Here is a 57055-nt window from a genome sequence, read left to right as displayed (position 1 = left end):
ACTGATGGTCTTGTGGCTCAGCAGCATTTGCTCGGCGATTTCCTTGTTGCCCAGCCCTAGGGCGAGCATCTGCAGTACGGTAAGTTCGCGGTCAGACAAACATTCGATCATCTGCCGTTCTGTTTCTTGCAAATCGTCGCGCCGCACCGAACTGGTCGGCAAACTGGGGAAGCAGCTGTAGCCCGACATGATCGCCTTGATAGCCTTTTGCAGCTCATCCAGTTCGCCGGTCTTGGCGACGAACCCCATGGCGCCGGCGCGCATGCAGCGGGTGGAAAAAAACACCGCCAGGTAGGACGTCAGCACCAAAATCTTGCACGGCAAGCCCAACGCCTTGATCCGGCTGATGACCTCCAACCCGCCCAATTTGGGCATCGCCAGGTCGAGGATAATCAGCTCGGGACGTTGCTCCCGCGCCAACTGCATCGCATCTGCGCCATCCCCAGCCTGAAAAATCTCAACAAAACCCTCCAACTGCAGGAGGTGTTTGACCGTCGCCCGGATAAACGGATGGTCATCCACAATTAATGCTTTGTTCATACAACTTCCCTATGTGGACAAAATACCCTTACACATCACACCGGACCTGGGTACCTGTGAGAAATGACAGTTCCGACGAACGGCGCTGCCTTATCAATACGGTAACCAGGCCGTGTCTGGCCCCCTTCAATTAACTCAGCATAACCACGGACGCCGGACCTCAACGACCCAACAGCCGCAAGTGCCCAACCTTAGCAACGCAATGATGTTTTAACTGAAGGGATAATCCGGACTAGATGTAGGATTTTTCCACAAGCAAGCTTAGCCAATCCTGGCTCGCCCATAGGGGTCAGTCGGTAGTACTTGGGCTCCAGAAAGCCTGTACCACCAGGGTTGATGTAGAGAGGCGCGCTACCAGAGCATCCAGTTCGTCGCCATCCACCGACGTGGCGGCCAGGATGGCCTCGATCTCCACTTCGTCGCTGCCGAACGGCCGCACATCGACATCGCTGGCCGGGTAGTTGCAACGTGCCAGCTCGGCTTCGAGCAACGCCATCACCGCCTGCTGCTGACTGCGGCGCGCAATGACGTAAAGAATGTTGGTGACCTCTGCCGACACCACATCCAAAGGTTGGCGGTTGATGTTATTGACGATCGGCCGCAGCAAGGTGTTGGCCGCCAGCACAAACAGCGTACCCAGCAAGGCTTCGAGGATCAGGTCGGCGCCAGCGCAGGCGCCCACCGCCGCCGAAGCCCAGAGGGTGGCGGCCGTGTTGAGCCCGCGCACATTGCCTTCCTCGCGCATGATCACACCCGCCCCCAGGAAGCCGATGCCCGAGACCACGTAAGCGACCACGCGCACCGCGCCCTCCGCGCCGCCCAGGCGGTTGGCCATGTCCACAAAGATCGCCGCGCCCACCGCCACCAGCACATTGGTACGTAAGCCAGCGGTGCGCTGGCGGTACTGACGTTCGAAACCGATCAAGCCGCCGAGGATAAATGCCGCGCTGAGGCTGACCACGGTGTCGACCAGGGAGTTGAGGTTGATGTTGTTGATTGCCTGCATAAAAAAATCTCCATGAATGCAGATGCACATTGAAACAATGCCGGCCCCTGTAGGAGCGAGCTTGCTCGCGAAAAACGTCAACGATGACGCGTGCTTGCTGAATGAACGCGGCGTCTGTAAGTTCTTCGCGAGCAAGCTCGCTCCTACAGAACCTTAACTGACGGGCATTACAGTAAGCCCGGCTCCCACAGGGTTTTGCGATGTTGTATTACTGCCAGCCAAACCTGCGGATGTAGTAGCCCTTCACCGCCTGGGTCAGCGCCATGTAAGCCAGCAAAATCACCGGCAGGAACACGAAGTACAGCGACGGCAGCGCCTGCAATTTGAAGTAATGCGCCAACGGCCCCATCGGCAGGAATATCCCCACGGCCATGATCACGCCGGTCATCAGCATCAACGGCAGCGCCGCACGGCTTTGCAGGAACGGGATTTTCGGGGTGCGGATCATGTGCACGATCAGGGTCTGGGTCAGCAGCCCCACCACAAACCAGCCGGACTGGAACAGCGTCTGGTGGTCTGGCGTGTTGGCATCAAACACATACCACATGAGTGCGAACGTGGTGATGTCGAAGATCGAACTGATCGGCCCGAAAAACAGCATGAAGCGCCCCACTTCCCCCGGCTGCCAACGTTGCGGCGTGGAAAGCATCTCGTCATCGACGTTGTCGAACGGGATCGCGATCTGCGAAATGTCATACAGCAGGTTTTGCACCAGCAGGTGCATCGGCAGCATCGGTAAAAACGGGATAAAGGCACTGGCCACCAACACCGAGAACACGTTGCCGAAGTTGGAACTGGCGGTCATCTTGATGTACTTGAGCATGTTGGCGAAGGTGCGCCGGCCTTCCAGCACGCCCTCCTCCAGGATCATCAGGCTCTTCTCCAGCAGGATGATGTCGGCCGCTTCCTTGGCGATGTCCACCGCACTGTCCACCGAAATACCGATATCCGCCGTGCGCAACGCCGGAGCATCGTTGATGCCATCGCCCATAAAGCCCACCACATGCCCGTTGGCCTTGAGCAGCCGCACGATGCGTTCCTTGTGGCTGGGGGTGAGCTTGGCGAACACATTGGTAGTTTCCACGGCCAGGGCCAGTTCGGCGTCGCTCATCGCCTCGATGTCGTTACCCATCAGCAAGCCTTGTTGTTCCAGGCCCACTTCGCGGCAGATCTTCGCCGTGACCAGTTCGTTGTCGCCGGTCAGTACTTTCACCGCCACGCCGTGAGCCTTCAGGGCCTTGAGAGCCGGTGCGGTGCTTTCCTTGGGCGGGTCGAGAAACGCCACGTAGCCGATCAGCGTCAGGTTATTCTCATCAGCCAGGGTGTAGGTGTCACGCCCCGCCGGCATCGGCTGCGCCGCGACCGCCACCACCCGCAGCCCTTCTTCGTTAAAGGCTGCCGTCACCTGGCGAATGCGCGCCAGCAGTTCGTCGGTCAGCACTTCATCGACGTCGCCATGGCGCACGCGGTTGCATACCGACAAAATTTCCTCCACCGCCCCTTTGCAGATCAACAGGTGCGGTTGGTGCTGCTCGGCCACCACCACCGACATGCGGCGGCGGTTGAAGTCGAAGGGGATCTCGTCGACCTTGTGAAACGCGGTACCAACTTTCAGCTCGCGATGGATGTCCACGTGCTCGAGCACGGCCACATCCAACAGGTTTTTCAAGCCGGTCTGGTAGTAGCTGTTGAGGTAGGCCATTTCCAGCACGTCGTCCGACTCCTGGCCCCACACGTCCACATGGCGCGCCAGGAAAATCTTGTCCTGGGTGAGCGTGCCGGTCTTGTCGGTGCACAGCACGTCCATGGCGCCGAAGTTCTGGATCGCGTCCAGGCGCTTGACGATCACCTTCTTGCGCGACAGAAACACCGCGCCCTTGGCCAGGGTCGAGGTGACGATCATGGGCAGCATTTCCGGGGTCAGACCCACCGCAATCGACAGCGCGAACAGCAACGCCTCGGTCCAGTCGCCCTTGGTAAAGCCGTTGATGAACAGCACCAGCGGCGCCATCACGAACATAAAGCGAATCAGCAACCAACTGACCTTGTTGACCCCCTGCTGGAACGAGGTGGTGGCACGGTCCGTCGCCGTGACGCGTTGCGCCAAGGCACCAAAATACGTGCTGTTGCCGGTGGCCAGGATCACCGCCGTGGCGGCGCCGGACACCACGTTGGTGCCCATGAACAGAATATTCTCCAGCTCCAGCGGGTTGCGCGTGTGGGCGTCCTGCTGGTGGGCGAACTTCTCCACCGGCATGGATTCACCGGTCATCGCCGCCTGGCTGACGAACAAGTCCTTGGCGCTGAGCACGCGGCAGTCTGCGGGGATCATGTCGCCGGCCGACAACACAATCAGATCGCCCGGCACCAGTTGCTTGATCGGCAGTTCAATGCGCTTGGCAGCATCGCGGCGCAGCACCGTCGCGGTATTGCTCACCATGGCCTTCAAGGCGTCGGCAGCCTTGTTGGACTTAGCCTCCTGCCAGAAGCGCAACAGGGTCGAGAGCACCACCATGGAAAAAATCACCGTGGCGGCCTTCATGTCTTCGGTCAGCCAGGAGATCACCGCCAGCAGGGTCAGCAGCAGGTTGAAGGGGTTCTTGTAGCAATGCCACAGGTGCACCCACCACGGCAGCGGCTGCTCGTGCTCGACTTCATTGAGGCCGTATTGCACACGCAGGGCGTCGGCTTCCTGGGTGTTCAGGCCCTCGGCGTGGCTGCCCAGTACACCCAGCAATTGCACGGTGCTGCGGTTGGCAGCAGCCACCAGCGTCTGCGCAAGGCTGGGCGGTACTTCGCGGCTGACGCTGGCGTCGGTCACGGTCTCCAGCATCGCCAGGCGGCGAAAATGCCGGGCGATATGCCGGGTCCGCAGGAAACCGGCGAAGAACTCTTTGAGCAACGTGAGGTTCATGGTGTAACTCCTGCGCGAGGAAAAACCGTCGTGCAGGTACTGCCCGTCCACACCGCGCCCGTCACACAGGCACAGCCGAACCTGGCCCGCCCGCCGTAACAGGCAGGCGCGTCCGTAGCATCCAGGCGTTACCCAGGTGCTGGTCAGCGTCGATGAGAGGGAATCAGGCAGGTGCCAGGATTGGCCACCGCCGGGATGCCGCTTCTCGCTTTGTGAGGCGAGACAACGGCATCTGGAAAATGCGCGTTACCTTGCCAAGAGGCCGGTTACCGAAACCGGCCGACGACTGTCACTCGAACAAGTACCCACTGAGGGTCTCCGCTATTGATGAAAACGCGCGAAGCTTACGCCCCGATGTTGGCAGAGTAAACCGTAGGAAAGTGCCTGCATGGCGAATAAGAAAATTCTTCAGGATGGGTTCAGGTAATCACTGTAGGAGCGAGCTTGCTCGCGAAAAGCGCCAACGATAACGCGTGCTTGCTGAATGAACGCGGCGCCTGCGAGTTCTTCGCGAGCAAGCTCGCTCCTACAGAAGGCGGTGTGCTGTTTTTACTCATGCGCATGCCGGCTATCGGTCGGCGCTTGAACACGATCCTCGAGACTGTAGTCGCGCACTACCTGGGCAATGCGCAGGTGGTAGTCAGCGAAAACCTGCCGACGGCCTGTTGATTGAGCCGCTCGATGTAGCTCAAGGCCGCGCCACTGCTGGATGGCTGCCTCGTCACGCCAGAATGACAGAGAGAGCAGCTTTGAAGGTTCACTCAAGCTCTGGAAACGCTCAACTGAAATAAAGCCATCGATTTGAGCGAGCAGAGGCTTGAGTTCGGCAGCGAGGTCGAGATAACGCTGGTAGTGCTCCTCATGTGGCCAGGCTTCAAAAATAACAGCGATCATTGTTGGGTCTCCTCATCACGGTAGAACCGCGGAATGCGGCCATTAAGGGAAGGCAAATAATCCCAGCGATAAGCAAGGGCAGATAAGTCTGGCCGTCGATGCAAGAATGCCGAAATCAACTCTGAGGCAATAGCCAACGCCAAGGGCTGACCTGGGCATTGATGTCTGCCTGCGCCGAAGCTGAAGGTTCGTCGTTGAGTTCGTTCGAGCAAAAAGCTGTCGGGGTCTGGGTTGGCGCCGGGATCTCGGTTGGCAGCAGCAAGCAATAGCAAAACGGTATCGCCCGCCTCTAGAACGCTGCCGCCAATTGTGCAGCGCTGTGCAACGAAGCGCCGCGTGTTTTGTACCGGTGAGTCGTGGCGCGCCACCTCTGCCACCCACTCAGCGACGCGCAGGGGTGTGGCGTGCATGCCTTCAAACAGGTCAGGGTGTCGTTGGAACGCTATGAGGGCGTTGCCGATCAGGCCTGCCGTGGCTTCGCAGGTTTGTGACAACAGCCCGATCAGATTCGCTATCAACGCCTCATCGTCTTTCCAGCGTGAGGCTTGGTATTCGCCATAAAGACGGTCCAACAAGCCGCTACGCTTATCGTCGTTACTCAGCAGCGCTTGAAACATCTGCCTCAACCGAGCCGCCCCGCAATGGGCTTCACTGAGTTGAGCTTCGTCGCTCAAGGGCGATAGACAGGCGACAAAATCCCGTGTCAGTTGCGCGACTTCCTGCAACTGGCTGGGTGCGAAACCTATAAAAGTCGCAATGACCGAAACCGGTAACCTGAACATCCACTCGTTCGGGTTACCGACTGGGTCATCCAATGTCTCGACAACCTGCGCCACAATGCCTGCGAGATTTTCGCTTCCCAACGAGCCCAAGGCCGGCTCGATAACCATCCGGGGGCAGCGGTGTTGTGCCCCCTCATTCATACGCATCAATCGACCAAAGATATCGCCTGCCGCGCCTTGAGCAATGGCCGCTGGAATCGGCTCGTGCAGTGGGCGTACAAGGCAGTGGGGATGATCCAGGATGGCCTCGACAACGCGTGCGCCACTGGCAATCCATAAACCAAGATCTGCATCGAAAACCAATTCACTGTGTCGCCTGAGGCGTGCGTAATAATCGTAGGGGTCGGCATGGGTGGCGGCTTCAAACGGCGTCATTTTGGCAGTCCTTTTCGCAAAGAACGGCTACTATCGAACAACCGTCACATCGACAATTCGCTCAGGAACGAAATATGGATTCCCAAAGCAATGACACCGCCATTTCCCGTGTCGCCGGCGCGATTGCCGAACCCGCAAGGACGAAAATGCTGTGTTCGCTGATGGACGGTCACGCCCGCACCAGTACTGAACTGGCCGTCATTGCCGACGTCAGTGCCTCCACGGCGAGCGCACACTTGGCAAGGCTTAAAGAGGACGGTTTGATAAAACGGCACACACAGGGCAGGCACCGCTACTTCAGCCTGACAGATGCGCATGTGGCACAAGCGATTGAAGCCCTCATGGTGATCAGCCGAAACGCTCAGACCGGGTTTGTTTCGACGACCCCCAGTCGGTTGCAGCTCGCGCGAACCTGTTATGACCACATGGCGGGGTCCTTGGCGGTACAACTGCACGACTATTTTTTCGACTCTGGCTGGTTGACCCTACCAGACGCAAGTGACGGTACGTATCAGCTCAGCGTGGCGGGCGAAAAAGCGATGACAGGGCTCGGTATCGAGGTAGAAACCGTAAGGGCGCAGCGGCGTCGTTTCGCTTGCGCATGCCTGGACTGGAGCATGCGCCGTCCTCACCTCGCCGGCGCACTGGGGGCCGCTGTGCTACAGGCCGTCATCAGCCGCAAATGGGTTATCCAGGACCTTGATAGTCGGGCGCTGGCCGTGACGCCCAAGGGGCGAAAGGAGCTGTCGGGCAAGTTTGGGATAAGGGTTGAAGAGCCAGAACTGAAGCGATCAGGCAGCGCCTGCGCATAAGGCCAAACCCCCTTCATGCTACGGCGCGCCGGGCTGGTCCCGCTCAACCAACGCCAGGTAGCTGTCGATGGTTCCCTGGCCGACGGGCTTGACCTGTATCGACACCCTATTCACCTTCCGGCCCATCGTGATGCCCTCGCGGGTGCGCACCTGTACATAGCCAAGCCTGGGCCAAAAACGCTCGGCCCTGGTATTGCCCACCACCACCGTCAGCCGTAGCCACTGCGCGCCCTTCGCCACCGCCCAGGCCTCAAGGTCCGCGTGCAAGCGCTGCGCCAGCCCGCTGCCGTGCCAGCGCGTATGCACCAGCAGCAACCCAATGTGCCACACCCCGGCGGCGAGCAAATCCGCAGCGATATTCACCACGGCGACCAGGTGGCCCTGCGCATCTCGGTAACCCAGCCAGTACAGGCGGCTGCAATGCCAGCCAGCGGGCAATTGGCCGCTTAACTCTTCCCGTGCTTCGGTCGGGGTAGCCGGTTCGCCATTCACCGCGATGAAGTAATCGGGTGCCTGTTCAAAAAACTGCTGCAGCTCAGCCTCATCGAAGCCAAACAGCTCAACCACCCGAATGCCTTCCAGGGAGCTGCCAGGCAACAGATGTGGATCAACGTCCATGTTCAACCTCTTCAATCATCCCGCGTCAGCACTTCCAGCAATTCAATCTCGAAGCGCAGGTTACTGTTGGGTTTGATATGCGCGCCCATCGAGCGCTCGCCATAAGCCAAGTGCGCCGGTACATACAACGTGCGCACGCCGCCAACCTGCATGCCCATCAAACCCTGGTCCCAACCCTTGATCACGCGGCCGGTGCCGATCACGCACTGGAACGGTTTGCCCCGCTCCCAGGAGGAATCGAACACCGTGCCATCTTCCAGGGTGCCGGTGTATTGGGTGGTGATCAGCGCGCCCTTGACCACGGCTTTGCCGTCGCCCAGGCGGATGTCGATGACCTGCAGTTCGTCGTTGCTCATGGGGTTCTCATTGAAGGCGTGAAAAGGCTGGGGTTTTCCCAGAATCGGATGGGTTTGGCAAGTGTAGGAACAGTCGGAACAATGACATTTCCCTTTAACTTGAAGGACGTTTCCGAGAGAATCCCAACCGCTTGCGCCGCTCACATTGCGTGGCTAGTCTTTGTCGGTCACTGCCAATTCAGTGACTCGGGGTTTGGTAGACCGCGAATGATTAGGCGCTAAGCGCCCCCTTCTGCAAGGCGCTTTTTTTCGGCTCAATTAGGAATCAAGCCATGGAAAAGCTCGTACCCGCTGCACCCGCCCCAGAATTGCAATTCTTCGCCACCACACCCGACCTCAGCTTCGAAGACGCCCTAGCCCATGCCAGCAACGTGTTGCGTTGCGCGGCCGTTGCGGCGCAGACGGCAGGTGAGCAGTTGGATGGCACTTCACGCACCTTGGTGATTTCGGTCATGCACTTGGTGGAAATGGCCAGCGTGATGGTGGACCGTTCGCTGGAATGCATCCAGCCGCGTTAACGCAATCCAATGTGGGAGCGGGCTTGCTCGCGAAAGCGGTGGGTCAGTCAATATCCATGTTTGTTGGGCCGACGTCTTCGCGAGCAAGCCCGCTCCCACATGTGATCTTCGTTGCTTTGAGCATTGCGTTCGCTTAACTGACCGGCATTCGGGCTTGCCTGCGAAGGTGGTGTATCAGTCACTGCATCTGTGTCTGCACGACCGCTTTCGCAGGCAAGCCAGCTCCCACAATTGGATCTGCGTGCATCCAAAAGCCTTTACAACCAATGCCAGAACCGGCTCCAAAACCCTCGCCCCAACTCATCCTTGCACCCGGCATATTGGCGCGCATACATCTGCGAACGCGCCTGTACCTTGCTCGCCACCGGTGGCAGCCAGGCTTTGCTGGCGTAGGTGCGCTGGCGGTAGCCGCCCCAGCCTTCGTGGTAGTTCAGGTATTGGCCATAGGCGTCGTACTTGTAGACGCCGTTGATGGTGTAGGTCTTGTCCATGTACCAGCCGATAAAGTCGATAGCGTCGTCGAAGTCTTCGCGATCAGCGCCGCTGCGGCCGGTGGCTTTGCGGTAGTCGTTCCACACTTCATCCTTGGCCTGGGCATAGCCGGAAGCGGTGGACACACGGCCCCACGGGATGATCCACAGCAGGTATTTTCGCGGGGTCTTGGCGTCGTGGCGAAAGCCCGACTCCTGATACATGATGGCGAACGGCACCTGGATCGGTACGCCCCAACGCTTTTGCGTGACCTTGGCGGCGTCGTACCAGTCGTCTTTTTCGCGCAAGATACCGCAGAGGTCGTTGGGCGTGCGTGGCGGCGAGGTGCCGCACGCCGCCAACAGAGAAGTGAGTAATAACAGTCCGACGGCTTTGCCTGCGCTCAAGGGGGCACCTTTGTGGGATAAGGGTAAAATGCCAGCATTTTACCCCTTCACACAGGCGGCGTCCTTGCCGTAGACAGTTTTAAGCCAATGGCACGCGACGGGTAGTCAGCGCAATACGACCGATAAAGAAGCTCAAGGCCGCGCCCAACAGCAGCATGGCCAAGGTGCTCCAGGCCGCGCGGGACAGTTGCTTGGCAGCGACTTCACCGGCTTCACGAGCTTTTTGCTCAGCCTGTTTTTTCAGCTCATCGACCTTTTGCATGGCTTGCTGATAAGCCTGGGCATAGTTGTCGACGATCTGGGTGGCTTCTTCTTTGCTCTTGCCAGTGCGGGCCGCGACGATGTTGACCAGCGCCTCTTTATCCGCTGCATTCAGGGCTGGCTCGCCGGACGCTTTCACACGTTCGAACCACTGCTTGAGCTCATCACCGGCCTGGGCAGGGTTGGTCGCTGCATCGGTGGCCGACTGCTTGCCATCGGCTGCTGCCTGATCGGCTTTTTGCTCAACATTGGCAGGGTCCAGCTCCGCCTTGCCGCTCTGCTTGAGCAAGGTATCCAGTTGGCCTTGCAGGCTGTTCCAGTCCAGCTCGATGCCCTGCTCGTTCAACTGCTGTTTGATGCTATTGCCAATCCCCGGCGCGGCGGCAGCAATGCCACTGCCGGCTGCGGACAGGCCTTTGCCCACGACGTTGCCGGCAGTGCCGACCACGCTGGAAGCCAGGCCTGCCAGCAGCCAAGTGGTGAGCAAGGTGGTCAGGGTCCAGGTCAGCACCCCGTGCAGACCGCCGCGATCCGGCGCGGTGCGGCCGGCCACGAACGCGCCCAACGCGATGGCAACCAGTGTCGATACAAACAGCCAGATACCCGCACCCGTGCCAAAACCGCTCAACGGGTTACCCGCTTCCATCGGGTCAACGGCACTGGCGCCAATGGCGGTGCCCAACACACTCAACACCAGGTAGGTGACCAGTGCGATTGCACTACCGGCCAATACCGAGCTCCACGACACACGAAACAGTGATCGATTGGTTTCATAGACAGTGGTCATACAAAGGTCCTTTTAAAATTTGGGAGCAAGGCAATGTGCCTTGTTGGGTGTGAGTGTGGCGAAACGACATACGTTCAGTCCTGGCCCATATGCACCAGGCGCCCTGGTGCATTCGCACTGCCCCGTAGGCAATTACTCTGCACTATCCTGAAGCCGGGATGTCGTAACCCAATGTGCCTTGCCCTGCCCTAATCGGAGACGTTATGACCCAGGATGTTCTCGCCAAAGAAACCAACCGCCGCCAACTGCAGACCATCATCTCGGGACTGTCCGACGGTGTGATCCTGGCCGAGGTCGACCAGACCATTCTGTGGGCCAATGAGGCGGCGTTGACCATGCATGGGGTCAGCGAGGTCAAGGAACTGGGCGCCAATACCGAGGCGTACGCCAAGCGCTTTGCTCTGCGCTATCGCAACAACCATCCCTTACCACTGGACAGCTACCCCCTCAGCCGCGTGGCTGCCGGTGAAGAGTTCAGCGATGTGGTGGTGGAAGTCACACCCACCGACGACGAACACCGCAGCTGGGTGCACCGCCTGCGCAGCCTGGTGCTGACCGATGCCCAGGGTGAGCCGGAGTTGCTGGTGCTGATCCTCAGCGACGCCACCGAATGGGCCAGCGCCGAGCAGCGCTTTGAGAAAACCTTCAACGCCAACCCGGCGCCCGCCGTGATCTGCCGCCTCAGCGACTTGCGCTACATCAAGGTCAACCAGGGTTTTCTGGAGATGACCGGCTACAACCGCGACCAGGTCATCGGCAAATCCGTGTATGAACTGGATGTGCTGGAACAGGCCGAGCGCAAGGACCTGGCGATCCAGCGCCTGGGCGAAGGCGCGACCATCCCGCAGATGCAGGCCGAACTGCGGCTGCCCGAAGGTGGCAGCAAACTGGTGATCGTCGCCGGCCAACCGTTGGACATGAACGAGGAAGACTGCATGCTGTTTTCCTTCACCGACCTGGAGCCACGGCGCAAAGCCGAAATCGCCCTGCGCCAGAGCGAAGAGCGCTTCGCCAAATCCTTCCGTCTGACGCCCGTGCCGACCCTGGTGTGCAGTGCCGACAACCGCCAGGTGGTGGACATCAACGAAGCCTTTATGAGCATCACCGGCTACATCAGCGAAGAATTGATCGGCAAATCCATCGAAGACATCAACTTCATCGACAGCCCCCAGGCCGGCGCACAGCTGTTCGCCACCCTGGAAAAAGCCGGCAACCTTGAAGGCCAGGACCTCAAGGTGCGCAAGAAAGGCAGCGAGGTGATCGACTGCGTGGTGTCTGCCGACACCGTGATCATCCAGGACGTGCCCTGCTACCTGATGGTGCTGATGAACATCACCGAACGCAAACGCTCGGAGCTGGAACTGGTGGCGGCCATTGAGGAAGTCATGCAGGACGCATCCTGGTTCAGCCAGACCCTGATCGAGAAGCTGGCCAACGCCAAGAGCGTCAACAGCCCCAACCTGCCGAATGTTTCCTTCACCGACCTCACCGCCCGCGAGCGCGATGTATTGGGCCTGATCTGCGAGGGCCTGGCGGACAAAGAGATCGCCTCGCGCCTGAAACTGGCGCCTAACACCGTGCGTAACCATGTGGCCACGGTGTATTCCAAGCTGGGGGTGCACAGCCGTAGTGCAGCGATCGTCTGGGCCCGTGAACGCGGGCTGTTTGCCGGTGATTTGCGCCTGAAAAACAAACCCTGACCGTGCAAATGCACTAGTGCGTCTAGTGCGAATTCGCCTTATTGAGCGGCGGTGCAAGCAATAACCTTCAAGGGATCGTATTTATGCCTAGAAGGAACCCGCATGTTTACCCTCTCTCAACTGCGCAACTGCATCGAAGAAGGCCTGTCACCGCTGACGTGCGAATTTACCCTGTGCCGGGACGCTTCCTTGACCCTCAAGGTCTACGACGCCGAGACTGGCCGCGTCGACCTGGTGGTGACCGGCATCAGCACCAACCGCCTGCAAACCCCGCAGGAAGTGGCAAAAATGGTGGATGAGTTGCGCTACGAACTGCAAAGCAACAACGTCGGCAAGCTCACGCTGGATGATTTGCCTTTATCGCCGCTCCCATGAAATAAAACACCCCGCCTGCGACGATAAACGCCCCCAGCATGTAGAACATGTAATGGGCCGGCAGGCTGGCCAACACCAGCCCGCACAGCACCGGCCCCAGCGCGGCGCCGAGGTTGGACAGGTTTTGCGCCCCGTAATACATGCCCCGCAGGTGGTCCGGGGCAATTCGGTCGATAAACATGTACTCGGCCGGGAACACGATGATTTCCCCGACGGTGAACACCGCCATCGCCAATACCCACCCCACCACGCTGGTGGACAGCCCGAAGCCGATCAAACCCAGCATGAACATGCTCAAGCCGGCGATCAGCCATTGGCTCAGGTAACGGTGCGAGATGCGCCGGCCAATCAGGTACTGCAAGGCGATCACCAATACAGCGTTGGTGGTCAGCACCGCGCTGATCACCGTGTAGGTGTATTCGGCGGTCGTGGTGGTCACCAGGTACTGCGACAGGTAGGCCGTAAACTGGCCGAACACCACCGCGCTGAGTAAACCACCGAGGGTGAAGCACACCAGCCGGCGGTCCTGCAGCAGTACGCGGGCAACGGCGAGGAACGGCACCGGCTTTTGCGTAGCGTCCGCAGTGGCCAAGGTGCGGTCACCCCAACGCCCATACAGCAGGAAAAACCCCAGCCCCAACAGCGCCGACAGAATAAACGGCAAGCTGATATCCAGCTTGGCCACCATCGCGCCAAAGAACGGCCCCACGGCATAGCCGATATTGGTAAGGGTGTACTTGATGGAAAACACCTCGCTGCGCGCGTCTTCGGGCAGCAGGCTGGCGAAGCCGGCTTTCACCGCAATATCGATGACAGCGTAGGCCAGGTTGATCAGGATCAGGCAGCCATAGAACGCCCAGATATTCTGCGCCAGCACCGTGCCGATAAACCCCAGCACAAACACTAGGCTCAAGCCGAGCAACAGGCGATAGCTATTGATGCGGTCGACCAGAAAACCGCCGTAGACACTCAGCAGCGAGCCGACGATCAACGAACTGCCGATCACCAGGCCGACCTGGGTAATGTCCAGGCCGAAATGGCTGGTGAGGTAGATGACGAGGTAGGGAAAGGTGATGGCTTTGGCCAGCGTCAGCAACAACGTGGCGCACAGCAGCAGATTCACGGTGCGGGGGTAGTTTCTTATTGTGGCAAGCATCCTGCTCTCGTTCTTCAAAGGTAACGCGACCATTGCGGTCGGTTACCTTAACGCAAGAGACATGAAACGAGCAGATGCCCCGACGGGATTATTGCTTGACTGGCGTAATCTCGAGGATGGTGCCGTTGGTGGTCTTGAGCAGGACGTACTTGTCGCCTACGCGCGCCCACTGGCTTTCCTCTTCGGGCTGCTTGAGGCCGCGTTTTTTCCAATCGCTGATGGCCGACTCCTTGCGCATCAGGATATCCGGCGCGCGGTCGCCCTCTTTCAAGTCGCGAGAATTGATGTTTGAAGGTTGCACGGTTTCCTGAGGGGTATCGCCGGCCTGCGCCACGAAACTGGCGGTAGACAAGCTTGCAGCGACGAGAACACAGGCAGCTAGAGTTCTGGATTTCATGGGTGCTCCTTCAATTAATGATGCATACCCAGGTTCCGACCGCGGCGGCGCGCAATCATTCAGCCTTGTTTCCTGTGGCCAGAGATTGCGATCGTGAAAATAATACTGTAATTTTTCATGAAATTATTCGACATAAATTTCATGACCCCACAAGAAGAACTCGCCACCCTCGCGGCGCTGATCCACGACCTGCGCAAGCACAAGAAGCTCACCCTGGCGCAACTTGCGCAAAAAATCGAGCGGTCGGTGGGGTTTCTCTCCCAGGTCGAACGTGGCCTGTCGCGCCCGACCGTGGCCGATTTGACCGCCATCAGCCACGCCCTCGACGTGCCCACCACCTACTTCTACAGCCTGCCCAAACCCAAGGCAGTGGACTGGGTCACCCGCCCCAACGAGCGGCGCACGGTGTATTACGCCAATGGCATCACCGACATCCTGGTGTCGCCGAGTATGAACGGCGCGTTTTCGATGCTCGACAGCCTGTTGGCCCCCGGTGCCAACAGCGGCGAGCAAAGCATGAGCGACCGCGCCGAGCAGGCCGGTTTTGTGCTGGAGGGCGAGCTGACGCTGTGGGTTGAGGGTGAGCCCGATGCGGTCACCCTCCACGCTGGCGACAGTTTCCACCTGGCCAGTTTCGCCCACTGCCGCTATGCCAACCTCACCGACCTGCCCGCCCGCGTCTTGTGGGTTTACAACTAGGAGCTGCACCCGTGAAAAGCCAATCCTCCACGTTGCTGGCCGAAGTACGCAGCTTCCGCCAGAACCACCCCGACGTGCGCTATGTCGACCTGATCGCCCTGGACATTCCCGGGCATTTCTATGGCAAGCGCTACCCGGTGGAGATGCTTGAGAAAGTCGCAGCCGGCAGCCCGCTTAAGCTGCCGCAGAACGCGGTATTGCTGGGGGCTCAGGGTGGGTTGTTCAAGATTGGCGACTACTGCTTCAACGATGGCGACCCGGACGCCAATCGCCGATTGGTGCCGGGCACGCTCAAACCGGTGAACTGGGAATCGCAGCCATTAGGGCAAATGCTCATCACCTCGGACGGCACCGAAGCGCCCATCGAATTCGAACCCCGCGAAGTCCTGGCCAAGGTGCTCGAACGCTTGCAACACCAAGGCATTCACCCAGTGGTCGCGTTTGAGCTGGAGTTCTACCTGTTCGATAAACAACTGGAAAACGGCCTGCCGCAATTTGCCCGCGACCCGCTCAGTGGAGATGCCGACGACCAGCCCAACCTGCATATCGAACGGCTGTCGCGCTTTAGCGACGTGCTCGAGGACATGGCGCAAACCGCCAAGGACCAAGGCATCGACATCACGGTGATCACCGCCGAAATCGGCCCCGGCCAGTTCGAGATCAACTTCGGCCACTGCGACGACGGCCTGCGTGCCGCCGACTGGGCCGCCCTGTTCTGCCGCAGCACCCGTGGCGTGGCGCTCAAGCAGGGTTACCGCGCCAGCTTCATGGCCAAGCCCTACCTGCAATTTCCCGGCAGTGGCATGCATGTGCATGTCAGCCTTTACGACGCAGCGGGCAATAACCTGCTCGCGGCCCATCAGCAGCAGCCATTGCGCCACGCCGTGGCCGGCTGCCTGGAATTGCTGCCCCACTGCATGCCGATCTTCTCGCCCAACCACAACGCCTTCCGCCGCCTGGGCGGCACGGTCAACGCTGCGACGCGGGCGAGCTGGGGCTTTGAAGACCGCGATGCTTGTGTGCGCATCCCCGAGTCCGACCCGCGCAACCTGCGGATCGAGCACCGCCTGGCCAGCGCCGATGCCAACCCTTACCTAGTGCTGGCGGCAATCCTGGTGGGCCTTGAGCACGGGCTTGAGGCCAAGCGCGAACCCATCGCGCCCCTGAACGAAGACCGCAACAGCGGCACCGATTTCCCGGTGGAAATGCTCGACGCCGTGCGTGCCATGCAGCAGCAACCGGTGCTGCGCGACAAGCTGGGCGCGGAATTTGTCGACGTGTATTGCGAGAACAAACGCCAGGATCACTTGGCTTTTCAGCAAGAAATTCATGCGCGCGAATATCGCTGGTTTCTCTAAACACGCGCCGCGCTGGCGGTATACAAACCTTGATCCAAATCAACGAAAGGCTCTAGCACGGGCCTTTCAGGCTTAAAAATTGTCGAACAATCCTGGTCTTTGCCGTTGAGATCCATTATCATCCGGCGCCTTCTCGCTACCCGCCGGGTAGCTGTTTCAATGTGTCACCCGAGGCGCCCATGTACCGTTTTTCGTTTCACCGCCCTTTGATTGCTATCAGTCTGGGGCTGGTTTCCCATTCCGTCAGCGCTGCACTGCAACCCCTAGCCGAAGCTCCACTGGCCAACGACACCGAATTGCACTGCCACTTCAACCGCGACGCCAGCACCGACTGCACCACCACCTACCGCTACACGATCCTCAAACCCAACGGCCGCGAAATGCTCTCGCGCATCGATTTCGATTACTCCGAAGGCGATACCTTTGAAGTGATCAGCGCCCAGTCCACCCAGCCTGGCGCCAAGCCGGTCGCCCTCGCCGCCACGCAAATCGATACCCGCAGCGCGCCCAACCCGGACCAGGGTTTCAGCCGCGATAAGCAAACCTCCCTGGCCTTCCCCAACCTGCGCGTGGGCACCAAGATCCGCTACACCGTACGCCACCACTATCCGGCAAAACCGCTGATGAGCCAGTTCCATTACGTGCTCAAGTTCGGCCCCGGCGCGGCCCGCCGCGATCGTTTCAAGGCGCGCTTTACCGCCGAACGCCCGATCCAGTGGCGTAGTGAAATGTTCGACGCCTTCAACGTGACCCCTTCGAGCAACGGCAAAACCCTGGACGTGGCGCTTAAAGCGCCGATCTACCTCAACTACATCAATGAATCCTCCGCCGCCGCGCTGCTGCGCGTTCCACGCCTGGAAGTGGGCAGCGCCGTGGACCGCCAGGCGTACTTCGGTGATTTTGCCCAGCGTTACAACCAGATCCTCGGCGCCAACCTGCCGACGCAAGCCGCCGCCGCCGTGGCCGCCGCACGCAGCCTGGCGCCGGCTGAGCAAGTGTCCGCGCTGATGCAGCACATCAATGATCACTACCGCTACCTGGGTGACTGGCGGGCGACCGAACGCGGCTATGTGCCGTTCAGCCTGGCGGAAATCGAGCAACACGGCTACGGCGACTGCAAGGACCTGGCGACGCTGCTGACGGCCATGCTCAAGGCCAGCGGCATCAAGGCGGAGACCGCGTGGGTCAGCCGTGGCGACGTGGTCGATGCCCTGCTGATTCCGGGCACCCAGGCGCCGAACCACGCCATCGTGCGTGCCGAAGTGAATGGCCAAGTGTGGTGGCTTGACCCGACCAACCCGGTCTTCGCCCCTGGCCAGACCATGCCCGATATTCAGGACCGCTGGGTGTTGGTCAACGACGCCCAGAGCCAGGTGCGCGAAGAACACATCCCACTGGAGCGCCCCGAAGTCTCGATACGCCTGGACAAACAGGTGCAATACGGCAAAGAGGGAGATGGCGCGGTCAAGGCGACTATTACCTTCAGCCGCCTGCCGCTGATGCAACTGAGCGTCGCCGACCGCCAGCAAGGCACCACCGCCACCGACCAGAACATCTGCGCCAATTTCGGCAACGACATCAGCGACTGCCAGATCACCCGCGAACCCACCCGTTTTGTGGTACATGACGGCTACAGCGTCAGCGCCCGCATGAACGATCAGCGCGCCCTGGAAAAACTGGCCAATGACTATGTCTACACCGACCCGTCCTTGAAAGACCGCTGGGAAGGTTACGTCAACTATCGCCGCCAGGGGCAACAGGCCGACCTCTACCTGGGCAACCCCGAAACCTATGACTACACCTACACCCTGACAGGCGGGAAGATGGAAAAAGCCATCCCCGGCTGCAAGGTGCGCTCGCCCTGGTACGACCTCGACCTGGACGGAAAACTGGAAGACGGCTCACTGCGCTATCACTATCGCCTGAGCCAGAAAAAACGTTGGCTGACCCATGCCGAAGTCACCAGCGATGCGTTCGGCAAAATGATTGAAGAAGCTCGGGCCTGTGCCGAGCAGGTGCATCAGGTGGTGAAGTTCTAAGGTGCCCCTGACACACCCCCTATCCAAATGTGGGGGCTGGCTTGCCTGCGATGACCGTAGGTATCTCCCCAACTTTGCAGGTTGTAGCAGCCAACGGTAACCACGATGCGAAGCGAGCCGCTCTTGATCTGCTTTTGATCTTAGGCGCCCCGTCAAACCACGCTGGCCGGAATTCGACAGGGATTTGGGGGGTAAACCGGCAGGGATGCCGGTTTAGCCGCCCCGCGCCATGGATGGCGCGTGGCGGCGGCCCCCCAAATCACTGGCGGATTACGGGCACACCGAGCCTAAGCGAGGTGCCGAGTGGTGGGGCAAGAGCGTTTTGCTTACTTTTGCGCTTTTCAAAAGTAAGACGCCGTCAGGGCGGAACCCTAAGTGGCCGTTACCTAAATAACGGATATGTACCCAGTCCAACTGTGTTGACTGTTAGGCCGCCTTCGCGAGCAAGCCCGCTCCCACAGTTGGAATGTGGGGTGTCAGGTAGAGAAGTGTCGGCTGGGGGGCCGCCATCGCAGGCAAGCCAGCTCCCACAGAGAGATCGCGGGGTGTCAGGTAGATATGCATCGGCTGTCGGGCCGTCATCGCAAGCAAGCCAGCCCCCACCTTTTAATCCGTGTGTGTGTCAGCGGGATTCGCCGAGCAACAAGCCCTGCTCCCGAGCGCACAACTCCACCACATAATCCCATAACACCCGCAACCGCACCGACTTGTGCAACTCCCGGCGCGAGCTGATCCAATAGCTGCGCTGAATGCCCTCTGCCGGCAACAACGGCACCAACTCCCCATCCCCAGCCGCCATGAAACACGGCAACACCGCAATGCCCAACCCCGAACGCGCCGCCTGGTGCTGCGCAATCACACTGGTGCTGTGGAACACCACCTTGGGGTTACGGCAGAAGCTGTTGAGGAACTTCAGCTCCTGGCTGAACAGCAGGTCATCGACATAATCGATCCAGACATGGGCAGCAAGGTCTTCACGCTTCTCGATAGGCGGGTTGCGCGCCAGATAGCCACGGCTGGCGTAAAGCGCCAGGCGATAATCAGTAAGTTTGCGCGTCACCAATTGATCGGCGCTGGGGCGCTCCAGGTGAATGCTGATCTCCGCTTCGCGGTTGAGAATACTGACAAAACGCGGCACCGCGACCAGCTCCACCTCCAATCCTGGATAGCGTTCAAACAACCCGCCCATGCGCGCGGCCAAAAACATCACGCCCAGCCCTTCGGCCACGCCGAGGCGGATCTTGCCCAGGGGCGCAGCAGAATGGGTGAGTTCGTCTTCGGCCAGCAGCGCTACGTTCTCCATGGCCTCGGCATGCTTGAGCAACGCTTCGCCGGCAGGCGTCAGTTCATAGCCCTGGGCATGTTGCACGAACAACGCCGTGCCGAGGCTTTTCTCGATGGCGTCGATATGCCGGGCCACGGTGGCATGCGTGGTTTTCAGGCGTTGGGCGGCGGTGAGCAGGCGGCCACTGCGCTGCAACTCGAGAAAAAACCGCAGGTCATTCCAGTCGAACATATCGCCTCCAGTGCCCGGGCCAGCCGCCGTTGTTTAAAAACGCACAGCGGGTGGGTAAAAACTAACATTTTTAAGACGAAAACTAACAACTAGGATGGGGCCAATAAGAAAAACAAGCGAGACCCCAGATGCCCAATGCAACTGCTGAATACGATTACATCGTCGTCGGCGCCGGCCCCGCCGGATGCCTGCTGGCCAATCGTCTGTCCGCCAACCCGGCTCACCGTGTGCTGCTGCTGGAAGCCGGTGGCCGCGACAACTACCCCTGGATCCATATCCCCGTCGGCTACCTGTTCTGCATCGGCAACCCCCGCACCGACTGGTGCTTCAAGACCGAATCCCAAGCTGGCCTGCAAGGGCGCGCCTTGAGCTACCCACGGGGCAAAGTGCTGGGCGGCTGCTCGTCCATCAACGGCATGATCTACATGCGCGGCCAGGCTCAGGACTACGACGGCTGGGCGGCGGCGGGCAATGCGGGCTGGGCCTGGAAGGACGTATTGCCGCTGTTCAAACAGAGCGAAAACCATTTTGCCGGCGGCTCTGAATTCCACAGCGAGGGCGGCGAGTGGCGCGTCGAGCAGCAGCGCCTGTCGTGGCCGATCCTCGATGCGTTTCGTGAGGCGGCGGCTCAAAGCGGCATCGCCAATATCAATGACTTCAACCAGGGCGATAACGAGGGCTGCGGTTACTTCCAGGTGAACCAGAAAGCCGGTGTGCGCTGGAATGCGGCCAAGGCGTTTCTCAAGCCGATCCGCCAGCGGCCCAACCTCACCGTGCTGACGGAGGTAGAGGTTGAGCGTGTGCTGCTGGAAAACGGTCGTGCCTCGCAGGTACTGGGGCGTCAACACGGCCAATCGATGGGCTGGAAGGCGCGCAAGGAGATTGTGCTGTGCGCGGGCTCGGTGGGTTCGCCGGGGATTCTGCAACGCTCAGGGATCGGCCCTTCCCAGGTGCTCAAGCCGCTGGGCATCGACGTAGTACATGAACTGCCAGGCGTTGGCGGCAACCTGCAAGATCACCTGCAACTGCGCCTGATCTACAAACTGGAAAATGCCCGCACCCTGAACCAGATCGCCGGCACATTGTGGGGCAAGATGGGCATGGGCCTGCGCTACCTGTACGACCGCAGCGGCCCGCTGTCGATGGCGCCCAGCCAGCTCGGCGCGTTTGCCCGCTCCGGGCCGGAGCAGACCTCGGCCAACCTGCAATACCACGTGCAGCCACTGTCCCTGGAGCGCTTTGGCGAACCGTTGCACGGCTTCCCGGCATTTACCGCGTCGGTTTGCGACCTGCGCCCGCAAAGTCGCGGCCGGGTGGATATTCGTTCGGCCAACCCGGCGGATGCGCCGCTGATACAACCCAATTACCTCAGCCACCCCGAAGACTTGCGCATCGCCGCCGACGCCATTCGCCTGACCCGGCGCATCGTCGCCGCTCCGGCCCTGAGCCAGTTCAAACCGGTGGAATACCTGCCTGGCCAAGCCCTGCAAACTGAAGAACAACTGCACGAGGCCGCTGCGCGGATCGGCACCACGATTTTCCATCCGGTGGGCACTTGCCGCATGGGCGATGACAAGGACGCCGTGGTCGACAGCCAACTGCGCGTACACGGCATCCCCGGCCTGCGCATTGCCGATGCGTCGATCATGCCGCGCATCACCTCCGGCAATACCTGCTCACCCACGCTGATGATCGCGGAGAAAGCCGCGCAGCTCATCCTGTCACCCAACACTGTAGGCGCGAGCTTACTCGCGAAAAACCCACCAGCACCGCGCACTACAGGGCACCCCGCGTAATCGTTGACGTTGAAAAAATAGCGGCGCTGAGGTTGGCGCCGACAGTGGAACAACAATAAATAATCACTGTGAGGGACACCCGATGTCAGAACATGCTCAACCCCTGGGCTCGGCGGCCAGTGCAAGTACCGCCAACGAATCAAGAAAGGTCATCTTCGCCTCCTCCCTTGGGACGGTGTTCGAGTGGTATGACTTTTTCCTCTACGGCGCCCTGGCGGCGGTGATCAGCAAGCAGTTCTTTGCCGGGGTCAATGACACCACGGCGTTTATCTTTGCCTTGATGGCCTTTGCCGCAGGCTTTGTGGTGCGGCCATTCGGTGCGCTGGTGTTCGGCCGCCTGGGCGATATGATCGGGCGCAAGTACACCTTCCTCGTGACCATCATCCTGATGGGCGTGGCAACCTTCTGCGTCGGGTTGCTGCCGACCTACGCCAGCATCGGCATTGCCGCGCCGATCATCCTCATTGTGCTGCGCATGCTGCAGGGCCTGGCACTGGGCGGCGAATACGGTGGTGCCGCTACCTACGTGGCCGAGCATGCGCCACCGGGCAAGCGCGGGCTGCATACCAGCTGGATTCAATCCACCGCCACCCTCGGCCTGCTGCTGTCACTGCTGGTGGTGCTGGCCTGCCGTTACTTCACCGGCGATCAGTTCGAAGTGTGGGGCTGGCGCATTCCGTTCCTGTTTTCCATCGTGCTGCTGGGCATCTCGACCTGGATCCGCATGAGCCTGCACGAGTCGCCCGCCTTCTTGAAAATGAAAGAAGAAGGCAAGGCGTGCAAGGCGCCGATTCGCGAGTCGTTCGGCAAGTGGGAAAACCTCAAGGTGGTGCTGATCGCCCTGTTCAGCATCAACGGCGGGCAGGCCGTGACCTTCTACGCGGCGCAGTTTTATGTGCTGTTCTTCCTCACCCAGTTCCTGCGCATGGACCCGGCCCTGGCCAATATGCTGTTGATCATCAGCGTGGTGATTGGCGCGCCGTTCTTTATCCTGTTTGGCTGGCTGTCGGACAAGGTCGGGCGCAAGCCGGTGCTGATGCTCGGCCTGCTGTTGGCGACCGCGCTGTACTTCCCGATCTTCAAGGGCCTGGCGCACTACACCAACCCGGCGATGGACCAGGCTAGCCAACAAGCGCCGATCACCGTACTGGCCGACCCGGCCACCTGCACCTTCCAGTTCGACCCAGTGGGCAAGGCCCGTTTTGACAGCCCGTGCGACAAGGTCAAGACCTTCCTGGTCAAACAGGGCCTGCCCTACAGCAGCGCCGCCGCCCCTGCGGGCAGCCCGGTGCAAGTGAGCGTGGGCGATGTGCGTATCGACGGTTTTGACGAAGCGGCCCTGCGGGGCGCCGTGGCCCTGGCCGGCTACCCGTCATCGGCGGATGTGGCCCAGGTCAACAAGCTGATGGTGGTGGTGCTGATCGTGGTGCTGATCTTCATCGCTGCTATGTGCTACGGGCCGTTGGCAGCGCTGATGGTTGAGCTGTTTCCGACGCGCATCCGCTACACCTCGATGTCCCTGCCCTACCACATCGGTAACGGCTGGTTTGGCGGGTTCCTGCCGACGGTGTCGTTTGCCTTGGTGGTGTACACCGGCGATATCTTCTATGGGTTGTGGTACCCGGTGGTGGTGACGGGCGTGAGCCTGATCGTCGGGCTGTTCTGCCTCAAAGAAACCCGGCATGTGGATATCGAAAACAACTGATACCCCCCCTGTAGGAGCGAGCTTGCTCGCGAAGATCGTTAACGATGACGCGGGGAACCTGGTGCCCCGCGTCGCTCTCAGGTTCTTCGCGAGCAAGCTCGCTCCTACAGCGGTGTGCGATGCTCACACAAATTGCTGTACATCCATACAGATAATGGTTGCTCAAATCCCTTCAAATAAGCATCCTGCAAGGCATCAACCTGATCTGATGTGATGACCATGCGGCTGTACCTCTGTGAAAAACCCTCCCAGGCCAAGGATATCGCGGCCGTGCTCGGCGCCAGCCGCCGCGGCGATGGCTGCTGGCTGGGTAACGGAGTCACGGTCACCTGGTGCATCGGCCACTTGTTGGAAACCGCTCCGCCCGACGCTTACGACGCCAAATACAAACGCTGGGTGCTGGCCGACCTGCCGATCGTTCCGGAAAAATGGAAGATGCTGGTCAAACCCAAGACCGCCAGCCAATACAAGGCCGTCAAGCGCTTGCTGGGGGAAGCCCAGGAACTGGTAATCGCCACCGACGCCGACCGCGAAGGCGAGATGATCGCCCGTGAACTGGTGGAGCATTGCCGCTACCGCGGGCCGATCCAGCGGCTGTGGCTGTCGGCACTCGACGACGCCTCCATTCGCAAGGCCCTGGCGGCGCTCAAACCCGGTGCAGAAACCTTCAGCCTGTATCACTCGGCCCTGGGGCGCTCACGTGCCGACTGGCTGATCGGCATGAACATGAGCCGCCTGTTTACCCTGCTGGGGCGCCAATCCGGTTACCAGGGCGTGCTGCCGGTAGGCCGGGTGCAAACCCCGACCCTGCGCCTGGTGGTGGACCGTGATCGCAGCATCGCCGACTTCGTGCCGGTGGCCTATTGGGCCATCGATGTCGACCTGCGCCACGAGCGCATGACCTTCACCGCCCAATGGCGCGCCCCTGAGGATGCCTGTGACGACCAGGGCCGTTGCCTCAACCCGCAACTGGCGCGGGACGCCGCCGACGCCATGCTCAACGCCGCCACGGCGCGGCTGGTGAAACTGCGTACCGAACGCATGCGCGAGGTGGCACCCCTGCCCTTCGACCTCGGCACCTTGCAGGAGATCTGTTCGAAGAAGCTTGGCCTGGGCGCCCAGGAAACCCTGGATATCGCCCAATCCCTGTACGAAACCCACAAGGCCATCACCTACCCGCGCAGCGATTGCGGTTACCTGCCATTGAGCCAGCACAGCGAGGCGCCGAAGATTCTGGCGGCCCTGGGCCGTGCGGACACGGCGGTCAACGAACTGATGCCACACATCGACCCACAGCGCCGTTCGCGGGCCTGGAACGACGCCAAGGTCAGCGCCCACCACGGCATCATCCCCACCGGGGCCGGCAAGGACATCAGCCAACTGACCGGCAAGCACCGTGCGGTCTATACGCTGATTCGTGCGCGCTACCTGGCGCAATTCCTGCCCAACCATGAATACGACCGCACCCAGGCCGATTTCGACTGTGCCGGCCAGGCGTTGCGCGCGGTGGGCAAAGTGGTCATCGAACCGGGCTGGAAACGCGCCCTGCCCGAAGCGCTGGCACCCACCAAAGGTCGCGAAGCCCCTGCGCCCCAAGCGTTGCCGACGCTGGTGCAGGGCCACGACTACGCCGTGGCCAAGGTCAACCTCAAGGACCTGTGGACCCAGCCACCCAAGCCCTTTACCGAAGGGGACCTGATCAAAGCAATGAAAAACGTCGCCAAGCTGGTGGAGGACCCGTTGCTCAAGCAAAAACTCAAGGACACCACGGGCATCGGCACCGAGGCCACCCGCGCCGGGATCATTCAGGGCCTGCTGGACCGCGGTTATCTGGTGAAAAACGGCAAGGCCCTGTCGGCAACCCCGGCTGCGTTCAGCCTGATCGACGCCGTGCCCCGCGCTATCGCCGACCCCGGCACCACCGCCATCTGGGAACAGGCGCTGGACATGGTGCAAAGCGGCGAAATGAGCCTGGAAGAATTCGTCGCCAAGCAAGCGGCGTGGATGAGTAAACAGGTGGCGCGCTGCAACGGCATGCGCATGACCATCACTGGCCCCGCCAGCCCCGCTGGCCGAGGTGCAACGCCGTGGAAAAAGAAACGCAAGGCCGCCCCACGTAAGGCTGCTGCCAGCCCCAAGCGCGGGAAAAAGCCGGCAAATGCCGGTTAAATACCGAAAAAAACCGGGACATGACGTTTTTCGACAGGTTTAACGCCGCATTGGCCCTTGCTCCGGCGAGTTCGGTCTAGGATTCTGTAGGGGATCTGGACTACCAACAACAACACCGGAGTGGCCGCCATGAAGACCGTTGCACAACTGCTCAAAGCCAAGGACCAGAAGAACCAGGACGTCCATACCATCAAATGGGACCACACCGTGTTTGAAGCGCTGGTGCGGATGTCCGAGAAAAACGTCGGTGCCTTGCCTGTGGTCAAGGATGGCGTGGTGGTCGGCATCATCAGTGAACGGGATTACGCACGCAAAATCATGCTCAAGGGCCTCTCGTCGGTGACCACCAAGGTCCATGAGGTGATGAGCTCGCCGGTGATCACGGTGGATACTCACAAGAGTGTCGAGGAATGCATGAACATCATGACCGACAGTCACCTGCGCCACCTGCCCGTGGTCGAAGACGGCAAACTGCTGGGCCTGCTGTCCATCGGTGACTTGGTCAAGGAAGCGATTGCCGAACAAGCGGCCTTGATCCAGCAGCTGGAACAGTACATCCGCGGCGAATAGGGGGAACCCATGCTCGACACGCTGGACCATCAGGAAGACCACCTCGACACCCTGCACCGGGCCATGACCGGCCGGCGTTTTCTGGTACTGACCGGCGCAGGGATCAGTACATCTTCGGGTATCCCGGATTACCGGGACGGTGAAGGTGTACGCCGGGGCAAGCCACCGATGATGTACCAGGAATTCCTCGCCACTCCCGAGGCGCGGCGCCGCTACTGGGCGCGGGCGATGCTGGGGTGGCCGCGGGTGCGCATTGCCCAGCCGAACAAGGCCCACCTTGCGCTCGCGACGCTGCAACACCGTGGCCATATCAGCGGGCTGATTACGCAGAACGTCGACACCCTGCACGACCAGGCCGGCAGCCAGGGTGTGATCGAGTTGCATGGCAGCTTGCATCGCGTGCTGTGCCTGGATTGCCAACTGCGCAGCGAGCGCGACGTGATCCAACGGCAGATGGAAGTCGATAACCCGCACATGGCACAGGTTCATGCGGTGCAAGCGCCGGATGGCGACACCTTGCTCGATCCCGCGTTCGAACAGCGCTTCCAGGTGCCCCGCTGCCCGCACTGCAATGGCGAACGGCTGAAACCGGATGTGGTGTTCTTTGGCGAGAACGTCGCACCGGCGACGGCGCTCAAGGCAATGACGGCGGTAGAGCATGCCGAGGGATTGTTGGTGGTGGGTTCGTCGCTGATGGCCTATTCGGCGTTTCGCCTGTGCAAGGCGATGGTTGAACAGGGTAAGCCGGTGATTGCTATCAACCTGGGCAAGACGCGGGGGGATGAGCTGTTGCAGGTAAAAATCCAGGCGTCCTGCGAGCAACTACTGCCATTACTGGTCGACCAGCTCTCCCTGTAGGAGCGAGCTTGCTCGCGAAAATCGTCAACGATAACCGGGGCAACCTGACACCCCACGGCGAGCCCGAGTTTTTCGCGAGCAAGCTCGCTCCTACAAGGGTTAAGGCGCTCGACCATCACTTCCAAAAAATGACGCCCAAGTCACGTTTTCTCGCATTCCCCCGTCGCCACGGCAATTTATGTAGTGAGCAAAAATAATCACTACATAACCGTTGACGTAACCTTTTTGTCCTTGCATGATCTAGACGTCTCTCGGATCGAGAGCGTTGGTAACAAGCGTTTTGAACAGGCTCGTCTGACCGCCGAGCTGTTTTTCTGGATGTGCACTGCCCACAAGGCAGATTGATGAAGCTGACCGGCCCCGAGAGGGACAGGTACAAGGCGCTCAAACGCGGCTTGTCTTCGCAATCAGAGCATTGCGTAGCAGTCCATCAGCAAGACTACATGCATCAGCTTCAAGACCCTGCCCGTATTCGGCAGCCCGTCGCTGACGCCCGGTTTTAGTAACCGGAGACAACTTAACTGGTATTAACGAACCAACTGATAGATCGCCAACTGGTCAAGGGGCTTACACATGAATCTGAACAACCAACCAACTATCGATGAATTGGCTGAGATGTTCGCAGCGCAGAAAGACACACTCGACGACCATATCCTGTGGATTGGCAAATCGGGCGAAGTGCAAATTGACTGCCTGGCGCCCCATACCGAAGAAGCCGAGTTTGACCGTAACAACCGTGAGCTGGCGGCGCGCCTGAAGATGTACCGCCGTGGCCAGGGTTATGTCGGCAAGAAAGCCGCGGCTGACCGCAACTTTATCGAACAGGTGTTCGACACACTTAACAATGCCTGGGCGTCTTTCAAAGACAGCTCGCAAGTTAAAGTGATCGACCGTTACTACTAATAAGTAGTACTCAATTAATGTGGGAGTTGGCTTGCCAGCTCCCACATTTGTATTTACCGGTTTAGAAACTTGGAAACCTGCCCTTCCCCGCTTCATCTCGAAAGATATCAAACAACACTTGCGCCGCCGCAGACAGTTCATGCCCCGGCTTGGTCAGCACCCCAATCGGCCGCTCGATCACCGGGCCGGTCAAGGTAATGCAATGGGCTCCGGCCTCTTCCATCTGCCTGGCGCATAACGCCGGCACCGCGCTAACCCCCAAACCGCTGGCAACCATCTTGCCCACCGTCGCCAGTTGATGGCTTTCCAAGGCCACGGGCAATTTCATCTGCAAGGCCCCCAGGTGCTCTTCCAGCATCACTCGCACGGTGGAAGGCCGTTGCAGGGTGATGAACGGCTGTTCCAATAGAGCTTTCCAGTCGATTTCAGCACGCTGGGCCAAGGCTGAATCTCCCGGAACCACGGCGATAAAGCGGTCCAGGTACAGCGGCGTGAACGCCAATGACGAGCCTTCAGACGGCTCGAACGCCACCCCCAGTTCCACCTGTCGGTCGCGCACCATCTCCAGCACTTGCTCATTGATCAGGTCATGCACCGTCACGTTCACCTGAGGGTAACGGGCGCGGAATATCTTCAGGATCGGTGGCAACAGGTTCCCCGCGAACGACGGCATGGCCGCCACCGTGACTCGGCCGCGTTGCAGGGTAAAACGCTGGCGCAGTTCGTCTTCGGCGTTATCCCAATCGGCAATCAACCGGCGGGCCAGGGGCAACAGGGATTCACCTTCAGGGGTCAGCGCGACGTTACGGGTATTGCGGCTGAACAGGCGCCCACCCAAACCTTCTTCCAGACCCTTGATGGTCAAGCTCAACGCCGACTGGGAAAGGTGCAAGCGCTCGCAGGCAGCGGCAAAACTCAGGCTTTGCGCGACAGCGAGAAAGGCACGCATCTGTTTGACGGTCATGAGCTGCTCCGGACGATGACTGGACTATGCTGTTTTCTAAATCAATCAACCTTAAAAAACAACTTAACAAATGAATCCGCTGGCGCAACACTCAGCTCACTGGCTGGACCACAAACAATAAAAGAGGTGCATATGGCAGGTTTCGATAAACGCGTGGCGTCCTATGAAGAAGCACTGGCAGGCCTGGAAGACGGCATGACCGTGCTCTCCGGTGGTTTTGGCCTGTGTGGCATTCCGGAAAACCTCATTGCCGAAATCAAGCGCAAAGGCACCCGCGACCTGACGGTGGTTTCCAACAACTGCGGCGTCGATGGCTTCGGCCTGGGCGTGCTGCTGGAACAGAAGCAGATCAGCAAAGTGATCGCTTCCTACGTGGGTGAAAACGCCCTCTTCGAGAAACAACTGCTCAGCGGCGAGATTGAGGTGGTGCTTACCCCTCAAGGCACCCTGGCAGAAAAAATGCGCGCAGGCGGTGCAGGCATCCCGGCCTTCTTTACCGCCACCGGCGTCGGCACCCCCGTTGCCGAAGGCAAGGAGACCCGCGAATTCAAGGGTCGCCCGTATCTGATGGAAGAGTCCATCACCGGCGACTTTGCCATCGTCAAAGGCTGGAAAGCCGACCACTTCGGTAACGTTATCTACCGTCACACCGCCCAGAACTTCAACCCGCTGGCCGCCACCGCCGGCAAGATCACCGTGGTCGAAGTCGAGGAAATCGTCGAACCGGGCGAGCTGGACCCGGCGCAGATCCACACCCCTGGCATCTACGTCGACCGGATCATCTGCGGCACCTTCGAAAAGCGCATTGAACAGCGCACCGTCCGCAAATAATCCCCGTCCAGAACAATAAGAGGAAACAATCATGGCGCTTACCCGCGAACAAATGGCTCAACGCGTTGCCCGCGAAATGCAGGACGGTTACTACGTGAACCTCGGTATCGGCATTCCGACCCTGGTGGCCAACTACATCCCCGACGGCATGGAAGTGATGCTGCAATCGGAAAACGGCCTGCTTGGCATGGGCCCGTTCCCGACCGAAGACACCATCGATGCCGACATGATCAACGCCGGCAAGCAGACCGTCACCGCACGCATCGGCGCCTCGATCTTCTCTTCTGCCGAGTCGTTCGCGATGATTCGCGGTGGGCATGTCGACCTCACTGTACTGGGCGCATTCGAAGTGGACGTACAGGGCAACATCGCCTCCTGGATGATCCCCGGCAAGCTGGTCAAGGGCATGGGCGGTGCCATGGACCTGGTGGCTGGCGCAGAAAACATCATCGTGATCATGACTCACGCCTCCAAGGACGGTGAGTCCAAGTTGCTCAGCCAATGCAGCCTGCCGCTGACCGGTGCCAACTGCATCAAGCGTGTGCTCACGGACCTGGCGTACCTGGAAATCGAAAATGGCGCTTTTGTCCTCAAGGAACGCGCACCTGGCGTCAGCGTTGAAGAGATTGTGAGCAAGACCGCCGGTAAACTGATCGTCCCGGACCACGTTCCAGAAATGCACTTCCAGTGAGGACAGATTCCATGCAAGACGTCGTGATTGTTGCTGCCACCCGCACCGCCGTGGGCAGCTTCCAAGGTTCGCTGGCGAATATTCCGGCTCCTGAACTGGGCGCCGCCGTAATCCGTCGCCTGCTGGAGCAGACCGGCCTGGACCCGGCGCAAGTGGATGAAGTGATCCTCGGCCAGGTGCTCACCGCAGGCAGCGGCCAGAACCCGGCGCGCCAGGCTTCGATCCTCGCCGGCCTGCCCCACGCCGTGCCGAGCCTGACCCTGAACAAGGTCTGCGGCTCGGGCCTCAAGGCTTTGCACCTGGGCGCCCAGGCCATTCGTTGCGGCGACGCCGAGGTGATCATTGCCGGTGGCATGGAGAACATGAGCCTGGCCCCGTATGTATTGCCTGCCGCGCGCACCGGGTTGCGCATGGGCCACGCGAAGATGATCGACAGCATGATCACCGACGGCCTGTGGGATGCGTTCAACGATTACCACATGGGCATCACCGCCGAGAACCTGGTGGACAAATACGGCATCAGCCGCGAAGCCCAGGACGCCTTTGCCGCCGCCTCCCAGCAAAAAGCCGCTGCTGCTATCGAAGCCGGGCGCTTTGCCGATGAGATCACGCCGATCCTGATCCCCCAGCGCAAAGGCGACCCGGTGGCCTTCGCGGTGGACGAACAACCCCGCGCCGGCACTACCGCCGAATCCCTGGCCAAGCTCAAGCCTGCGTTCAAGAAAGACGGCAGCGTCACCGCCGGCAACGCCTCCAGCCTCAACGACGGCGCTGCGGCTGTGATGCTGATGAGCGCCGACAAAGCCAAGGCCCTCGGCCTGCCCGTACTGGCGCGTATCGCCAGCTACGCCAACGCGGGCGTCGACCCGGCCATCATGGGCATCGGCCCAGTCTCGGCCACCCGCCGCTGCCTGGACAAGGCCGGCTGGCAGTTGGCTGACCTGGACCTGATCGAAGCCAACGAAGCCTTCGCCGCGCAATCCCTGGCAGTGGGCAAAGAGCTGGAATGGGACGCGGACAAGGTCAACGTCAACGGTGGCGCCATCGCCATCGGCCACCCTATTGGTGCTTCAGGCTGCCGCGTACTGGTGACCCTGCTGCATGAAATGATCAAGCGCGACGCCAAGAAAGGCTTGGCAACGCTGTGCATCGGCGGCGGCCAAGGCGTAGCCCTGGCACTCGAACGCAACTGACCTGTAGGAGCGAGCTTGCTCGCGAAAAACGTCAACGATAACGCAGCGCTCCTGGTAGAACCTGTTGCCTATGAGTGCTTCGCGAGCAAGCTCGCTCCTACAGGTGAGACATAACGAGCAACACAGAAAAGGCCCGGCTCCACGAAAAGCCAGGCCTTTTCTTTTTCTCGCTCCACCCTGAAACAACTCGCTCAAAAGGTGGGAGCTGGATCGCCTGCGAAGGCGGCCGTTCAATCGACACAGAAGTCGAACCTGCACCCCACAGGTAACCACGATGCGAAGCGAGTCGCTCTTGATCTTGCTCTTGATCTTAGGCGCCCCGTTAAACCACGCTGGCCGGAATTCGACAGGGATTTGGGGGGTAAACCGGCAGGGATGCCGGTTTAGCCGCCCCGCGCCATGGATGGCGCGTGGCGGCGGCCCCCAAATCACTGGCGGATTACGGGCACACCGAGCCTAAGCGAGGTGCCGAGTGGTGGGGCAAGAGCGTTTTGCTTACTTTTGCGCTGTTCAAAAGTGAGCGCCGTCAGGGCGGAACCCTAGGTGGCCGTTACCTAAATAACGGATATGTACCCGGTCCAACTGTGTTGACTGTTAGGCCGCCTTCGCGAGCAAGCCCGCTCCCACAGTTGGATTGTGGCGTGTCAGGTAGAAAAGTCTCGGCTGGCAGGCCGACATCGCAGGCAAGCCAGCTCCCACATTTGATCTCACTGCCTGTCAGCATGCGGCACCGCGAACACCGCACTCGCCCGCAGCACCACCCGCTCCTCCACCTGCAAACTCAACGTGGCAAACGCCATCTGCCGTCCGCGCTTGTGGCTTTCCAAACGCACCACCATCCACTCCCCTACCTGCACGGCGCCCAAGTAATCCACGGTCATGCTAGCGGTAATCAACGGCAACGGCGGCTCACTGGAAAACGCCATGGCGTACCCCATGCCGATATCGGCCAGCGTCGCCAGCACCCCACCGTGCACCGTACCGCGCCCGTTGGCGTGACGATGATCGGCGCGCAGGCCGACTTCCAATTGCAAACCTTCGCCACGGCAATACGCCGGGCCGAGCAGTTCCAGCAACGGGCTGCTGCGCGGTAATGGGACAAAACCTTGGGGGACGGTCTGAGCGTTCATGGTGGTTGCTTCCCTGGTATGAGGCTTGAGATGTACGCCAGCCTCGACCCGGCAGCCACCACCATCAGCCGGGCAAATCCCGAGCAATGCTTTGCGTTAATGGGCCAGACCCGCTTTAATCTCGCCCAATTTCTTCCGCACATTTCAAGGAAACGCCATGCGCCACCTGGACGGCAACTCCCACCCGCTTCGCGCGCCGCTGTTGCTCTTGCTCGCCGGCCTGGCCTTGGCCGGTTGTTCCCCCAAGGAACACTCTCGCGCCACCGTCATCAATGGCGAACAGGGCAAGGCCGGGGCGCAACTGGCTTATGAACATGAATTGACCCTGGCCCTGCCCGGTGCCCTGCTTTCGCCGCGCATGCAGGCCACTCGCGAGGCGTGTGAAACGGCGCGCTTTGGCGCCTGCAATATCCTGGGCATTACCGAAGACAGCCAGGGTGGCCAGATCATCCTGCGGATCGCGCCCACGGGTGTGGAGCCGATGGTCGCCCTGGCGGCCGAAGGCGGTAAGCTCGGCCAGCGCATCACCACGGCCGAGGACCTGGCCGATGCCGTGGCGGATGTGCGTCGTCGCCAGGATCGCCTGCAAGCCCAGCAGCAACGTCTCGACGAACTGGCCAAGAGCAAGGACATCACCGTCAGCGACCTGATCGTCCTGAGCAAAGAGCAAGCCGGTATTGAAAACGAGCTGCAGGAATTGGCCCAGGTTGCCGCCGGCCAGCAACGCCGCCTCGACACCAACCGTGTGACCTTGAACTTCCGCTCCTCCGACGGCGCCAACCAGGTGTCAAGGTTCACCCGGATGTTCAGCAACCTGGGAGACAACCTGGTGAACGGCACCGCAGACGCCCTGGAACGCGCCAGCTATGTGCTGCCCTTCGTGATCCTGGCGTTCCCGGTGGTGTGGTTGTGGGTGGGCTTGTGGCGCCGGTTCGTCAAGCGCCGCGGTTGATCAGCGCTTCAGGCAGCGCTGGTAGCGCTCATCCACGCGCTTGGCAAACCAGGCCGTGGTCAAGTTGCGGGTGATCTTCGGGCTCTTGAGCACAATGCCCGGCAGGATCGCCCGTGGCAGCGGCTTGCCGGCCGCTTGGTCGGCCAGGCTGAAAACGCGCTTGTACAACGTGGTGTCCTCGAAATCCAACTGCTCGCCCTGCTCCAGTTGGCTGCGGATGCTCGGGTTGCGCATGTCCAGCTTGGCCCCCAGTGAACGCACCGCCAGCTCGGTGGTGCCGGGCAACAATGAGCCATAGCGAATCAAATCCCCATCCAGCGCCAGCTCTTTACCCGACACACGGCTGACCGCGGCCTGGAACGCGGCATTGCGGCTGGCGTACCAACCGGCATTGAAATCGGCAAAGCGATACAGCGGCTGGTCGTAGCTCACCGGGTAGCCGAGCAAATGGGCGATGCCGAAGTACATACCGCCGCGACGGGTGAACACTTCGCGGCGAATCGTACCGTCCACCGTGTAGGGATAACCCCGCGCCTGTTTCTGCGCAAAGTCGATACTGACCTGCATGGGGCCTGCGGTGTGTACCGGGTTGAACCCGCCAAACAGCGTATTGCCCAGGGGCACCATGCTGATGAAGTCATCGAAAATGCCGCTCAAATCCCTCTCCGTACGGGCGGCATTCAAACGGTCGGCGTAGGTTTTGCCGGTGGGCGAGCGCAACTGCAAGGCGCTGCGCACCACGAAGGCGGGCACATGCACCTTGCCGGCGCGGCGCAGGATCTCATCCTGGGCGATCTTGCCCATACCGGGCACCGGCGGGTCGACCTGATAGGTGGACTCTTGCTCGGTCACCGCCAGTACCGCACAGATGTTTTCGGTGCTGGGGTAGATTTTCTGGGTGTCGAAGGCGGTATAGATGTCCTGGGCCCAGCCGTTACGGTCCGCGACCTTGGCCGGCAGCAGGCGCACGATCTGCGCCTTCACCTCCGCTTCACTGCGCTCGGGCTGCTGAGGGCCACGGGAAGTGGAGCAACCGGCCAGTACCAGCAAAGGAATGAGGCAGAGCAGCAGACGCGTTGAATACATGGGGCTTCCTTGGTTAACGACAGACCGGGCAGTGCAGATATCGACAGGTAAGTCTAACCGGGGTTCGTCGGCATGCCGAACCCCGTGCCTGGCAGTAACTGAAACATCCCACACAACTGCCGGATAAGCTCTACTCCTCGCCCTCGCAAACCTCTGCAAAGTCCCTCGCCTGATCAAACAGTGCGAGGGAATGCAGATGGTTTTTTTCGTGACGCGTGCGGTTGACGGGGCCGACAGTTGAACCCGGCCATTGGCAGGCTGGCGCTGACGCCAATGAACGTGGAAGCGGTCGACGTTGAAGGCGTCTTCCGTGACTTTCGCGATTGCTTGAACACCTTTGACGAGTGGGCCAAAAGCTTTTGGAGCTTCTCGGCACTGGAAGTCGAACAGGTGTTCAAGGTCGGGGATGAGGTCGTGCTGGTTGCGCCGATCAATCGCTCCCTGTTTCCCAGCAGCACCGTGGCCACGTGCCAGGCCACAGGGGCCTTGACCCTGGTGCATATGTTCCAGAGCACCAGGTTCGTGCCCATCGGCAACACGCCAGTGGTGGTGCAACGCGTTGATCCACACGGCGGCCCGCTGGGCGAGCCCCTCCATAAGACCATCGGCCCCAGTGGCATCCTCGAAGTCACCGAGTGTGATCGCAACCAGCAATACCGGGTGAGTTTCTACCCCAACGTTTCCCAGGATCACGTCCAGGCGCTGTATGCGTCCTACCAGTCGGTGATCGCTGCACTGGAAACCCGGCTGCGCAAAGAGTGGACCGACACCTTCCAAGCCCAGTGGAAAAACTACACAGACGCCCGCCCGCTGGAACGGCGCCGCCTGCTGGAAGCGGCTTTTGCCAGTGGGTTGGGCAAGGCGCTTTACAGCCTGTGGGACAACATTGGCGAGCTGTCTGCGCTGCTGGCAGACCTTAAGCCCAATAGCGAAAAGCTGCTGCACTACCTTTCGCAAACCGAACTCGATGAACTGCTGACTCTGAGCAGTGACGCGATCGCCCAGGGCTTGCTGGTGCTCAGTGATGAGCCGCTGCTGTTTATCTATCTATCGGCGCTGGTCAGTTGGATGCGCATGCTCCCGCCGCCTGAGATGGCTGAACTGTGGGGCGAAATTACCGGTGAGGTGCTGATCAATCTGCTGCTGATTCGCGTGTTGGGTGCGATGGGCGTGGTGGCGCGATTGGGGGCTCGTGTGCTCGGTCACGTTAAATCCGGGCGGGCTCGGGCGTTGTTGGAGGTGTTGGCCAAGCAAGTGGCGGGCCCTCGGCTGGAAACCCATGTGGAGGCCGCCAAACCGGTGTTGCTGAGCAGTGCGGGGACGCCGGTCAAGGCAGTGCCGGCTGTGCCATTGAAGGCGGGCGACACGCTGGTTTCGAACCCGGTGCCGATGGTGCGCGGCAAAACCCAGCGCACGACGTTGGTCCGCCAGGAGCCTGTCGATGATGTGCCGGCTGTGGCGTCGAATCCGAAGGGGGATGCGGCGGCGCCAGCGGACAAGACCGTTACCCACGGTTGCCCGGTGTCGATGGTCACGGGCGAGGAACTGCTGACCCTTACCGATGGTGCGTTGGACGGGATCTTGCCGTTTGAATGGACGCGGCTGTACCGCACCAGCGCGGTGGAGGTCGATTGCGGGTTGGGGTTTGGTTGGAGCCATGCGCTGGCCCATCGGCTGGTGGTGTCGGGCGATTCGGTGGTGTGGACTGACCATGAAAACCGCTCGACTACCCTGCCCTTGCCCACCGATTCTCGACCCGCGATCACCAACAGCCTGGCCGAAGCGGCGATCTATTTGGGTTCGGCGCCTGGTGAACTGGTACTGGCCCAGGCCTCACGTTTCTATCACTTTCGCGATGGCGTACTGGTCTCGATCAGTGATGCGTATGACAACCGCCTGCGCCTTTGCCGGGACCGCTCAGGGCGGATTGAGCGGCTGGATAACGGTGCTGGCCGTTCGTTGCTGTTGCGTTATGAGTTGGGTCGCATCGTCGCGGTGGACTATCAGGTGCATCGCGCCAAAGGGCGTGAGCCCTACGTGTGGGAGACCGAGCAGAACCTTGTTTCCTACGCCTATGACGAACACGGCCGACTGGTTTGCGCGACCAATGCTGTCGGTGAAAGCGAGCGCTATCGGTACGACGATCAGCACGTCATTCTTGAACGCCAACTGGCCGGTGGGGCGAGTTTCTTTTGGGAGTGGGAAGGCGCTGGCAAGGCGGCGCGCTGTGTGCGGCATTGGGCGAGTTTTTCGCAGATGGACACGCGTTATGCCTGGGGCGATGACGGGCGTGTCACCGTGCATAACGCCGATGGTAGCCAGGAGGTGTATGTCCATGACCAGCGGGCGCGGTTGGTGCAGCGCATCGATCCGGACGGCGCTCAGCATTACAAATCTTACGATGACAAAGGCCGGCTGACCGTCGAGCAAGACCCGATGGGCGCGGTGACGGCCTATCAGTATGACGACGCCGGACGCCTAGTGGCGCTGTTTCCGGGGGATGATGAGCCGACTTCCTACGAGCATGACAATGGGTTCGTACGGGTTGTGCGCCGTGGGGAGGCGGTCTGGAAATATGAGCGTAATGACCAAGGCGATGTCATTCGCAAGACTGATCCCGATGGCCATTCGACTGACTACAGCTACAACAAACAGGGGCAACTGACGGGGATTTGGTACCCGGACAGCAGTTGTCATCGGCTGGTGTGGAACGAGCGTGGGCAGTTGCTGGAGGAGCAATTGCCCCAGGGTGGGATCAAGCGTTATCGCTATGACGACTTGGGGCGACAGGTTGCCCGTGAGGATGAACACGGCGCGCAGACCGTTTATGAATGGGACAGCGTCGGTCGGCTGATTCGCCTCGTCTTGCCAGGCGGCGCCACCCGCGAATACAGCTACAACCCCTACGGCAAAATCATCGCCGAACGCGACGAACTCGGCCACGTCACCCGCTACGAATACGCCGACGGCCTGCACCTGATCAGCCGCCGTCTCAACGCCGACGGCACCCAGGTCAAGTACCGCTACGACAACGCCCGGCTGCTGCTCACCGAGATCGAAAACGAAGCCGGCGAAACCTACCAACTCGACTACCACCCCAATGGCCTGATCCGCCAGGAAACCGGCTTCGACGGCCAGCGCACCGCGTATGCCTACGACCTCAACGGCAACCTGCTGGAGAAAACCGAATACGGCGACGATGGCAGTCAGCTCATTACCCGCTACCAACGTGACCACGCCGGGCGCCTCGTAAGAAAAACCCTGCCCGATGCCAGCGTTGTCGACTATGCCTACGACCGCCAAGGCAATCTCCTCAGCGTCGAGGACGGCCACTGGGCGTTGGCCTACGAATACGACCGCCAAAACCGCCTCACCGCCGAACACCAAGGCTGGGGCACCCTGCGCTACGGCTACGACGCCTGCGGGCAACTGAAAAACCTGTGCCTGCCAGACAACAACCGCGTCACCTTCAACCACGACAAAGGCGGCCACCTCGCCACCGTCGAACTCAACGGAGAAGTGCTCACCTCACATATCTTCAAAAGCGGCCGCGAACACCAGCGCCAGCAAGGCCAACTGCTCAGCCACTACCACTACGACGACCAACACCGCCTGCACGCCCACGCAGTCACCCAGCAACAGAACCACCTCTACCAACGCCAATACGACTACGACAAAGCCGGCAACCTCACCCGCCTGCTCGACACCCGCAAAGGCGAACACCGCTACCACTACGACCCCCTCGCCCGCCTGACCCGCGCCGACCACTCCCAAGACATACAGGAACGCTTCGGCCACAACCCAGCGGGCAACCTGCTGATGCAAGACCGCCCCGGCCCCGACATCGTCGCGGCGAATCGTCTGATGATCCAGGGCGACCGCCATTACGACTACGACGCCTTTGGCAACCTCATCCGCGAACGGCGCGGCAAAGGCCAGCAACTCATCACCGAATACCGCTACGACTGCCAGCATCGGCTGATCGGCATCACCCAACCCAACGGCCAAACCGCCAGCTATCGCTATGACCCATTTGGGCGGCGCATCAGCAAAACCGTCGACGGCAAGACCACCGAATTTTTCTGGCAAGGCGACAAGCTGATTGCCGAGCACCATGCAGAGCGTCATCGCAGTTACCTCTACGAACCCGACAGCTTCCGCCCACTGGCGCTACTGGAAGGTTTCGGCCCCAAAGAAACCAAGCCCTACCACTACCAACTCGACCACCTCGGCACCCCGCAGGAACTGACCAGCCCCGAAGGCGAAATCGTCTGGTCCGCCCACTACCGCGCCTACGGTCAAATCGCCCGGCTCGACGTAGGCAAAATCGACAACCCGCTGCGGTTTCAAGGGCAGTATTTCGATGCGGAAAGCGGGCTGCACTACAACCGCCATCGCTACTACAATCCGGATATTGGTCGTTACTTGACGCCAGATCCAGTGAAGCTGGCGAGTGGGATCAATGGGTACCGGTATGTGCCCAATCCCACGGGGTGGGTGGATCCGCTGGGACTAAGCTGTAAAAAAACAAGCTGCCCTGAAGGGCCTTATAGCGTAATCGTTCCAGGAGGAGGTTTAGCCGCACATGAGGCGGCAGGAGGACATCTTATGCAAAAGCATGTCGGTAGAACTGATCAACAACTGCTTGACCGCTTGAGACAGGAACCACATATCCCGGCAGCCTCTACGTTTCATGATCGCGCAACAGCTGAACTGGCCGTTTCAAAGGTATTGGATAACAATCAAGACAAAATCAAAGACTTCCTAGAAGGAAACAACCAGCAGATAGTCATCACTCAACTATCCCCAGAGCCAATCGGCACAAGTTTCAAAAAGAACACTACGACACCTGTACCCGGAAAAGAAATTTACTTAATTATTCGCAGAGACCAAAAAATGCATACTGGATATCGAATTCACACAGGGTTTCCAAACCCATGAATAAGGACTACCCCGAGCTGCAACAATTTCTTGCAGGGTACTTCAATCAAGATTGGGTTGATGATCATAAAAGCGCAAACGACGTAATTGATTTTTTTATTTCGGAGTCGTCTGAAGAGACGATAACAATAGTGCTATCAGAGCTAGAAAAACTAGTGTCGGCCAAAAAAACAGAGCAAGATCTTCAAGACTTTTTACTCTCTGATATCGGCTGTTATTACTATTACCCTAATGAATGGAGTGATGGGGAAACGTGGTTAAACCATGTTGCGTTAGTACTAAAGAACGCCATTAAATAATTTTCTTGCCGAGATACGGGGCTGCTATGCAGCCCCACGCAAGCAAGCTCGCTCGCCAAAGGTTCAGCGACGCTCTTAAATCCCCGCCAACGCCAAATCCATCGCAAAATAAGTAAATATCAAATCCGCACCCGCCCGTTTGATCGACCCCAACGTCTCGCGCACCACCCGGTCCTCATCAATCGCCCCGGCCTGTGCGCCGAACTTGATCATCGCGTACTCACCGCTCACCTGGTACGCCGCCACCGGCAGGCGTGAGGCTTCGCGGATGTCGCGGATGATGTCGAGGTAGGCACCGGCAGGCTTGACCATCAGCGCATCGGCGCCTTCCTGTTCGTCCAGCAGTGATTCGCGCACGGCTTCGCGGCGGTTCATCGGGTTCATCTGGTAGCTTTTGCGGTCGCCCTTGAGCGCGCTGCCGCCGGCTTCGCGGAAGGGGCCGTAGAGGGCCGAGGCGAATTTGGTGGAGTAGGCCATGATCGGGATGTGGGTGAAGCCCGCGTCATCCAAGGCACGGCGGATGGCCTGGACCTGGCCGTCCATCGCCGCTGACGGAGCGATCACGTCGGCGCCGGCGCGGGCGGCGGCCACGGCTTGTTTGCCGAGGTTGACCAGGGTCGCGTCGTTGTCGACATGGGCGCCGTGCATCACGCCGCAGTGGCCGTGGTCGGTGTATTCGCAGAAGCAGGTGTCGGACATCACGATCATTTCCGGCACGGCGTCCTTGATGATCGAGGACATGCGCGAAACCAGGCCGCGTTCTTTCCAGGTGTCGCTGCCGCTGGCGTCGAGGTGGTGGGACACGCCGAAGGTCATCACCGACTTGATGCCGGCGCGGGCGTAACGCTCGATCTCACCGGCGAGTTTTTTCTCGGGGATGCGCAACACACCCGGCATGCTGGTGATGGGCACGAAGTCGTCGATTTCTTCTTCGACAAAAATCGGCAGTACCAGGTCGTTGAGGGTGAATTCGCTTTCCTGGAACAGGCCACGCAGCTCCGGGGAGCGGCGCAGGCGGCGTGGGCGGGCTTGGGGGAACTGGCTGGTCATGGCAATCCTGAAAAATGGCTGAACACTTTAGGGCGAAAGCTTATGCCCCCAAGTCCTGGCAACACAAACGCCGAGGGGCCAATAGTGTATTGCCAGGCGCGTAACAATTCATTGATCTACAGCTGTAGACGCCCTTCGATGCACAACGCCACGGCGCCGCCCACCCAGATTTCATCGCCCTGGCGCTCGATATAAATACGCCCCGCTCGCCCGATCGCCGTGCCTTGGCTGACCACGTAACGGTTGGGCGCCAGGCCTTCAGCAAGGAGCCATTGGGCCACGCCGGCATTCAAGCTGCCGGTGGCCGGGTCTTCGGCGGCGCCATCGCCAGCGACAAAAGCGCGCACTTCAAATTGCGCGTCCACCGCGTCACGCGTGGGGTCACAGGGGGCGATCACCCCTACGGCCAACCCTTGCAGCTGCGCGTAGTCTGGGCGCAGGCCCAGCACGGCATCACGCTCAGCCAGCATCACCGCCAGCCAACCGGCACCATTGTCGACCCACTGGCTACGCAAGATGGCCTCGGGCGCCAGGCCCAATGCCAGGCGCACGCGCTCCAGCAACGGCGCCTCCACCGGGCCGGCACGCAGCAACGGCGGCGCGATAAACGCCAGTTCACTGCCCTGACGGCGAATACGCACCAGGCCAATTTCGCACTCCTGGATAATCTCCTCGCCACGTGGCACGCCGCCAGCCTGCAACCAGGCGTGGCAACTGCCCAAGGTCGGATGCCCGGCGAACGGCAGCTCTTTGAGGGTGGTGAAGATTCTCACCCGATAGTCAGCACGTGGGTCGCGCGGTGTCAGTAAAAACGTGGTTTCGCTGAGGTTGGTCCAATTGGCGAAGTCCGCCATCTGCTGGTCGGTGAAGCTATCGGCCCCCAGTACCACGGCTAACGGGTTGCCTTTAAGCGGCACGCTGCTGAAGACATCCAGTTGTTGAAAATCGAAAGTCGGCATGCTTCAGCTCGGAATGTTCAGGCCACGGATCACCGCCGGACGTGCGACAAAGCCGTCCAACGCGCGCAGTACGTTAGGGAAATCGGTAATGCCCACCAGGTCACCGGACTCGTAGAACCCAATCAGGTTGCGAACCCACGGAAAGGTCGCAATGTCGGCGATGCTGTACTCGTCGCCCATGATCCAGGTGCGGCCCAGCAGGCGCTTTTCCAGCACGCCCAGCAAGCGCCGCGATTCGGCGGCGTAGCGGTCACGCGGGCGCTTGTCTTCATACGCCTTGCCGGCGAATTTGTTGAAGAACCCCAGTTGGCCAAATATCGGGCCAATGCCGCCCATCTGGAACATCAACCACTGCAGGGTTTCATAGCGGGTGGCCGGGTCTTCGGACAGCAACTGGCTGGTTTTTTCCGCCAGGTAAATCAGGATCGCGCCGGATTCGAACAGCGCCAGCGGCTGCCCGCTCGGGCCGTTGGGGTCGATGATCGCGGGGATCTTGTTGTTGGGGTTCAGGGACAGGAACTCGGGAGACAACTGGTCCTGGGTGTCGAAGCTGACCTTGTGCGCCTCATAAGGCAGGCCCAGTTCTTCGAGCATGATCGACACCTTGACGCCGTTGGGCGTGGGCAACGAATACAGCTGCAGGCGTTCCGGGTGCTGGGCGGGCCATTTGCTGTTGATCGGGAAAGCGGCGAGTGCGTTCATCGAGAACCCCCTGGACGGAAAGTCCCCATGATAGTCATCTGCCTGCCGTCGTGCATGGGTCATCGTTGCGCAACATTTGCCGGCTAGAATCCTGCGTGGGCGAACCAAAGCGCCCGAATACACTCTTAAAGAGCGCCCGAACAATGAAAGGAGGCGCTTTGCTCTATCGACAGGGAACACCGCAGGACGCTGATGCGTCACTGGGGCCGGGCTTGTCCGCCTTAACCCGACGCACGAAGACTCGAACCTATCATGACGATCAAGCCTCTGCGCCTTGTGCCACGAATCAAACGTTATTCCTACATGGTGTTGCCGCTGCTGCTGGTCAGCGCCGCCATCGTCACCGCCCTGGACGCCCGTGAAAGCCGCGCGCAACCGGTCGATGGCGTGCAAACCCTGGTATTCCTGCGCCATGGCGAAAAACCGGCCGGTGGCCTGGGCCAACTCAATTGCCAGGGCCTGAACCGCGCCATGAACCTGGCGACCCTGTTGCCGGAAAAGTTCGGCAAAGCCAACTATGTGTTCGCTGCCAACCCGACGCGCAATGTCGAGGAAGGCGAACTGGATAACTCCTACAGCTACATTCGCCCCTTGATCACCATCAGCCCCAGCGCGATCAAGCTTGGCCTGCCGGTGAACATCGAATTTTCAGCCAATGACACCAGCGCCCTGGCCGAAGAACTGGTCGAGGACAAGTACCGCAACGCGACGATCTATACGGCTTGGTCCCACGGTTACTTGCCGGAACTGATCAACAAAGTCGCCAGCGAAGCAGCCGGTGAAAAACACACCATTACCGATGATTGGTCCGGAAATGACTATGACTCCCTGTACGTGCTGACACTGACCTGGCACAACGGCAAGGCTTCGCTGCTCAGCCGCAACTACAAGCAAGGGCTGAATAACGGGGGGGAAAACTGCCCGGACCCGACCCAGGTCAGCGCAGATATCTGAAGCTTGGGCCGCAGGGGCGTATGATGCCAACCTATCGACTCACCTGCGGATCCTCTCCATGCCCAACCTCGCTTCCACCCAGCCCAGCCGCGGCTGGGCGTTCTGGTGCAAACCTGCCCTATTTCTGTTGGTGGCCTGCATCGGCCTCTATTATGTGAAGTGGTCGCCCTACTACCTCAAGGCGTTTGTAGCGGCCGATAACCACAGCATTGGCGCCTCGATTCTCAATGACCAGCAAAGCTCGCCCCTGGCGGCGGCGCTGGCTTATGCCCAGGTGTATTTCCTGGCCATCTGGAAAGCCGCCGTACTGGCGGTGATCCTCGGCTCGTTGCTGCAAGTGTTGATCCCCCGCGACTGGCTGCTGCGCCTGTTTGGCCGCGCCGGGCTGGGCTCGACCCTGCGCGGTGGGCTGTTCGCCCTGCCGGGAATGATGTGCAGCTGCTGCGCGGCCCCAGTGGCGGCGGGCATGCGCCGCCAGCAGGTGTCGGTCGGCGCGGCACTGGCGTTCTGGATTGCTAACCCGGTATTGAACCCGGCCACCCTGGTGTTCATGGGCTTTGTGCTGGGATGGGGTTTCACCGCGTTGCGGCTGGTGGCGGGGATTGTGCTGGTGGTGGGCGTGTCCCTGGTGGCACAGCGCATTGCGCGCCCGGACCAAGTGCCGGAAGCCGCACTGGAAGCCGTTGCCGACGTCAGCACGGCGGAGTCGCAACCGTTCCTGAGCCGCTGGTTGCGCACCCTGTGGCAGCTGTTCTGGAGCACTATCCCGGTGTATATCCTGGCGGTGCTGATCCTCGGCGCGGCGCGGGTGTGGCTGTTCCCCCATGTGGACGGGGCGATGGCCGAAAGCCTGGTGTGGCTGGTGCCGCTGGCGATTGTGGGCACGCTGTTTGTGATTCCGACAGCGGCAGAGATTCCCATCGTACAAACCATGATGGCCCTGGGCATGGGCACCGGCCCGGCCGTGGCCTTGCTGATGACCCTGCCGAGCGTGAGCCTGCCGTCGCTGTTGATGCTGCGCAAGGATTTCGATGCGCGGGTGCTGGTGACGGTGGCCGGGTTGACCATGCTGGTGGGGGTGGTGTGTGGGTTGATTGGGGCGGTGATTCTTTAGATTTTCAGTGGGGCTGATGGCCTCATCGCAGGCAAGCCAGCTCCCACCTTTGTATGTATTCACACTTCAGAAAGGTGGGAGCTGGCTTGCCTGCGATGGCGCCCCAAAGGTCACCCCACCCGAGCTGCCCGCTCACGCAAATACTCCACCACCGCCCCCTGCTCCCCGGCAAACTCGATACGCGCGCCCTTGCTCTCGCGCTGGAACGCATACATCGGGTCGTAATACTCCCGCAGCAAGCCTTCAATCCATACCCGGTGCAGGTCCACTGCGCCGCTGCGTGCCTGTTCAGCCAGCGCATCCTGTAACACCGCCTGCAACCGCTGGAAACGCTCGCCCCCCAGCCGCTTGTAAATATTGGCCAGGCTCTGGGTCAGGCGCTCGGCAAACAACCCCTGGCCGGCATCACCAAACACGCCAATGAACTCGGCGCACAGGTCGACGACGTAATCCTTCAAGATGCGTTCCACACGGCCTTCGACACTGTCTTGCAGCCACACCATGGGAAAGGTCTGCATGCCCTTGTGCAGCGGCAATGGCAGCGCACAACTGCCGATCATACGGCTCTCGTCCTCGACCACAAACTGCTCGATACCGCCTGCGCGCTTCTTCAGCACATCCACGGCCAGGCGGTTTTCGAAGTCGATATTGGAGGGTTGCGCCGTGGCGCGCTTGCCGAAGCTGGAGCCGCGATGGTTGGCGTGGCCTTCCAGGTCCAAGGCATTGCGCAGTTGGCCGAGCACTTCGGTCTTGCCGGTGCCGGTCATGCCGCCCAGCAGTACGAAGTCACACTGGACGGTCGCCTGCTCCAGGGTCTCCAGCAGGAAGGTGCGCATGGCCTTGTAGCCACCGCCCACGCGGGGGTATTCGATGCCCGCTTCGGTTTTCAACCATTGCTGCACGATCTGCGAACGCAGCCCACCCCGAAAGCAGTACAGGTAGCCATTGGGGTTAGCCTGGGCAAACTGCGCCCACTGTTCGATGCGTTCGGCCTTGATTGCCCCGGACACCAGTTCATGCCCCAGTACGATTGCCGCTTGCTGGCCTTGCTGCTTGTAACAGGTGCCAACCCGCTGGCGCTCATCGTCGGTCATCAGCGGCAGGTTGATCACCCCGGGGAACGCGCCCTTGGTGAATTCGACCGGCGCGCGGGTATCCATCATCGGGCGGTCATTAAGGAAAATGTCGCGGTAATCGGTGATGTCCGTCGCCATCAAATCACCTCAACCGCGTTGGTCTGTCGCTCCAGCAGTTCACCGATAGGCTCAAGGGCCAGGCCCAGCTCGGCGGCCACGGCGTGGAACTCGGCATCACCTTCGGGGGTAACGGCGATCAGCAGGCCACCGCTGGTTTGCGGGTCGCACAGCACGCGCTTGTGCAGCTCCTGCACGCGCCCCAGCTTGCTGGCGTAGCTCTCGAAGTTGCGCAAGGTGCCACCGGGCACACAGCCCTGGTCCAGGTAATACTCAACCCCCGGCAGGCGTGGGACTTTTGCATAGTCGATGCGGGCCGTCAGGCCACTGCCGTCGGCCATTTCCACCAGGTGGCCGAGCAGGCCGAAACCGGTGACGTCGGTCATGGCCGTCACACCGGCCAACTTGCCGAAACGGCTGCCCGGCTTGTTGAGGGTGCACATCCAGTCACGCGCCAGGCCGATATCCGCCTCGCGCAGCTTGCCCTTCTTCTCGGCGGTGGTGAGGATGCCGATGCCCAGGGGCTTGGTCAGGTACAGGCGGCAACCGGCAGTAGCCGTGTCGTTACGCTTCATATGGCGCTTTTGCACGATGCCGGTCACGGCCAGGCCGAAGATCGGCTCCGGCGCGTCGATGGAATGCCCGCCCGCAAGCGGAATGCCAGCGGCGTCGCACACGGCCCGACCGCCGCGAATCACTTCGCGGGCAATCTCCGGGGCGAGCACATTGACCGGCCAGCCGAGAATGGCGATGGCCATCAAGGGATCGCCACCCATGGCGTAGATGTCGCTGATGGCATTGGTGGCGGCAATGCGGCCGAAGTCGAACGGGTCGTCGACAATCGGCATGAAAAAGTCGGTGGTGGACACCACGCCGCGCTCGTCGTCGATGGCGTATACCGCCGCATCGTCGCGGGAGGCATTACCCACCCACAGGTTGGGGTCGAGGTTCTGTGCACCGCTGCCCGCAAGGATCACTTCCAGCACCTGGGGCGAAATCTTGCAACCGCAACCCGCACCGTGGCTGTACTGGGTAAGGCGAATCGGCTCGTTCATGGGGGACCTCAAGCTATCAAGTGGGCCGATTCTAGCAGACAGCAAAAGGCCGGCTGGGCTCTTGTGAGCACAGCCGGCCTGTTTGTTCAGCGATTACTGGCGCGCAGCGAGCAAACGTGCGTGCCGGTTACGCCGGGCGATGTTCAAGCACTCAATGGCCGCCGAGAAGGCCATGGCCGCATACACGTAGCCTTTTGGCACGTGGGCACCGAAGCCTTCGGCGATCAGCGTCATGCCGATCATGATCAAGAAACCCAGGGCCAGCATCACCACGGTCGGGTTGTCGTTGATGAACTTGGCCAACGGTTCAGCGGCCACCAGCATCACGATCACCGAGACCACCACGGCAATGATCATGATCGGCAAGTGCTCGGTCATGCCCACGGCGGTGATGATGCTGTCGATGGAGAACACCAGGTCGAGCATCAGGATCTGGCCGATGGCAGCGGCAAAGCCGATGGTCACGGTGTTGCTGACGGTGGCCTTCTCCTCAGGCTCCGGGTCCATGCTGTGATGGATCTCGGTGGTTGCCTTCCACACCAGGAACAGGCCACCGGCGATCAGGATCATGTCCTTCCACGAGAACGCCTGGCCGAACACTTCGAACACCGGCGTCGTCAACTGCACGATGAACGCGATGGTGCTCAACAGGCCCAGGCGCAAGATCAACGCCATGCTGATACCAATGCGCCGCGCCTTGGCCCGATGCTTCTCCGGCAATTTGTTGGTGAGGATCGAGATAAAGATCAGGTTATCGATGCCCAGCACGATTTCCATGACGATCAAGGTCGCCAGTGCGACCCAGGCGGTGGGGCTGGCGGCCAGTTGTAAAAGGTAATCCATAGGTCAGTCCTGACGTGGTAGTGCTGGGGAATTAGGTTTCTTTGGTGTCGGATTCAGCGTCGTTTTCGGCGTCTTTTTCCTGCTTCTCAGGGCTGATCAAGCCCTGGGTTGCTTCACTCAATGCCTGCTCGGCGGCCTTGTGGGTGTCGTCGATGGCCTGCTTGGCCGACTCGGTGGCTTTGCCCAACACTTGCTGTGCACTTTTCTCGACTTGATCACAGCCGCTGACCACTATCAATGAAAGCGCAAGCAACGACGCCGCGCCCAGGGAATTGAGTTTCATGATGTATTCCTCGTTAGAACCATTGGGTCCAAATAGTGGCCCCTCGATAGCGAGGCATTCTATGCAGGCGAACAGTTCAGGAAAATTCGTATTTTTCTCGCGTATACTTCGGTTTTTACGAAGTGTAGACCGCCATGCTCAATTATCGACAACTGCATTACTTCTGGGTGGTGGCCAAGACCGGCAGCATCGTGCGCGCCTGCGAGCAGTTGAACCTCACGCCGCAGACCATCAGCGGGCAGATCAGCCTGTTGGAGCAGACCTTCGGTATTGCCCTGTTTCAGCGGGTCGGGCGCCAGCTTGAACTGACCGAAGCCGGGCGCCAGGCGCTGCCCTACGCCGAGCAGATGTTCCAGACCGGCAATGAACTGGAGGCGATGCTGCGCGCCCAGCCTGACGAGCAGCAGATTCCGTTCCGCGTTGGGGTAGCGGATGTGGTGCCCAAGTCCATCGTGTACCGGTTGATCGCGCCGACCATGGAGTTGAGCGAACCGATCCGCATCACCTGCCGTGAAGATAAACTCGAACGTTTACTGGCCGACCTGGCGATCCAGCGCCTGGACCTGGTGATTTCCGACAGCCCCATGCCCACGCACTTGGACATCAAGGGCTACAGCCAGAAGCTGGGAGAATGCGGCATCAGTTTTTTCGCCACCCAGGCGTTGGCTGACCAATATGGCGGCGATTTCCCACAGTGTTTGCAGGGTGCGCCGCTGTTGATTCCAGGGGCAGAGACCGTGGTGCGCAGCCGTTTGCAGCGCTGGTTTGCCGAACAACAGATTCAACCGCGCATCATTGGCGAATTCGACGACAGCGCCTTGATGCAGGCCTTCGGGCAATCGGGCAGCGGGATCTTTATCGCGCCCAGCGTGATCGCCGACGAGGTGGTGCGCCAATATGGCGTGGCGCTGATCGGCCAGACCGATGCAGTGACCGAGTCGTTTTATGCGATCTCGGTGGAGCGCAAGGTCAAGCACCCCGGCATTGTGGCGATTACCGAGGGTGCCCGGCGGGAGTTGTTTACCGCCCTGCCCTGATCACTCAGGCATTGAGCGCCGTGGGTTTGGCGGTCATCAGCCACAATGCGAGCAGGATCGACACCAGGATAAACCCCGAAGCGGCAAACCCCAGGCTGCCCAGGCCGAGGGTGTCGATGACATGCCCGCCCACCATCGCACCCAAGCCAATGCCCAAGTTGGCCCCGGCGATATTCAGCGACGCGGCAAACGCCGGCGCATGGGGCGCAGCCTTCATCAAGCGCACATGGCTGACCAGGAACATCGCCGCCTGGGTCACGCCCCACACCGCCATCGCCGCAGCCAGGCCGATGGTCGAGTGAATCGCCGGCACCACCGCCACCATGCCCGCGATCATGAACCCGCAGAACACCATGGACGCGATCAACGGATGACGATCCACGGCACGTCCGCCCAGGGAATTACCGATCAACCCGACCGCGCCAAAGCCCATCAGGCACCAGCCCACCAACGTGCCGTCGAAGCCGGCCAGGCGCTCAAGAATATCTGCCAGGTAGGTATAGGCGGTGAACATGCCACTGAACACCAGGATCGACAGCAGGATATGCCCCTGCATCACCGGGCTGCGCAGGATCTTGAATTGTGAGCGCAAGCTGGCCTGCTGGTGCTTGGCCTGGGTGACCGGCAGGTAGATATACAGCAGCAACGCCTTGGCCAGGGCGATCACCGCGAGCACCGCAAACGCGGTGCGCCAACCGAACATATCGGAAATCAGCGTGCCCACCGGAATACCAAACACGGTGGCGCACACAATGCCGAAGCCAATTTTTTCAATCGCACGCCCGGCGAACTCAGGGCCGACAATGTCTACCGCCGTTTCGCTGGCCAGGGCCCAGAACACTGGCAAGCCCAGGGCGGGGATCAAACGGGCCACGGCCATCACCCAGATATTCGGCGCCAATGCCGCCACGGTATTGGCCGCCGCGAACATGATCAGGATGCTGATAAACAGCCGCTTGCGCGGGAACCGCGCGCAGTAGGCGGTGAGGAACGGGCCGAACGCGGCCACGGTGAACGCGAACAGCGTCACCAGCAGCCCGGCCTGGGACACGCTGACGTTCAGGTCCCGAGCAATCGACGGCAACAGGCCGACGATGACGAATTCTGTGGTCAGCACGGTAAAACCGGCGGCTGACAGCAGCAGGATAGGAAACAACATGAAAACTCCAGAAACGACGACATCAACGACAGCCCTAAGGGCCCGCTGACGGAGAGGAAAGATGAGAGGCGGAATCTTAACAGAACATGTCTGGATTTGACCAAGTCCGACTGAAACGGGTGACGGAATGCCACAGCAAACAAGACGCTTCCCACAGCATGCTAGACTTCGCGCCTACTTCCTACAGTGCTTTCTGCCTGCAATGCTGTGCCCTACTAAAAAAACTAGAGACAACTCTTTATGACTGCTGCCCCCTCCCTGTTGCAACGTTTAATGCGCGTCAGCCTGGTCACCCAAATTGTCATCGGCCTGATCGCCGGGATCGTGCTGGCCCTGCTGTTACCCGAGGCCGCGCGCGCCACTGGCTTTATCGGCAAGGTGTTTGTCACGGCCCTTAAAGCCGTCGCGCCGATCCTGGTGTTTGTGCTGGTGATGGCCTCGATTGCCAACCATAAGCATGGCCAGGAAACCCATATCCGCCCGATCCTGTTCCTGTACCTGCTCGGCACCTTTGCCGCCGCCGTGGTTGCGGTGGTCGCCAGCATGATGTTTCCGTCATTCCTGGTATTGGCCACCCATGACGCCACGGTGAGCGCTCCTGGAGGCATTGGCGAAGTGTTGCAAAGCCTGGCGCTCAGTGTGGTGGATAACCCGGTCAGCGCGCTGATGAACGCTAACTTTATCGGCATCCTGGCCTGGGCCATTGGCATGGGCATCGCTATTCGCCATGCCGGTGAAACCACCCGTACGGTATTGGACGACTTGTCCAACGGCGTCACCTTGATCGTGCGCGTGGTGATCCGCTTCGCGCCGCTGGGCATCTTTGGCCTGGTAGCCTCCACCCTGGCCACCTCGGGTTTCGGCGCACTGCTCGGCTATGCCCACCTGCTGGTGGTGCTGATCGGCTGCATGTTGTTCGTGGCGCTGGTGATCAACCCGGCCATCGTGTTCTGGAAACTGCGCCGCAACCCCTATCCGCTGGTGCTGATGTGCCTGCGCGAAAGCGGCATCACCGCGTTCTTCACCCGCAGCTCGGCGGCGAATATTCCGGTCAACCTGGCGTTGAGCAAGCGCCTGGGCCTGCATGAAGACACCTACTCGGTATCGATCCCGCTCGGTGCCACCATCAACATGGCCGGCGCCGCCATCACCATCACCGTGCTGACCCTGGCCGCCGTGCACACCCTGGGCATCGCCGTGGACATGCCGACCGCCGTACTGCTCAGCGTGGTTGCCGCGGTGTGTGCCTGCGGCGCATCTGGCGTGGCGGGTGGTTCGCTGCTGCTGATTCCCCTGGCGTGCAGCCTGTTCGGCATCCCCAGTGAAATCGCCATGCAGGTAGTGGCCGTCGGTTTCATCATCGGCGTGCTGCAGGACTCGGCGGAAACCGCACTCAACTCGTCTACCGATGTGCTGTTTACGGCGGCGGCGTGTTTGGGCAAGGAAGAACAAACAGCTTGAATGAAAGAAGAAAAGCCCGAGCGGTTCACTGCTGAGCCGACTCGGGCCTTTCTATGACGAGGGTTAGAAAGTATTGAGGTTAAGTCGGGGAGTTTTGCGCAGTGAACCCCTGAAGAGGTGTCCCATATCGCTTGTTCGTTTTCGGATCGACTCGATACCACTTACCAGTGATTTCATCTAACTGAGCCAGGACCTTTGATGTATCGGCGCCCTGATAAGTGCCTTCTATCACGTCTTTGGGCTTGTACTGATACACCCTATCCACACTGAAATTAGCCGAAATCACTTTCCAGGTAAGGCTCCCTTTGCCCGCGAACGAGGAGAACGTTGTAAGGCCTCTGGTTCCAATGGCAGCCCCCCCTGCAAACGGATTGGCAGCTCTGACAAATGCCCGACCCAGCCTGCCTCCAACGCCTCCTTTCCCTAGCGTTGCGCCCACCTTCGCTATTTTGGAAATCTTACCGAGGGCTCCGGCACCGGCGACAACGAAGCCGAATATATCGAATGCAAGAAACTTAAGCCCTTCACCGACTCTGCCCTGCTGAAAACTGTGTAGCGCCGCTGCACCTGGTATCAGCGCACGGGTAACAGCTTGTATTTTTTCGAACTCCGTCACTTCACTATCGAATGTGGTAACGCCTCTGGCTCCGCTGGCCAACTGTTCACGCTCTTTATCACTGAAAAAATGGCGCGTAACGGCATCGGCTATGTGCTGCGTTCTCGCCGAGGTGAAGGTGTGTAGGGTTGTTGAAGTTTGAGGCTTGGGTTCTCGTTCCTTGGTGTCTGTCGAGTTGTCGGCTGTCATTTCACTCACTTGGGTGTTTGATATAGCTCTCACCCCTTCCTCACCCGTAGCCATTTCAGCCCAGTCGCCCTGTAGCCCAACCTTCACACCATCAGTCAAATCTGCTCGATGCCTCCACCCCTCTGTCGATGGGTTGAATTCATACACTCGTTTACGGCCTTTATGCAGGGTTTCGATCAATACGGAGCTGCTTTTGGCGTCTTCAACTTTTTTGACACGGCGATGAATTCCAGTGCCTGTATCGGTAATGGTTCGAGTCACCTTCTCTTCCCCATAAATTTTCAGCTCACCATACTGCAGCGCCTCCTTATCCTCCTCAGGCAGCAGTGATAGTTGGTGTTGTACGGTAACCTTCATGGCGCCTTTAAGGCCGTCGTAATAATCGACAGCCTGCTTTTCAAACAGCTCATTGGGCGACGGCATAAACTTGAGCTCATGGGATATTTTTTCAATAGGAACGGTAGGGTCATTGGAATACCACTCCACATGCTGCTGCGGCTGCAAAAAGATATCCAGTATCGAGTAAGGGCCTTGTAAATCACGATCCCGTACTTTTGGGTAGATTGTTTTCTTCTCAAAATCTATCACCCCGTATTCTTCTACGGGAAATTTCTCCTTCAGCGCATTGAGCGCCAGTGCCTGACGCGTGGCTAATTCGGTGCGTTGAGCTTCTGAAGCTCGTATCAAGGTGTCGAAACGCTCACTGGCGAGGGTCACAGCACGTTCTACTTCTTCATCCGTGTAATTGTTATCTACCCGTTTTTCAATGGCTCCATCCGCCACGGCCCAGTGAATCAGGCCTTCCCTCCCAGCCAGCGCTTGCACTTTTTTTTCAGCGTCGGTAATGGGGTCCAGATCGTCTTTGAGCAGCTGCTCATAAGTTTTAGTCGCCGCCGCCCCCGGATTGCGCATCTCGGATTTGGCAACGATGGCTTTCAAGCTGACCCAGGCCGGGGAACCGTAAGTCACACTGTCAGGGATGTTTTTGACCAGTAACTCCGGAGCGTGGTGCGACAACAGCAGGTAGGCTGCCAACGCAGCGTTGTGGCCATAGGACTTGCGCAGATGCTCGGTTAGCCCCTCAAGGACAAAAGACAGCGGCTTACCCCAATTCTCGCGCGCCGACAAATCAAACCCGGCCACCTTGTTCTTTTCGTCAGGCTTGAACAATGCATCCTGGTTGAGACCTATCTGCAGAGCCGAAAGCGCCCAATCCTCAGCACTGCCTGCGCCGTCAAACTTAGTACGCAAGGCTTCGCCCATGGCACGCGCGGCGGGGCTTTGCAAAAGCCTGAGGATCGCTTGCCGGGGATCTTTCAGCTCTGCTTCAGACCACTGGATACCTTGCGTCAAATAACCGAAAGCGTTCTGGCTCAATGTTAACGAGTCGAACTCAGGCAACGCCATTGCGTTATAGGAAACAGCGTCGTAGATAGCCTGCTGTTGCGACGTATCCAGCGGCGTTGGCCACGATAACCCGCCCCCCAAATCGCCATGCAATTGTCGGTACTCGACAGGGCGTAACAACTCAAGGGTCATGTTTTTAATGTCGGCTTTATCAACGGGGTGCTCCCAACCATTACCCGTCATGAACTGCAAGAGGTTCACCTGCCGCCCTGCCATTGGTTGGTTATCCAGACGAAAGCCGGAGTCAGGATCCAGCTTGATTTGTTGCGATTGCAGATAGGATCGCAGTCCAGCTTCACGATCATAAACTGGCGGGTCGGGAAGAAGGCGATGAGTGTAGTCATGCAATGAGGCTTGGTTATCCAAATACTCGTCCGCTCCCACATATGCTGTGGTCAAAGCATCCCTGAAAGTATCCAGGTCACGTTTGTTGGCAAGCTGCTGTTTTTGCGCCACCAGCGCTTCTTCAGTACGCGCCTCACCCACCCCTGAGGTGGCAAACCCATTATTGCTTTGCAACTCTCGGACACGTCGTTGATCTTCGGTGAAGTCGTTATGAATCGTCTCGCCATAGAATTGGGCTACCTGCTTGAGCGGCGCACTTTCGGCCTGCAGGTCCGAGTAGCTGATCCCATCGGGCGCATAAGCTTTTAGCGCGGCCAGAATCGGTCCGGCAAAGGTTGCCCAAGGTGAGTTGTCTTTTAAGGTAAATAAGGTAAGCACGCCATTTTTTCTGACACTCAGCCCGCCGTCAGAACTAATCTTGAGTGAGGATGGATCATAACCCTCCGACTTAAGCCAGGTTAAAAAGTCCTTGTCGTTAAGGGTATGACGTAGCTGCGCTCGCCACTGGCCGAACGATGAAGCCTCCGGAATATTCGGAATGATCGTTTCTTCATCACGTGTCCGGCCCTCCAACGCCTCACTATAACGGGCTGCCAGTTCACTGTTGGCTTGATCCCGCGCAGAGGTGTGGGAGGACGTTTCATTACCCGGCACCTCTCGGCGGGTGCGGCTCACCGCAACCAAATTCGAGGAAGAGCCATCTTGATTCTTCGTCGTATCCAATGCTGGCTCGGAATAAGCGTTGTTGGTAATCGACGTGACTGCGATGGGAGAAAGATGCATGTCGTTTGTAGGCTCCAGGTTCTTTACTAGAAAGTTCTATAGGCGCCCGTGAGTGAGATCTATCTGGATATTGGTTGCGTCGAAATGCGTAACAAATGATGAGTTTGGTATAAAACAACCATGCATAAAAAAACCTGAGGCTGTTCGTGAAAGAACAACCCCAGGTTTTTTTGAACCTTGAGTTTAGAACGCGCCCATATAATCGCGCTTGCCCACTTCCACCCCGTTATGACGCAGCAGCGCATAAGTGGTGGTGACGTGGAAGAAGAACTGCGGCAGGCCGTAGGTCAGCAGGTAGGACTGGCCGCTGAAGCGCTTCTCTTTCGGGGTGCCGGGGCGAGTGACGATCTCGATGCCTTCCTTGCCGTCGATCTGCTCGGGCTTGATGGTGTCGACAAAGGCCAGGACCTTGGCAATCAGCGCTTGCAGGTCGGCAAAGGTGACTTCGCTGTCTTCGTACTTGGGTACTTCGATCTCGGCCAGGCGTGCCGACACACCTTTGGCGAAGTCCACGGCGATCTGCACCTGGCGCACCAACGGGAACATGTCCGGGAACAGGCGCGCTTGCAACAAGGCGTTAGGCTCGATGTTCTTGGCGCTGGCGTGGGCTTCGGCTTTGTTCAGCACATCGCTGAGGGCGTTGAGCATTTGCTTGAAGACCGGGATGGAAGCGGCGTACAGGGAAATAGTCATGACAGTCTCACGGTAATGGCGGGGTTGGAACCAGCCGCGATTATAGCCATGCCTGGCGCTTGTCTTTTATTTTTTCAAGCTTAGGCTAAGGGGCTTCACTGCATAGGGAAAGCGCGATGACCGCCGAGCACGATACCGACACCCCTGAGCCGCGCCTGAACAGCACGGAAATCCGCATCCTGGGCTGCCTGATCGAAAAACAGGCAACCAACCCGGAAACCTACCCCCTCACCCTCAACGCCCTGGTGCTGGCCTGCAACCAGAAGACCAGCCGCGAGCCGGTGATGAACCTCAGCCAAGGCCAGGTCGGGCAGAGCCTGCGCGTGCTGGAGGGCCAAGGCTTCACGCGCCTGGTAATGGGCAGCCGCGCCGACCGCTGGGAACACCGTGTGGACAAGGCCCTGGAACTGGTGCCGGCCCAGGTGATCCTGACCGGGCTGCTGTTTTTGCGGGGGCCGCAGACCGTCAACGAGTTGCTCACCCGCAGTGGGCGCATGCATGACTTTGAGGATGCCGAACAGGTTGTGCATCAGCTCGAACGCCTGATTGCACGGGGATTGGCGCTGCTGGTGCCGCGCCAGGCCGGGCAGCGGGAAGACCGGTACACCCATGCGCTGGGGGACCCGGCGGATATTGAAGCGATTATGACCGCAAGGGGGAACCCAGTGGAGCGTAGCGCGGGCGCTGTCTCAGTGGAGCGTATTGAAGAGCTGGAAGCGCGGATTGCCGCACTGGAAGAGCGGCTGGCGCAGCTGGAACAGGCATAACGCAGATAAAGATGTGGGAGCTGGCTTGCCTGCGATAGCCATAGGTATCTACACAACTCTGAAGTGATCGACGGTAACCACGATGCGAAGCGAGCCGCTCTTGATCTGCTTTTGATCTTGATCTTAGGCGCCCCGTTAAACCACGCTGGCCGAACGCAGGCTTGAATTCGTGGGTAACCCGGCAGGACGCCGGGTTAGCCGCCCCGCGCCAGGGATGGCGCGTGGCGGCGGCCCACGGATTCAAGCCTGCGTTCGGGCACACCGAGCCCAAGCGAGGTGCCGAGTGGTGGGGCAAGAGCGTTTTGCTTACTTTTGCGCTTTTCAAAAGTGAGCCGCTGTCAGAGCGGAACCCTAAGTAGCCGTTACCGCAGGAATG

The 57055-nt window shown here is 59.9% G+C and carries 50 protein-coding genes (1 of these 50 running past the window's edge); 25 read left to right on the top strand and 25 right to left on the bottom strand.

The genetic code is table 11. The features are described 5' to 3' along the window. The 5 genes from ACWHXD_RS11210 to ACWHXD_RS11190 all read right to left on the bottom strand — a co-directional run. A protein-coding gene (locus tag ACWHXD_RS11210) for a response regulator transcription factor (protein WP_032892431.1) crosses the window boundary here: on the bottom strand, positions 1–540 show its 5' portion. Its footprint begins 87 nt before the window's first position; only the first 540 of its 627 coding nucleotides appear in the window; the start codon lies at positions 538–540; its stop codon lies off the left edge, out of view. Positions 541–829: 289 nt separating this feature from the next. Next, positions 830–1546 carry an MgtC/SapB family protein gene (locus ACWHXD_RS11205; RefSeq protein WP_019821435.1) on the bottom strand — a complete coding sequence of 239 codons (717 nt, stop codon included), beginning with the start codon at positions 1544–1546 and terminating at the stop codon, positions 830–832. A 208-nt stretch (positions 1547–1754) separates the two neighbouring features. Then, on the bottom strand, positions 1755–4460 hold the full coding sequence (gene mgtA, locus ACWHXD_RS11200; protein ID WP_138762668.1) for a magnesium-translocating P-type ATPase: 2706 nt from the start codon (positions 4458–4460) through the stop codon (positions 1755–1757). 549 nt (positions 4461–5009) lie between these two features. Next, on the bottom strand, positions 5010–5354 hold the full coding sequence (locus ACWHXD_RS11195) for an antibiotic biosynthesis monooxygenase family protein (protein WP_138762669.1): 345 nt from the start codon (positions 5352–5354) through the stop codon (positions 5010–5012). Continuing rightward, positions 5351–6511, bottom strand: a complete 1161-nt coding sequence (locus ACWHXD_RS11190; RefSeq protein WP_138762670.1) for a cytochrome P450 — start codon at positions 6509–6511, stop codon at positions 5351–5353. Before ACWHXD_RS11190 ends, ACWHXD_RS11195 begins: the two co-directional genes overlap by 4 nt. Before the next feature lie 74 nt (positions 6512–6585). On the opposite strand from ACWHXD_RS11190, the gene ACWHXD_RS11185 reads away from it, so the two are divergent. Beyond that, positions 6586–7323, top strand: coding sequence for an ArsR/SmtB family transcription factor (locus ACWHXD_RS11185; RefSeq protein WP_138762671.1), 738 nt, complete (start codon positions 6586–6588; stop codon positions 7321–7323). An 18-nt stretch (positions 7324–7341) separates the two neighbouring features. Here the strand turns inward: ACWHXD_RS11185 and ACWHXD_RS11180 are convergent, their stop codons facing one another. Both ACWHXD_RS11180 and ACWHXD_RS11175 read right to left on the bottom strand, forming a co-directional pair. Next, positions 7342–7941: a GNAT family N-acetyltransferase gene (locus ACWHXD_RS11180; RefSeq protein WP_138762672.1), complete on the bottom strand. Its 600-nt coding sequence runs from the start codon at positions 7939–7941 to the stop codon at positions 7342–7344. Between the two features lie 11 nt (positions 7942–7952). Further along, entirely contained in the window at positions 7953–8297 is a 345-nt protein-coding gene (locus ACWHXD_RS11175; RefSeq protein WP_032892436.1) for an FKBP-type peptidyl-prolyl cis-trans isomerase, read from the bottom strand. 272 nt (positions 8298–8569) lie between these two features. On the opposite strand from ACWHXD_RS11175, the gene ACWHXD_RS11170 reads away from it, so the two are divergent. Next, complete coding sequence (locus ACWHXD_RS11170; RefSeq protein WP_138762673.1) at positions 8570–8815, top strand: DUF6124 family protein; 246 nt, start codon at positions 8570–8572, stop codon at positions 8813–8815. A gap of 257 nt (positions 8816–9072) precedes the next feature. Here the strand turns inward: ACWHXD_RS11170 and ACWHXD_RS11165 are convergent, their stop codons facing one another. Together ACWHXD_RS11165 and ACWHXD_RS11160 are read right to left on the bottom strand one after the other, a co-directional pair. Then, a complete protein-coding gene (locus ACWHXD_RS11165; protein ID WP_003190361.1) occupies positions 9073–9693 on the bottom strand; it encodes a transglycosylase SLT domain-containing protein in 621 nt (206 codons plus the stop codon). A gap of 79 nt (positions 9694–9772) precedes the next feature. Then, positions 9773–10741, bottom strand: a complete 969-nt coding sequence (locus ACWHXD_RS11160) for a hypothetical protein (RefSeq protein WP_019821429.1) — start codon at positions 10739–10741, stop codon at positions 9773–9775. Between the two features lie 203 nt (positions 10742–10944). Here ACWHXD_RS11160 and ACWHXD_RS11155 point away from each other — a divergent pair, with 203 nt between their 5' ends. Beyond that, positions 10945–12441 (top strand): PAS domain S-box protein, encoded by a 1497-nt coding sequence (locus ACWHXD_RS11155; RefSeq protein ID WP_098952041.1) that lies wholly within the window; start codon positions 10945–10947, stop codon positions 12439–12441. Between the two features lie 102 nt (positions 12442–12543). Further along, entirely contained in the window at positions 12544–12816 is a 273-nt protein-coding gene (locus ACWHXD_RS11150) for a DUF1652 domain-containing protein (RefSeq protein ID WP_003190355.1), read from the top strand. Here ACWHXD_RS11150 and ACWHXD_RS11145 read toward each other — a convergent pair. Both ACWHXD_RS11145 and ACWHXD_RS11140 read right to left on the bottom strand, forming a co-directional pair. After that, the gene (locus tag ACWHXD_RS11145; protein WP_138762674.1) at positions 12779–13972 is read right to left on the bottom strand and encodes an MFS transporter; all 1194 of its coding nucleotides are present in this window, start codon (positions 13970–13972) and stop codon (positions 12779–12781) included. The two genes, ACWHXD_RS11150 and ACWHXD_RS11145, sit on opposite strands and share 38 nt — an antisense overlap. Positions 13973–14060: 88 nt before the next feature. Further along, positions 14061–14369, bottom strand: a complete 309-nt coding sequence (locus ACWHXD_RS11140; protein WP_138762675.1) for an RcnB family protein — start codon at positions 14367–14369, stop codon at positions 14061–14063. A gap of 141 nt (positions 14370–14510) precedes the next feature. Between ACWHXD_RS11140 and ACWHXD_RS11135 the strand changes: the two genes are divergently transcribed. From ACWHXD_RS11135 to ACWHXD_RS11125, 3 genes are all read left to right on the top strand, one after another. Beyond that, positions 14511–15068, top strand: coding sequence for a helix-turn-helix domain-containing protein (locus ACWHXD_RS11135; RefSeq protein WP_032892444.1), 558 nt, complete (start codon positions 14511–14513; stop codon positions 15066–15068). 11 nt (positions 15069–15079) lie between these two features. Further along, positions 15080–16426 carry a glutamine synthetase family protein gene (locus tag ACWHXD_RS11130; RefSeq protein WP_138762676.1) on the top strand — a complete coding sequence of 449 codons (1347 nt, stop codon included), beginning with the start codon at positions 15080–15082 and terminating at the stop codon, positions 16424–16426. 179 nt (positions 16427–16605) lie between these two features. Then, positions 16606–18465, top strand: a complete 1860-nt coding sequence (locus tag ACWHXD_RS11125) for a DUF3857 domain-containing transglutaminase family protein (protein WP_138762677.1) — start codon at positions 16606–16608, stop codon at positions 18463–18465. Between the two features lie 622 nt (positions 18466–19087). Here the strand turns inward: ACWHXD_RS11125 and ACWHXD_RS11120 are convergent. Continuing rightward, positions 19088–19981, bottom strand: coding sequence for a LysR family transcriptional regulator (locus ACWHXD_RS11120; protein WP_138762678.1), 894 nt, complete (start codon positions 19979–19981; stop codon positions 19088–19090). Between the two features lie 128 nt (positions 19982–20109). On the opposite strand from ACWHXD_RS11120, the gene ACWHXD_RS11115 reads away from it, so the two are divergent. The 7 genes from ACWHXD_RS11115 to ACWHXD_RS11085 all read left to right on the top strand — a co-directional run bounded on the left by ACWHXD_RS11115 (position 20110) and on the right by ACWHXD_RS11085 (position 27982). Further along, positions 20110–21777 (top strand): GMC family oxidoreductase, encoded by a 1668-nt coding sequence (locus ACWHXD_RS11115; RefSeq protein ID WP_138762679.1) that lies wholly within the window; start codon positions 20110–20112, stop codon positions 21775–21777. An 82-nt stretch (positions 21778–21859) separates the two neighbouring features. Further along, a complete protein-coding gene (locus ACWHXD_RS11110; protein ID WP_032892452.1) occupies positions 21860–23482 on the top strand; it encodes an MFS transporter in 1623 nt (540 codons plus the stop codon). A gap of 219 nt (positions 23483–23701) precedes the next feature. Next, on the top strand, positions 23702–25651 hold the full coding sequence (locus ACWHXD_RS11105) for a DNA topoisomerase III (RefSeq protein WP_138762727.1): 1950 nt from the start codon (positions 23702–23704) through the stop codon (positions 25649–25651). A gap of 129 nt (positions 25652–25780) precedes the next feature. Then, positions 25781–26221: a CBS domain-containing protein gene (locus ACWHXD_RS11100; protein ID WP_047710523.1), complete on the top strand. Its 441-nt coding sequence runs from the start codon at positions 25781–25783 to the stop codon at positions 26219–26221. A gap of 9 nt (positions 26222–26230) precedes the next feature. Further along, positions 26231–27079 (top strand): NAD-dependent protein deacetylase, encoded by an 849-nt coding sequence (locus tag ACWHXD_RS11095; protein ID WP_138762681.1) that lies wholly within the window; start codon positions 26231–26233, stop codon positions 27077–27079. Between the two features lie 8 nt (positions 27080–27087). Beyond that, positions 27088–27276 (top strand): hypothetical protein, encoded by a 189-nt coding sequence (locus ACWHXD_RS11090; protein ID WP_032892458.1) that lies wholly within the window; start codon positions 27088–27090, stop codon positions 27274–27276. Positions 27277–27652: 376 nt separating this feature from the next. Further along, positions 27653–27982 (top strand): hypothetical protein, encoded by a 330-nt coding sequence (locus tag ACWHXD_RS11085; protein WP_003190335.1) that lies wholly within the window; start codon positions 27653–27655, stop codon positions 27980–27982. A 61-nt stretch (positions 27983–28043) separates the two neighbouring features. Here the strand turns inward: ACWHXD_RS11085 and ACWHXD_RS11080 are convergent, their stop codons facing one another. Then, the gene (locus tag ACWHXD_RS11080; RefSeq protein WP_032892460.1) at positions 28044–28946 is read right to left on the bottom strand and encodes a LysR family transcriptional regulator; all 903 of its coding nucleotides are present in this window, start codon (positions 28944–28946) and stop codon (positions 28044–28046) included. Positions 28947–29078: 132 nt separating this feature from the next. Here ACWHXD_RS11080 and ACWHXD_RS11075 point away from each other — a divergent pair, with 132 nt between their 5' ends. From ACWHXD_RS11075 to ACWHXD_RS11065, 3 genes are read left to right on the top strand one after another with little or no spacing between them, the layout of a single operon-like run. Beyond that, on the top strand, positions 29079–29777 hold the full coding sequence (locus tag ACWHXD_RS11075) for a CoA transferase subunit A (RefSeq protein WP_003190329.1): 699 nt from the start codon (positions 29079–29081) through the stop codon (positions 29775–29777). 31 nt (positions 29778–29808) lie between these two features. After that, positions 29809–30468: a CoA transferase subunit B gene (locus ACWHXD_RS11070; protein WP_003190327.1), complete on the top strand. Its 660-nt coding sequence runs from the start codon at positions 29809–29811 to the stop codon at positions 30466–30468. Positions 30469–30479: 11 nt separating this feature from the next. Further along, complete coding sequence (locus ACWHXD_RS11065) at positions 30480–31661, top strand: acetyl-CoA C-acetyltransferase (protein ID WP_138762682.1); 1182 nt, start codon at positions 30480–30482, stop codon at positions 31659–31661. 707 nt (positions 31662–32368) lie between these two features. On the opposite strand, the gene ACWHXD_RS11060 is transcribed toward ACWHXD_RS11065, so the two are convergent. Then, a complete protein-coding gene (locus ACWHXD_RS11060; protein WP_044273557.1) occupies positions 32369–32791 on the bottom strand; it encodes a PaaI family thioesterase in 423 nt (140 codons plus the stop codon). 157 nt (positions 32792–32948) lie between these two features. On the opposite strand from ACWHXD_RS11060, the gene ACWHXD_RS11055 reads away from it, so the two are divergent. Then, positions 32949–33743: a DUF4349 domain-containing protein gene (locus ACWHXD_RS11055; protein WP_499083973.1), complete on the top strand. Its 795-nt coding sequence runs from the start codon at positions 32949–32951 to the stop codon at positions 33741–33743. Here ACWHXD_RS11055 and ACWHXD_RS11050 read toward each other — a convergent pair whose 3' ends face one another. Then, positions 33744–34829 carry a DUF1615 domain-containing protein gene (locus tag ACWHXD_RS11050; protein ID WP_138762683.1) on the bottom strand — a complete coding sequence of 362 codons (1086 nt, stop codon included), beginning with the start codon at positions 34827–34829 and terminating at the stop codon, positions 33744–33746. A gap of 273 nt (positions 34830–35102) precedes the next feature. Here ACWHXD_RS11050 and ACWHXD_RS11045 point away from each other — a divergent pair, with 273 nt between their 5' ends. Next, positions 35103–39770: an RNase A-like domain-containing protein gene (locus ACWHXD_RS11045; protein ID WP_499083970.1), complete on the top strand. Its 4668-nt coding sequence runs from the start codon at positions 35103–35105 to the stop codon at positions 39768–39770. After that, entirely contained in the window at positions 39767–40069 is a 303-nt protein-coding gene (locus ACWHXD_RS11040; RefSeq protein ID WP_032892471.1) for a contact-dependent growth inhibition system immunity protein, read from the top strand. Before ACWHXD_RS11045 ends, ACWHXD_RS11040 begins: the two co-directional genes overlap by 4 nt. Positions 40070–40144: 75 nt before the next feature. On the opposite strand, the gene hemB is transcribed toward ACWHXD_RS11040, so the two are convergent. From hemB to ACWHXD_RS11025, 3 genes are all read right to left on the bottom strand, one after another. Further along, a complete protein-coding gene (gene hemB / locus ACWHXD_RS11035; RefSeq protein ID WP_016977356.1) occupies positions 40145–41119 on the bottom strand; it encodes a porphobilinogen synthase in 975 nt (324 codons plus the stop codon). 116 nt (positions 41120–41235) lie between these two features. Then, complete coding sequence (locus ACWHXD_RS11030) at positions 41236–42078, bottom strand: PhzF family phenazine biosynthesis protein (protein WP_138762684.1); 843 nt, start codon at positions 42076–42078, stop codon at positions 41236–41238. A 3-nt stretch (positions 42079–42081) separates the two neighbouring features. Then, positions 42082–42780 (bottom strand): glutathione S-transferase N-terminal domain-containing protein, encoded by a 699-nt coding sequence (locus ACWHXD_RS11025; RefSeq protein WP_138762685.1) that lies wholly within the window; start codon positions 42778–42780, stop codon positions 42082–42084. Positions 42781–43032: 252 nt separating this feature from the next. Between ACWHXD_RS11025 and ACWHXD_RS11020 the strand changes: the two genes are divergently transcribed. Further along, a complete protein-coding gene (locus tag ACWHXD_RS11020; RefSeq protein ID WP_098952061.1) occupies positions 43033–43734 on the top strand; it encodes a histidine phosphatase family protein in 702 nt (233 codons plus the stop codon). Between the two features lie 58 nt (positions 43735–43792). Continuing rightward, complete coding sequence (locus tag ACWHXD_RS11015; RefSeq protein WP_138762686.1) at positions 43793–44848, top strand: permease; 1056 nt, start codon at positions 43793–43795, stop codon at positions 44846–44848. A gap of 110 nt (positions 44849–44958) precedes the next feature. Here ACWHXD_RS11015 and mnmH read toward each other — a convergent pair whose 3' ends face one another. The 4 genes from mnmH to ACWHXD_RS10995 form a co-directional block, all read right to left on the bottom strand. After that, positions 44959–46062: a tRNA 2-selenouridine(34) synthase MnmH gene (gene mnmH / locus ACWHXD_RS11010; protein ID WP_138762687.1), complete on the bottom strand. Its 1104-nt coding sequence runs from the start codon at positions 46060–46062 to the stop codon at positions 44959–44961. Further along, positions 46062–47096 carry a selenide, water dikinase SelD gene (selD, locus tag ACWHXD_RS11005; RefSeq protein WP_020302053.1) on the bottom strand — a complete coding sequence of 345 codons (1035 nt, stop codon included), beginning with the start codon at positions 47094–47096 and terminating at the stop codon, positions 46062–46064. Before selD ends, mnmH begins: the two co-directional genes overlap by 1 nt. A 93-nt stretch (positions 47097–47189) precedes the next feature. Then, positions 47190–47939 carry a TerC family protein gene (locus ACWHXD_RS11000; RefSeq protein ID WP_014717958.1) on the bottom strand — a complete coding sequence of 250 codons (750 nt, stop codon included), beginning with the start codon at positions 47937–47939 and terminating at the stop codon, positions 47190–47192. Between the two features lie 31 nt (positions 47940–47970). Next, entirely contained in the window at positions 47971–48222 is a 252-nt protein-coding gene (locus ACWHXD_RS10995) for a hypothetical protein (protein ID WP_032892480.1), read from the bottom strand. A 134-nt stretch (positions 48223–48356) separates the two neighbouring features. Between ACWHXD_RS10995 and nhaR the strand changes: the two genes are divergently transcribed. Continuing rightward, positions 48357–49259: a transcriptional activator NhaR gene (gene nhaR / locus ACWHXD_RS10990; RefSeq protein WP_034119026.1), complete on the top strand. Its 903-nt coding sequence runs from the start codon at positions 48357–48359 to the stop codon at positions 49257–49259. 4 nt (positions 49260–49263) lie between these two features. Here nhaR and ACWHXD_RS10985 read toward each other — a convergent pair whose 3' ends face one another. Beyond that, entirely contained in the window at positions 49264–50418 is a 1155-nt protein-coding gene (locus ACWHXD_RS10985; protein WP_138762688.1) for an MFS transporter, read from the bottom strand. A 240-nt stretch (positions 50419–50658) separates the two neighbouring features. Between ACWHXD_RS10985 and sstT the strand changes: the two genes are divergently transcribed. Then, positions 50659–51879, top strand: coding sequence for a serine/threonine transporter SstT (sstT, locus tag ACWHXD_RS10980; RefSeq protein WP_098952068.1), 1221 nt, complete (start codon positions 50659–50661; stop codon positions 51877–51879). A 79-nt stretch (positions 51880–51958) separates the two neighbouring features. Here the strand turns inward: sstT and ACWHXD_RS10975 are convergent, their stop codons facing one another. Both ACWHXD_RS10975 and ACWHXD_RS10970 read right to left on the bottom strand, forming a co-directional pair. After that, positions 51959–55219 (bottom strand): hypothetical protein, encoded by a 3261-nt coding sequence (locus ACWHXD_RS10975; RefSeq protein WP_138762689.1) that lies wholly within the window; start codon positions 55217–55219, stop codon positions 51959–51961. A 183-nt stretch (positions 55220–55402) separates the two neighbouring features. Next, complete coding sequence (locus ACWHXD_RS10970; protein WP_044273114.1) at positions 55403–55912, bottom strand: DUF1993 domain-containing protein; 510 nt, start codon at positions 55910–55912, stop codon at positions 55403–55405. A gap of 116 nt (positions 55913–56028) precedes the next feature. On the opposite strand from ACWHXD_RS10970, the gene ACWHXD_RS10965 reads away from it, so the two are divergent. Continuing rightward, a complete protein-coding gene (locus ACWHXD_RS10965) occupies positions 56029–56679 on the top strand; it encodes a YceH family protein (RefSeq protein ID WP_098952072.1) in 651 nt (216 codons plus the stop codon). Positions 56680–57055: the final 376 nt, after the last annotated feature.

The organism is Pseudomonas fjordensis (assembly GCF_976987115.1).
This window is presented reverse-complemented; position numbering and strand designations above follow the sequence as displayed.

What these genes read in the sequence shown, in the direction of transcription:
- ACWHXD_RS11205 (WP_019821435.1), bottom strand. Translation starts at nt 1,546, where the DNA reads ATGCAGGCAATCAACAACATCAACCTCAACTCCCTGGTCGACACCGTG.
- mgtA (WP_138762668.1), bottom strand. Translation starts at nt 4,460, where the DNA reads ATGAACCTCACGTTGCTCAAAGAGTTCTTCGCCGGTTTCCTGCGGACC.
- ACWHXD_RS11195 (WP_138762669.1), bottom strand. Translation starts at nt 5,354, where the DNA reads ATGATCGCTGTTATTTTTGAAGCCTGGCCACATGAGGAGCACTACCAG.
- ACWHXD_RS11190 (WP_138762670.1), bottom strand. Translation starts at nt 6,511, where the DNA reads ATGACGCCGTTTGAAGCCGCCACCCATGCCGACCCCTACGATTATTAC.
- ACWHXD_RS11185 (WP_138762671.1), top strand. Translation starts at nt 6,586, where the DNA reads ATGGATTCCCAAAGCAATGACACCGCCATTTCCCGTGTCGCCGGCGCG.
- ACWHXD_RS11180 (WP_138762672.1), bottom strand. Translation starts at nt 7,941, where the DNA reads ATGGACGTTGATCCACATCTGTTGCCTGGCAGCTCCCTGGAAGGCATT.
- ACWHXD_RS11175 (WP_032892436.1), bottom strand. Translation starts at nt 8,297, where the DNA reads ATGAGCAACGACGAACTGCAGGTCATCGACATCCGCCTGGGCGACGGC.
- ACWHXD_RS11170 (WP_138762673.1), top strand. Translation starts at nt 8,570, where the DNA reads ATGGAAAAGCTCGTACCCGCTGCACCCGCCCCAGAATTGCAATTCTTC.
- ACWHXD_RS11160 (WP_019821429.1), bottom strand. Translation starts at nt 10,741, where the DNA reads ATGACCACTGTCTATGAAACCAATCGATCACTGTTTCGTGTGTCGTGG.
- ACWHXD_RS11155 (WP_098952041.1), top strand. Translation starts at nt 10,945, where the DNA reads ATGACCCAGGATGTTCTCGCCAAAGAAACCAACCGCCGCCAACTGCAG.
- ACWHXD_RS11150 (WP_003190355.1), top strand. Translation starts at nt 12,544, where the DNA reads ATGTTTACCCTCTCTCAACTGCGCAACTGCATCGAAGAAGGCCTGTCA.
- ACWHXD_RS11145 (WP_138762674.1), bottom strand. Translation starts at nt 13,972, where the DNA reads ATGCTTGCCACAATAAGAAACTACCCCCGCACCGTGAATCTGCTGCTG.
- ACWHXD_RS11140 (WP_138762675.1), bottom strand. Translation starts at nt 14,369, where the DNA reads ATGAAATCCAGAACTCTAGCTGCCTGTGTTCTCGTCGCTGCAAGCTTG.
- ACWHXD_RS11135 (WP_032892444.1), top strand. Translation starts at nt 14,511, where the DNA reads ATGACCCCACAAGAAGAACTCGCCACCCTCGCGGCGCTGATCCACGAC.
- ACWHXD_RS11125 (WP_138762677.1), top strand. Translation starts at nt 16,606, where the DNA reads ATGTACCGTTTTTCGTTTCACCGCCCTTTGATTGCTATCAGTCTGGGG.
- ACWHXD_RS11120 (WP_138762678.1), bottom strand. Translation starts at nt 19,981, where the DNA reads ATGTTCGACTGGAATGACCTGCGGTTTTTTCTCGAGTTGCAGCGCAGT.
- ACWHXD_RS11115 (WP_138762679.1), top strand. Translation starts at nt 20,110, where the DNA reads ATGCCCAATGCAACTGCTGAATACGATTACATCGTCGTCGGCGCCGGC.
- ACWHXD_RS11110 (WP_032892452.1), top strand. Translation starts at nt 21,860, where the DNA reads ATGTCAGAACATGCTCAACCCCTGGGCTCGGCGGCCAGTGCAAGTACC.
- ACWHXD_RS11105 (WP_138762727.1), top strand. Translation starts at nt 23,702, where the DNA reads ATGCGGCTGTACCTCTGTGAAAAACCCTCCCAGGCCAAGGATATCGCG.
- ACWHXD_RS11100 (WP_047710523.1), top strand. Translation starts at nt 25,781, where the DNA reads ATGAAGACCGTTGCACAACTGCTCAAAGCCAAGGACCAGAAGAACCAG.
- ACWHXD_RS11095 (WP_138762681.1), top strand. Translation starts at nt 26,231, where the DNA reads ATGCTCGACACGCTGGACCATCAGGAAGACCACCTCGACACCCTGCAC.
- ACWHXD_RS11085 (WP_003190335.1), top strand. Translation starts at nt 27,653, where the DNA reads ATGAATCTGAACAACCAACCAACTATCGATGAATTGGCTGAGATGTTC.
- ACWHXD_RS11080 (WP_032892460.1), bottom strand. Translation starts at nt 28,946, where the DNA reads ATGACCGTCAAACAGATGCGTGCCTTTCTCGCTGTCGCGCAAAGCCTG.
- ACWHXD_RS11075 (WP_003190329.1), top strand. Translation starts at nt 29,079, where the DNA reads ATGGCAGGTTTCGATAAACGCGTGGCGTCCTATGAAGAAGCACTGGCA.
- ACWHXD_RS11070 (WP_003190327.1), top strand. Translation starts at nt 29,809, where the DNA reads ATGGCGCTTACCCGCGAACAAATGGCTCAACGCGTTGCCCGCGAAATG.
- ACWHXD_RS11065 (WP_138762682.1), top strand. Translation starts at nt 30,480, where the DNA reads ATGCAAGACGTCGTGATTGTTGCTGCCACCCGCACCGCCGTGGGCAGC.
- ACWHXD_RS11060 (WP_044273557.1), bottom strand. Translation starts at nt 32,791, where the DNA reads ATGAACGCTCAGACCGTCCCCCAAGGTTTTGTCCCATTACCGCGCAGC.
- ACWHXD_RS11055 (WP_499083973.1), top strand. Translation starts at nt 32,949, where the DNA reads ATGCGCCACCTGGACGGCAACTCCCACCCGCTTCGCGCGCCGCTGTTG.
- ACWHXD_RS11050 (WP_138762683.1), bottom strand. Translation starts at nt 34,829, where the DNA reads ATGTATTCAACGCGTCTGCTGCTCTGCCTCATTCCTTTGCTGGTACTG.
- ACWHXD_RS11045 (WP_499083970.1), top strand. Translation starts at nt 35,103, where the DNA reads ATGAACGTGGAAGCGGTCGACGTTGAAGGCGTCTTCCGTGACTTTCGC.
- ACWHXD_RS11040 (WP_032892471.1), top strand. Translation starts at nt 39,767, where the DNA reads ATGAATAAGGACTACCCCGAGCTGCAACAATTTCTTGCAGGGTACTTC.
- hemB (WP_016977356.1), bottom strand. Translation starts at nt 41,119, where the DNA reads ATGACCAGCCAGTTCCCCCAAGCCCGCCCACGCCGCCTGCGCCGCTCC.
- ACWHXD_RS11030 (WP_138762684.1), bottom strand. Translation starts at nt 42,078, where the DNA reads ATGCCGACTTTCGATTTTCAACAACTGGATGTCTTCAGCAGCGTGCCG.
- ACWHXD_RS11025 (WP_138762685.1), bottom strand. Translation starts at nt 42,780, where the DNA reads ATGAACGCACTCGCCGCTTTCCCGATCAACAGCAAATGGCCCGCCCAG.
- ACWHXD_RS11020 (WP_098952061.1), top strand. Translation starts at nt 43,033, where the DNA reads ATGACGATCAAGCCTCTGCGCCTTGTGCCACGAATCAAACGTTATTCC.
- ACWHXD_RS11015 (WP_138762686.1), top strand. Translation starts at nt 43,793, where the DNA reads ATGCCCAACCTCGCTTCCACCCAGCCCAGCCGCGGCTGGGCGTTCTGG.
- mnmH (WP_138762687.1), bottom strand. Translation starts at nt 46,062, where the DNA reads ATGGCGACGGACATCACCGATTACCGCGACATTTTCCTTAATGACCGC.
- selD (WP_020302053.1), bottom strand. Translation starts at nt 47,096, where the DNA reads ATGAACGAGCCGATTCGCCTTACCCAGTACAGCCACGGTGCGGGTTGC.
- ACWHXD_RS11000 (WP_014717958.1), bottom strand. Translation starts at nt 47,939, where the DNA reads ATGGATTACCTTTTACAACTGGCCGCCAGCCCCACCGCCTGGGTCGCA.
- ACWHXD_RS10995 (WP_032892480.1), bottom strand. Translation starts at nt 48,222, where the DNA reads ATGAAACTCAATTCCCTGGGCGCGGCGTCGTTGCTTGCGCTTTCATTG.
- nhaR (WP_034119026.1), top strand. Translation starts at nt 48,357, where the DNA reads ATGCTCAATTATCGACAACTGCATTACTTCTGGGTGGTGGCCAAGACC.
- ACWHXD_RS10985 (WP_138762688.1), bottom strand. Translation starts at nt 50,418, where the DNA reads ATGTTGTTTCCTATCCTGCTGCTGTCAGCCGCCGGTTTTACCGTGCTG.
- sstT (WP_098952068.1), top strand. Translation starts at nt 50,659, where the DNA reads ATGACTGCTGCCCCCTCCCTGTTGCAACGTTTAATGCGCGTCAGCCTG.
- ACWHXD_RS10975 (WP_138762689.1), bottom strand. Translation starts at nt 55,219, where the DNA reads ATGCATCTTTCTCCCATCGCAGTCACGTCGATTACCAACAACGCTTAT.
- ACWHXD_RS10970 (WP_044273114.1), bottom strand. Translation starts at nt 55,912, where the DNA reads ATGACTATTTCCCTGTACGCCGCTTCCATCCCGGTCTTCAAGCAAATG.
- ACWHXD_RS10965 (WP_098952072.1), top strand. Translation starts at nt 56,029, where the DNA reads ATGACCGCCGAGCACGATACCGACACCCCTGAGCCGCGCCTGAACAGC.